Genomic DNA, 43,878 nt, shown 5'->3' on the forward strand with positions numbered 1-43,878 from the left:
CCTGCCGGGCATGGACGGCCTGGAAGTCGCCCGCCGGCTGCGCGCCGAGGGCCACGGCTTCCCGATCCTGGTCCTCACCGCCCGCGCGGACGAGGTCGACACGGTCGTCGGCCTCGACGCCGGCGCCGACGACTACGTGACCAAGCCCTTCCGCCTCGCCGAGCTGCTCGCCCGGGTCCGGGCCCTGCTCCGGCGCGGCGCGAACGAGACCGCCCAGCCCCCCGCCACCCACGGCGTGCGCATCGACGTCGAGTCGCACCGCGCCTGGATGGGGGAGGAGGAGCTCCAGCTCACCGCCAAGGAATTCGACCTGCTGCGGGTGCTGGTCCGCGACGCCGGCCGGGTCGTCACCCGCGACCAGCTCATGCGCGAGGTCTGGGACACCACCTGGTGGTCCTCCACCAAGACCCTCGACATGCACATCTCCTGGCTGCGCAAGAAGCTCGGCGACGACGCCGCCAACCCCCGCTACATCGCCACCGTCCGCGGCGTCGGCTTCCGCTTCGAGAAGAGCTGAGCGTTGACTGAGCCATGCGCCGCCGCCTGATCAGCTCCACGCTCGCCGTGGTGCTCGTCGTGATCGCCGTCTTCGGGGTCTCCCTGGTCATCGTGGAGACCCGGACCATCACCAGCAGCGCCCAGGACCGCATCGAATCCGAGGCGCTGCGGCTGGTGGGCATCGTCGAGGCGAACGTCCTGGAGAAGCAGCCCGTCGACCCCCAGGCGCTCGCCGACCAGCTCGACATCGGCCACCACGCCAGGATCACCATCCCCGGGCAGCCGGCCGTGGAGGTCGGCAACCGCATCGACGGCGACGTCATCCGGGGCACCGCGCGCAGCGAGCAGGGCGAGATCGTGGTCGTCGAGGAGTCCCGCTCCACCGTGACCAAGGAGGTCGGGCGGACCCTGGCCGTGGTCGGCGCCGTGGCGCTGCTGGCCGTCGTGGCGGCCGTACTGCTCGCCGTACGGCAGGCGAACCGGCTGGCCTCCCCGCTCACCGACCTCGCCGAGACGGCGGAACGGCTGGGCTCGGGCGACCCGCGGCCCCGGCACAAGCGGTACGGGGTCCCCGAGCTGGACCGGGTCGCGGACGTACTGGACTCCAGCGCCGAGCGGATCGGGCGGATGCTGACCGCCGAGCGGCGCCTCGCCGCGGACGCCTCCCACCAGCTGCGCACCCCGCTCACCGCGCTGTCGATGCGGCTGGAGGAGATCACGGTCACCGAGGACCTGGAGACCGTACGGGAGGAGGCGACCATCGCCCTCACCCAGGTGGAGCGGCTCACGGACGTCGTGGAGCGCCTCCTGACGAACTCGCGGGACCCGCGGACCGGCTCGGCGGTCCCCTTCGACCTCGACGAGGTCGTCAAACAGCAGGTGGAGGAGTGGCGCCCCGCCTACCGCAGCGCGGGCCGGGCCATCGTGCGCTCCGGCAAGCAGGGCGTACGGGCCGTCGGCACCCCGGGAGCGGTCTCGCAGGTCCTGGCGACGCTGGTGGAGAACGCGCTGATGCACGGCGGCGGCACCGTCGCGCTGCGCACGCGGGTGGTCGGCAACCAGGCGGTGCTGGAGGTCACGGACGAGGGTCCGGGAGTCCCGCCCGACCTCGGCAACCGGATCTTCGAGCGGGCCATCAGCGGCCGCAACTCCACCGGGATCGGCCTGGCCGTCGCCCGGGACCTCGCGGAGGCGGACGGCGGGCGCCTCGAACTGCTCCAGGCGCAGCCGCCTGTCTTCGCGCTCTTCCTCAGCCGTACGGCACCGCAGCGGACCGAGCCTGAGCAGGCCACGGTCCGGTAGGGGAGGGGAGGGGCAGGGTGTCCGGGGCTAGTTCGCGGGCGCGGGGATCGGATCGGGCACCGGATCCGGCAGCGGATCGGGCATCGGCTCCGGCCTGGGCCCGGGCTTGGGCAGCGGCGCCGGATCGGGCATCGGCTCGGACCCCTCGACGCCCGGCGCGGCCGCGGGCAGGGCCTTGAAGACCCAGGTCCGGTACGACCAGAAGCGGAAGACGGTGGCGGTGGCGATGCCGATGAACTTGAAGACGTTGCTGGCGACCGGATCGTCCAAGCCGAGGCCGTACGTGGCCGCGTACAGCACGCCGTTCTCGATGACCAGGCCGATCGCGCTGAAGGCGGCGAACAGGGCCAGCTCGCGGGTACGGCCGCTCTGGGCGCGGTCCCGGTAGGCGAAGTAGCGGAAGCCGAGGTAGTTCGTGGCGATGGCGACGACGGTGGCTATCACGCTCGCGCGCACCACCTGGAGGTCGGTCGTGTTGCGGATCAGGTTGAAGACACCCAGGTTGACCAGCACACCCAGGCCGCCGACCGCCCCGAACTTGGCGACCTCCCGAACGAGACCGCGTACGCGTTCGAGAACAGATCCGTTCCCCGGCGTGCTCATCTGAATGGTCAGTCCCTGTCGGTCACCGCCCCGCTCGGGGCGTCCGGTCTTCTCCGTCAACCCCCACATGGTAAGTGTCCCCCCTGTGGCACGTCTGTGCCTTCGGACACCGTGCGACGCACGGCACACCGGGGGCCTCACCGGCGCGTCCGGGCCAGGGTCACGTCCGGATGGCGGAATACCGCCGGATACCCTGGAGGAGTGACGTTCCCGGTAGTCGGCATGGTCGGCGGCGGACAGCTCGCCCGCATGACCCACGAGGCGGGCATCCCCCTCGGCATCAGATTCAAGATCCTCAGTGACACCCCACAGGACTCGGCGGCCCAGGTCGTGAGCGACGTCGTCATCGGCGACTATCGCGATCTGGAGACGCTGCGCGCCTTCGCGCGCGGCTGCGACGTGATCACCTTCGATCACGAGCACGTACCCACCGAGCACCTCAGGGCCCTGGAAGCGGACGGCATCCCCGTCCGCCCGGGGCCCCACGCGTTGGTGCACGCCCAGGACAAGGGGGTGATGCGCGCCAAGCTCGACGAGATCGGCGCGCCCAGCCCCCGCCACCGGATCGTGCGCGATCCGGCGGACGTGGCGGCCTTCGCGGACGAGGTGGGAGGCTTCCCGGTCATCCTCAAGACGGTGCGCGGCGGGTACGACGGCAAGGGCGTGTGGTTCGTCCGCACCCCCGACGACGCGGAGGCGCCCTTCAGGGCGGGCGTCCCCGTCCTGGCGGAGGAGAAGGTCGAGTACGTCCGCGAACTCGCGGCCAACATCGTCCGCTCCCCGCACGGCCAGGCGGTGGCCTACCCCGTGGTGGAGTCCGTCCAGGTGGACGGGGTCTGCGACACGGTGATCGCCCCCGCCCCGAACCTCTCGGAGGAGCTGGCGGGCGAGGCCCAGGCGCTCGCCCTGCGCATCGCCAAGGAGCTCGACGTGACCGGTCACCTGGCCGTGGAGCTGTTCGAGACGATCGACGGCCGCATCCTGGTCAACGAACTGGCCATGCGCCCGCACAACAGCGGCCACTGGACCCAGGACGGGGCCATCACCTCCCAGTTCGCCAACCACGTACGGGCGGTCCTGGACCTCCCGCTGGGCGACCCGCGCCCGCGTGCCCGCTGGACGGTCATGGCGAACGTGCTGGGCGGGGACTACCCCGACATGTACGCGGCGTACCTGCACTGCATGGCCCACGACCCGCAGGTGAAGATCCACATGTACGGCAAGGACGTGAAGCACGGCCGCAAGGTCGGCCACGTCAACACCTACGGCGACGACCTGGACGATGTGCTGGAGCGCGCACGCCACGCTGCCGACTACCTCAGAGGAACGGTCACGGAATGAGCACCCCCACAGCTGGTCCCGTCGTCGGCATCGTCATGGGCTCGGACTCCGACTGGCCGGTCATGGAGGCCGCCGCCCAGGCCCTGGACGAGTTCGAGATCCCCTACGAGGTCGACGTCGTCTCCGCCCACCGGATGCCGCGCGAGATGATCGCGTACGGGGAGCAGGCCGCCGGCCGCGGCCTCAAGGCGATCATCGCGGGTGCCGGCGGCGCCGCCCACCTGCCCGGCATGCTCGCCTCGGTCACCCCGCTGCCGGTCATCGGCGTGCCGGTGCCGCTGAAGTACCTCGACGGCATGGACTCGCTGATGTCGATCGTCCAGATGCCCGCCGGGGTTCCCGTCGCCACCGTCTCGGTCGCCGGGGCGCGCAACGCCGGCCTGCTGGCCGTACGGATGCTGGCCGCGCACGACACCGAGCTGCTGGCCCGGATGCGCGAGTTCCAGCAGGAGCTGAACGACCAGGCCACCGAGAAGGGCAAGCGGCTGCGTACGAAGGTCGCCGGCACGGAGTCCTTCGGGTTCGGCAAGTGAGCGCGGCGCAGCGCCTGGACGAGGCGCGAGCACTCCTGGCCGAGCACCCCGTCGTGGACGGCCACAACGACCTTCCCTGGGCGCTGCGCAAGCAGGTCCGCTACGACCTGGACCAGCGGGACATCGCCGGCGACCAGTCGGCGTACCTGCACACCGACATCCCCCGGCTGCGGGCCGGCGGCGTCGGCGCGCAGTTCTGGTCGGTGTACGTGAGCACCGAGCTGACCGGCGACGAGGCGGTCAGCGCCACGCTGGAACAGGTGGACGCGGTGGACCAGCTGATCGACCGTTACCCGGGCGACCTGGTGCGGGCGCTGACGGCGGACGACATGGAGGCGGCCCGCGCCGACGGCCGGATCGCCTCGCTGATGGGCGCCGAGGGCGGCCACTCCATCAACAACTCGCTCGCCACCCTGCGCGCCCTGCACCAGCTGGGCGTGCGGTACATGACGCTCACGCACAACGACACCATCGACTGGGCGGATTCGGCGACGGACGAGCCCCGGCACGGCGGCCTCACCGACTTCGGCCGCGAGGTCGTCCGCGAGATGAACCGCATCGGCATGCTGGTGGACCTCTCGCACGTCGCCGCGACGACGATGCGCGACGCGCTGGCCGTCTCGGCCGCGCCGGTGGTCTTCTCGCACTCGTCGGCGCGCGCCGTGTGCGACCACCCGCGCAACATCCCGGACGACGTGCTGGCGCTGCTGCCGGCCAACGGCGGGGTGGCGATGGCCACCTTCGTCCCGAAGTTCATCCTCCCGGCGGCGGTCGAGTGGACGCTGGCCGCGGACGCGAACCTGCGGGCGCACGGCTTCCACCACCTGGACACCACGCCCGAGGCGATGGCCCTGCACCGGGCTTTCGAGGCGGAGCGCCCGCGCCCGGTGGCCACGGCCGCCACGGTCGCCGACCACCTGGACCACATGCGCGAGGTGGCCGGCGTCGACCACATCGGCATCGGCGGGGACTACGACGGCACGGCCTTCACCCCGTCCGGGCTGGACGACGTGGCGGGCTACCCGAACCTGATCGCCGAGCTGCTGACGCGCGGCTGGTCGAAGGCCGACCTGGCCAAGCTGACCTGGTCCAACGCGGTACGGGCGCTGCGCGACGCGGAGGCGGTGGCGCGGGACCTCTCGGCGTCCCGCGGTCCCTCGAACGCGGTGATCTAGCAGGCCGGGCGGCTGGGGCGTCGGGTGTGACCTGCGGGTTGCACCCGAATGCCACATCTGCCGGGCGGCCCGGGGGTCCCGCATGTCACGGTGGCACCATCTCTCCCTGCTGCCGCCGAGACCGGAGCGAACGCCATGGCCGACCTGCAGGATGAACCCCACTCCGTGGGCATCGGAGCAGAAGACCTCCCCGCAGCATCCACGGTGGCGGCCGGCGCCCTCGAACGGGCCGCCGCGCTGCTGTCCGTGCATCCCGTCGCGGACGGGTGCAACACGCTCGTCTGGACGCTGCGCCAGAGCCCGTACCACGACATCGACAAACCAGGGGACAGCGGTGTCGACACCGACATCCCCCGACTGCGCGCCGGCGGAGTCGGCGCGCAGCTCTGGTCCCTGCTGACCCCGCACGACACCGGTACCCCGACCGACCAGGTGGTCTCCGACACCCTGGAACAGATCGACGTGGCGCTGGCCCTGATCCGCCGCTACCCGGACAGCCTCTGCCTGGCGCTGACAGCCGACGACATGGCCGACGCCCGCAACCGCGGCCGGATCGCCTCGTTCCTCGGCCCGGTGCCCGGCCGGACACTGACCGACTCCCTGGGCGCGCTGCACGCCTTCCACGCGCTGGGCGTACGCATCTTCGCGCCCGCGGGAGCGCCCTGGGCCCAGCAGGACCTGACGGCCTTCGGCCACGAGGTGGTCCAGGAGGCGAACCGGCTGGGGATCGTCCTGGACCTGACCGGGTGCCCGCCGACGGTGGCCCGCCAGGTCGCGGCCGCCTCCAAGGCCCCCGTGATCATCTCGAACACGGCGGCCGCGGCCCTGAACCCGCATCCGGGCAACGTCACGGACGAGGTCCTGCTCGCGCTGCGCGAGGCGAACGGCCTGGCGATGGTCACCTTCGACGCCACGCGGACCGGGGACTCCCTGCACGCGGTCGCGGACCACGTCGACCATGTCCGTGCGGTCGCGGGCCCCCACAGCGTCGGCCTGGGCGCCGCCTTCGGCACCGAACAGGGCACCGCCCGCCCGGCCGGCCTGACGGACCCCTCGGGCTACCCCCACCTGATCGCGGAACTCCTGGACCGAGGCTGGCCGGAAGCCGACCTGGCCCTCCTGACCTGGGGCAACGCCCAACGAGTCCTCCGCGACGCGGAATTCACCTCCCGCGCCGCCCACCACCGCCGCGCCACGCCTTCCTGACGCGCTGCTCGCACCGCTCGGGTCCTGGCGGGCCGCGCGTTCTTGAGGCGCTGTTTGCGCCGCTCGGGTCCTGGCGGGCCGCGCGTTCTTGAGGCGCTGTTTGCGCCGCTCGGGTCCTGGCGGGCCGCGCCTTCTTGACGCGCCGCTCGCACCGCTCGGCCCTGGCGGGCCTCCCGGGCTTCGCGCCGCTGCGCCGGACTCCGTCCGTCGGCGGCCGGGCCGTGCTTGCCCGCCGGGGTCTGGCAAATCCAGCCTCGCCTGGGGCCACCTCCCAGCGGTAGCTGGGGGAGTTTGAGGCGTGGGGGTCCCCCCGGACGGAGTCTGGGGGAGGGTCTGGGGCGGAGCCCCGGGAAGGGGCAGGGCGAAGCCCGAGCCCCTGGCGGGGTCCGGGGCGGCAGCCCCGGTTTCCGGGGGCCCCTCCCAGCGGTAGCTGGGGGAGAAGGGGCGGGGTAGGGCGAATCCTCGTGCAGCGGCCCGGCCCGGCCCGCCCCCCCGCCCGGCCGGAGGGCTACGCGCGAGGGCGGCCCATCGCACGGTAGGTCCAGCCGGCGGCACGCCAGACGGCCGGATCAAGCGCGTTGCGCCCGTCCAGCACAAGGCGATCGGTCACGACGGCCGCGAGTTCCGCCGGATCCAGGTCGCGGAACTCCCGCCACTCGGTCAGGTGCAGGACCACCTCCGCCCCCCGGGCCGCCTCCAGCGCGGTGTCCGCGTACCCCAGCGTGGGGAAGACGCGCCGGGCGTTGTCCATGCCCTTGGGGTCGTAGACGGTGACCTGGCCGCCCTGGAGGTGGATCTGGCCGGCCACGTTCAGCGCGGGCGAGTCGCGTACGTCGTCCGAGTCCGGCTTGAACGTCGCGCCCAGCACCGCGACCCGCTTGCCGAGGAAGGACCCGCCCACCGCCTCCCGGGCCAGCTCCACCATGTGCCCGCGGCGCCGCATGTTGATCGAGTCGACCTCCCGCAGGAAGGTCAGCGCCTGGTCGGCGCCCAGCTCACCGGCCCGCGCCATGAACGCCCGGATGTCCTTCGGCAGGCACCCGCCGCCGAAGCCGATCCCGGCCCGCAGGAACTTCGCGCCGATCCGCTCGTCGTAGCCGATGGCCTCCGCCAGCTTCACCACGTCACCGCCGGCGGCCTCGCACACCTCCGCCATCGCGTTGATGAACGAGATCTTGGTGGCGAGGAAGGAATTGGCGGCGGTCTTCACCAGCTCGGCGGTCGGGAAGTCGGTGACGACCAGCGGGGTCCCCTCCGACATCGGCGTCTCGTACACCTCCCGCAGCAGCTTCTCCGCGCGCTCGCCCTGCACGCCGATCACGATCCGGTCGGGGTGCAGGGTGTCCTGCACCGCGAAGCCCTCCCGCAGGAACTCCGGGTTCCAGGCCAGCTCCACGTCCGCACCCGCCGGAGCCAGCTCCACGAGCTTCGTCGCCAGCCGCTCCGCCGAGCCCACCGGCACCGTCGACTTGCCGACCACCAGCACCGGCCGCGTCAGGTGCGGGGCCAGCGAGGCCATCGCCGCATCGACGTAGGACATGTCACAGGCGTACTCGCCGTGCTTCTGCGGAGTGTTCACGCACACGAAGTGCACGTCGCCGAACTCCCCGACCTCCTCCCAGGAGGTCGTGAACCGCAGCCGCCCCGTCGAACCCGGCAGCCCGGCCACGTGCGAGGCGAGCAGCTCCTCCAGCCCGGGCTCGTACATCGGCACCCGGCCCGCGGCCAGCATCTCGATCTTCTCGGGCACGACGTCCAGCCCCAGCACCTCGAAGCCCAGCTCCGCCATCGCCGCGGCGTGGGTCGCGCCGAGGTATCCGGTGCCGATCACAGTGATCCTGAGGGGGGCCATGGGTGCTCCAGAGGTGCGGGGCCGTTTGCGGCCACTGAGCATAGTCGGGCCCACCAGGGGGGACGTGCCCCAGGAGGAGCACCGCTGTCACGCAACTCACGTAGGCCGTCCATATCGCCATCCGTGACCGGGCCACTAAGCTTGGGTTACTTAACGGTAGTTAGCACACGCATCACCCTGGGGAGTGAGAGATCTTGGCGGGTTCTGCCGACTTCGACCTGTACCGCCCGGCCGAGGAGCACGACATGCTCCGCGAGTCGGTCCGCTCGCTCGCCGAGGCGAAGATCCTCCCGTTCGCCGCCGCGGTCGACGAGGAGTCCCGCTTCCCGCAGGAGGCCCTGGACGCCCTGGTCGCCAGCGACCTGCACGCCGTCCACGTGCCCGAGACCTACGGCGGCGCCGGCGCCGACGCCCTCGCGACCGTGATCGTGATCGAGGAGGTGGCCCGCGTCTGCGCCTCCTCCTCCCTGATCCCGGCCGTCAACAAGCTCGGCTCGCTCCCGGTGATCCTCTCCGGCTCCGAGGAACTGAAGGCCAAGTACCTCGGCCCCCTCGCCAAGGGCGACGCGATGTTCTCGTACGCGCTCTCCGAGCCGGACGCGGGCTCCGACGCCGCCGGCATGAAGACCCGCGCCGTGCGCGACGGGGACTTCTGGGTGCTCAACGGCGTCAAGCGCTGGATCACCAACGCGGGCGTCTCCGAGTACTACACGGTCATGGCCGTCACCGACCCGGAGAAGCGCTCCAAGGGCATCTCCGCGTTCGTCGTCGAGAAGTCGGACGAAGGCGTCTCCTTCGGCGCGCCCGAGAAGAAGCTCGGCATCAAGGGCTCCCCGACGCGCGAGGTCTACCTCGACAACGTCCGCATCCCCGCCGACCGCATGATCGGCGCCGAGGGCACCGGATTCGCCACCGCGATGAAGACCCTCGACCACACCCGCATCACGATCGCCGCCCAGGCGCTCGGCATCGCGCAGGGCGCCCTGGACTACGCCAAGGGCTACGTCCAGGAGCGCAAGCAGTTCGGCAAGCCGATCGGCGACTTCCAGGGCGTGCAGTTCATGCTCGCGGACATGGCCATGAAGATCGAGGCCGCCCGCCAGCTGACGTACGCGGCCGCTGCCAAGTCCGAGCGCGTCGACGCCGACCTCACCTTCTTCGGCGCCGCGGCCAAGTGCTTCGCCTCCGACGTGGCCATGGAGGTCACCACGGACGCCGTCCAGCTCCTCGGCGGCTACGGCTACACCCGCGACTACCCGGTCGAGCGCATGATGCGCGATGCCAAGATCACCCAGATTTACGAAGGAACGAACCAGGTTCAGCGGATCGTCATGGCGAGGAACCTGCCGTAGCAGTATTTTCGCAGGTCAGCGGCCTTCTCCGGTGATCCGATCGCGGTGATCGGCTTCCGGTCCGTTCGGGCCCGTTCCGGGCCTTTCCCGGGCGTCATGCCGGGGAGATCCTGGGCGGAGACTGGGCCCGAAACAGCTACTGACCTGCATAAACGACAAGGCCCCCGGCATGATGCCCGGGGCCTTCCGTATGGCTGGGTCAGGCGACTTCGTCTCGCTCGGTGGGGTCGTCCGCGCCGGGGGGTCGGCATGGTCGCGATGGCTGCGCGTCCGCGCTGCTCGGCCCCTTCGAAGATGTAGTGATAGTGCTCGCGGAGCACGTCCGTGCTGCTGTGTCCCATCCAGTCGGCCACGTCGTTCTCGGAGACGCCCGCATACAGCAGCCGAGCGCACGGTTACGGGGATTGACACTCTGTGACCAGGTTGCGCGTGGCGTACAAGCCACTCAGCAGTGTGACTGCCACCATGGCGACGGCAGCCGTATCGGCCCTCCTCCGGTGCGGTGGCAGCCACCGTCCATGGAATTCATTCGTCTCCCGCAACGGAAAGGCGATCGCGTCGTGTACATGATGCGCGAGGTGTACAGAGCCGAACGAGGGAAATCGCCGGAGATCGTGGCGGCGTTCAAGACCCTCACCGCGGTGTTTGAAGAAGCCGGGTATACGAACCGGCGCATCTACGTCGACTACGTCGGCCCCATGGACACGGTCGTCTGTCAATGGGAATTCGACAGCCTCGACCAGTACTTCACCATGGAGCGAGGGTTCTTCGTGAATCCGGATGAGAACGCGCAGTCGCTGATCAGCACGTTGAACAGCTACGCGGCATCCGGCTACAAGGAGATCTACGAGGTCATCCAGTAGCGGATCATCGAGGCAGGTCCCCGACACTTTCGGCCGGGGCCACCCACCCGTGAATGGACACGGTCATTTTGGTACGGCTGTGACGGTTACAGCGGTAGCCGAGTTCCTGAGCAAGCCGCGCAGTTGGGTCTAGGGCAATTGGCGCGGTGAACAGATGACCCCGCCCGAACCGCATGCGCGTACGACCCCCGGCATGCCGCCGGGGGTCGTACGCGCATGTGCGGGCAGATCAGGGCCAGGGCCGCGGTCAGGGGCAGCTGATGCGGATGTCGCCCGCGTCCGTGGTGCAGGTGTCGGTGTTGTGGCCGCCGCCGGCGGTGTCGTTGCCGGAGACGCTGTCGACGGTGCTGAGCCCGGCCACGACGATCTTCCCGCCCGGCTGCAGGGCCAGTCGCTGCCGTTCTCGCCGCCCTCGGCCGGCGTCAGGGTCCCGACGGTGACGATCCTGCCGTCGGGCTGCAGCACCATGTCGCGGCTGTCCTCGTAGTAGATGAGGTCGGTGACGACCTTTCCGTCACCCCCGCCGAAGGCCGGGTCCAGGTCGCCCGGCGCCGCCAGTACGGTGCCGGGCACGGCGAGCACGAGCGCCGCACCGGCGGCGGCGGCCGTCGTGCGGGCGAGGTGAGCATGCGGACGACTCCTTCTGGGGTGCCGGAGGATGGTCACGGTCCGTTCCCGGCGGCGAGCGTCCGGGGACCCGCGCGAAGGATCGCAGGAGTCAAGATCGACGGTATCGCCCGGTCATTTGGGGACACGCCGGGCGCTTCGGCCGTACGGGTGGTCCACGGCGCCGGAGGTGGGCGAACACATCCGCCCGAGGCCCTTGGGTGCCGCTCGGATGGGCTAAATTTGGACCTTCGTACGCCGGAATCGGTTGGGGAGAACGCAATGACGGAAGCGATCCTGCTGGTCGGCGGACAAGGGACGCGGTTGCGTCCCGTGACGGTGAACACGCCGAAGCCGATGGTCCCCACAGCAGGCGTCCCGTTCCTCGCCCACCAGATAGCCCGGGCCGCCGCGGCCGGGGTCACGCACATCGTGATGGCCACCTGCTATCTCGCCGAGGTCTTCGAGCCCTACTTCGGCGACGGTTCCGAGTTCGGCGTCCACCTGGAGTACGTCGTCGAGGACGAGCCGCTCGGCACCGGCGGTGCCATCCGCAACGCCGCGCAGCTGCTCACGGGCGGCCCGGACTCCGCCGTCCTCGTCTTCAACGGCGACATCCTCACCGGCCTGGACATCGCCGGCCTCGTGGCATCCCACGAAACGGCCGACGCCGACGTCTCCCTGCACCTGGTGCAGGTCGACGACCCGCGCGCCTTCGGCCTGGTGCCCACCGACTCCGAGGGGCGGGTGCTGGCCTTCACCGAGAAGCCGCAGACCCCCGAGGAGATCATCACCGACCAGATCAACGCCGGCTGCTACGTCTTCCGCCGCAGCGTGATCGACTCCATCCCGGCCGGCCGCCCGGTCTCCGTCGAGCGCGAGACCTTCCCCGGTCTGCTCGCTTCCGGCGCCAAGCTGCACGGCGTCACCGAGAACACGTACTGGATGGACCTCGGCAAGCCGGAGGCCATCGTCCAGGCCTCCGCCGACCTGGTCCGCGGTGTCGTGTCCTCCCCGGCCGTCCCCGGACGGCGCGGCGAGTCCCTCGTGCTGCCCGGCGCCCAGGTGGCCGCCGGGGCCAAGCTGTCGGGGGGCACCGTCGTGGGCGCCGGCGCCCGGATCGAAGCGGGAGCGGTCGTCCAGGGCTCGATCGTGCTGGAGGACGCGGTCATCGGCGCCGACGCGCACGTGAGCGCCGCCCTGATCGGGGCCCGCGCCTCGGTGGGCGCGCGGACCGTGCTGGACGGCGCCGTCATCGGCGACGACGCCGTCGTGGGGGCCGACAACGAGCTCCGCGCGGGCGCCCGGGTGTGGTGCGGGGCGCAACTGCCCGCCGCCGCCATCCGCTTCTCCCCGGACGCCTGATCCCGAAGGCCTGACCGCCCGACACCCGATCCCCGGCGGCCGGGGATCAGGCGGGCCGGGCGGATCACGCGGGTTGGGCGGATCAGGCGGATCCGGCAGGCCGGGCGCCCGGCCCGCCCCGGTCAGTTCCCGCGGACGGTGACCTTCTCGTCGTTCTGGATCTGCTTCACCAGCTGCTGCACCTTCGCCTTGTCCCAGACCAGGTTGCCGCCGCGCTGGCCGGAGATCGGCATGTTCATCGAGACGCCGTCACCGCCGTTGACACCCTTCATCGCGAAGAACATCTGGCCCATGTCGTACAGGCCCATGTCCTTGTCCACGATCAGCGTGTCCAGGCCCGCGCCCAGCAGCGGGTAGAGCTCGAACGGATTGAGGACCGTGGACGGGGTCGCCGCCTGGCTCGCGAGCGCCGACAGGAACTTCTGCTGGTTCTTCGTCCGCTGCAGGTCCGACTCGGCGAAGGCGTACCGGGTCCGTACGAAGGCCAGCGACTGCTCGCCGTTCAGCGTCTGCTTGCCCGCCTTGAAGTCGGCGCCCGACTTCTCGTCCTTGAAGCCCTCCTCGATGTCCAGCTCCACACCGCCCAGCGCGTCCACGATGTTCGCGAAGCCGGCGAAGCCGATCTCCGCGTAGTGGTCGATGCGCAGGCCCGTGTTGTGCTCGACCGTCCGCACCAGCAGCTCGGGGCCGTCCTCGGCGTACGCCGCGTTCAGCTTCACCCGCCGCCCCTGGGCGGGGAACTTCTTGCCCGACTGGGAGCCCACGAAGGACGGGATCTCCACGTCCGAGTCGCGCGGCAGCGAGATCATCGTGTTCCCGCTGGAGCACTTCGCCAGGATCATCATCGAGTCGGTCCGCTTGCCCTCGGCCGAGCCCGTGTGGAGCTTCTTCTTCTCCTCGTCGGACATCCCCTCGCGGCTGTCGGAGCCCACGATCAGGTACGTCGTGCAGTCGCCCTCCTTCGGGCGCTCGATGACCTTGGACAGGTCCACCTCCCGGCGCACCTTGGAGTCGGCCCAGAAGTAGGTGGCGACCGAGGTCACCAGCAGCGCGGAGACCAGCACGATCGAGCCGATCTTGATCCGCCTGCGCCAGTCGGGCGCCGGGCCGGGCGCCCCGGGGCGGCCTGGCCCCGACGGCGGCTGCGCGGGCCCGCCGGGCCCCGCGGGCGACCCGTAGACCTGGCCGGTGTTGTAGCCGCTGTCGTAGCCGCCGTAGGTGTCGGGGCCCTGCGTCTGCTGCGGAGGCACACCCGGTGCGGGCGGCGGCGTTCCGGGCCGCCGGGCGGGCGGCGGGACCGCCGGGCGCGGGGCCTGCTGCCGCTGGACGTGCTGCATCCGCTGCGCGCCCTCGGGCTGCGCCTGCGCGCTGCCGCGCCCGTACCCGTCGTCACGGCGTCCACGCTCGTCGCGGTCGCCGCTCCACCCCTCTGGCCAGTCATTCATGCGCCCAAGGATGCCTGCCCGGGCGTGTCGTCCGACAGCCCGGGGGGCGATCCGTACCGGGGCTGTTGCAGAGCTGATGCCTCTGGTACGCATCTAAGGTGTCCGTATGACAGAGATACCGGGCGAGATCCCGGGGAAGCCGACCGCGGCCTCCCGTACGACCCTCAGCCACATCATGACCGCCAACGACACCAACCTCCTCGGCACGGTGCACGGCGGCGTGATCATGAAGCTGGTGGACGACGCGGCGGGCGCCGTGGCCGGCCGCCACTCCGGCGGCCCGGCGGTCACCGCGTCCATGGACGAGATGGCCTTCCTCGCCCCCGTACGGGTCGGCGACCTCGTGCACGTGAAGGCCCAGTGCAACTGGACCGGCCGCTCCTCCATGGAGATCGGCGTACGGGTCCTCGCGGAGCGCTGGAACGAGTCCACCCCCGCCACCCAGGTCGGCAGTGCCTACCTCGTCTTCGCGGCCGTGGACGCCGAGGGCAAGCCCCGCCGGGTCCCGCCCGTCCTCCCGGAGACGGAACAGGACGAGCGGCGCTACCAGGAGGCCCAGATCCGCCGCACCCACCGGCTGGCGCGCCGCAAGGCGATCATGGCCCTGCGCGAGGAGCGGGCGGCCCAGGGCTTCGACGAATGACGGCCGCCGCCCGGCGCCGCGACAGGCCCTGGGACCGGCCCTAGCTCCCGCAGACCACGTCGTCGCCCGTGATCACCCCGGCGGCGCCGCCCTGGTACGGGTCCTCCGCACGCACCGGCACCACCTTGCGGTAGTCCGCTCCCGCGATCACCAGCACCGTCCGGCCCTGGCCCGCCACCGCCCGCAGCGCGCTGCCCGGCAGCGCGGTCGCCACCGACCGGGCGGAGCGGTCCCAGCGCGGGTCGTACGTGACCACCGTGCGCTTGACCTCGCGGCTGGCGCCGTTGCCCGGTGCCCGGGTGGTGTCGAAGCCGGTGGCGCGCAGCGCCGCGTCGACCCGGCCGCCCAGTCCGTCGATCCGGGTCCCGTTCTCCACCTGGACCCGGATCTGCTGCGGGGGCACGTCCACCGGCACCGCCGCCGGCCGGCCCCCCGCCTTCCCGGGCCGGGCGGGGGCGAGCGGCCGGTCCTGCCGCACCGCCTCGAACAGCTTGGCGGCCTTCGGCTCGTCCCACTTCACGGTGGAGCCGATTCCCTTGACGGGGTACGAGGGGTCGCCGACGGGCACGGAGGCGAACTCCGAGGAGGACGGGGTGAAGTCCCGCATGGCCTGCCCGAGCGCGAGCATCTGCTCCGAGCCGAAGCCGGTGTCGGCCCGGACCGAGCCGAGCAGCGTGGAGCTGACCTGCTTGAACTTCACCGGGTTGAGCAGCACCCCGCCGCCGGTCGCCTGCTGGATCAGGGCGGCGACGAACCGCTGCTGGCGCTGCATCCGGCCCAGGTCGGAGGCCCCGTCGATGTGGCGCGAGCGTACGTACTGCAGGGCCTGTCCGCCGGTCAGCCGGTGGGTGCCGGGCAGCAGGTCGAGGCCGGTGTTCGCGTCGCGCATGGTCTTGGCGGTGCAGATCTCGACCCCGCCGATCGCGTCGACGGTCTTCATGAAGCTGGTGAAGTCGACCTCCAGGTAGTGGTCGATCTTCACCCGGGTCATGCTCTCGACGGTCCGCACGGTCAGGTTGGGCCCGCCCTCCGCGTACGCGGCGTTCAGCTTCACGGGGTGCCCCTTGTGAGGCTTGCCGCTGACCAGGTCCTGGTGCTCGGGGATCTCGGTGTAGCTGTCGCGGGGCAGGCTGATCACGCTCGCCCGCTCCCGGTCCGCCGACAGGTGCACCAGCATGATCGTGTCGGTGCAGTGGCAGGGCGCCCCGCCGAGGCGGTACTCGCGCTTCTCCTCGGGGCTGATCTTGTCCCGGCCGTCGGTGCCCACCAGCAGGAAGTTCAGGCCGTGCCCGGCCTGGGGGCGGTTCTTCATGTCCTTGAACGGGTCCACCCGCTCGATCCCGGTGTCCAGCCCGGTCATCACCGCGTGTCCGACGGCCCCGGAACCCAGCACCACCACCGACAGCCCGGCCGCGATCCGTACCCCCCACCGGGGTCTGTCGCCCCGGCGCCGGGCCGGGCCGCCGCCCGTACCGCCGCGCCGTGCGCGCTGCGGCTGGGGCGGCCTGGCGGGACGGGTGGGACGGTGCGGCTGGGGCACGGTGGACACCTCCGCGGGGATCAGCAGGGAGCCCGGTCGACGGTCGGGCCAGATCGGTCTGATTTGTCAGAACAGTAGGCCCATACGATCAGCATCTGTCCGTACCGCTCACTCGGCGCGCACCCGGTTCCCTCGTACGCGGTAACGTGACACCGATACCCGACCTTGAAGGACCACATGCCCGCCCAGCAGCCCGCAGTCTCGGTGATCATGCCGGTGCTCGACGAGGAGCACTACCTCCGCGACTCCGTCCGCCACATCCTGGAACAGGAGTACGCGGGCGAGATGGAGGTGGTGATCGCACTCGGGCCGTCCACGGACCGCACCGACGAGATCGCCGCCGAGCTCGTCGCCGAGGATCCCCGAGTCCACACCGTCCCGAACCCCACCGGCCGGACCCCGGCGGCGCTCAACGCCGCCATCAAGGCTTCGCGTCACCCGATCGTGGTACGCGTCGACGGCCACGGCATGCTCTCGCCGAACTACATCGCCACCGCGGTGCGCCTCCTGGAGGAGACCGGTGCGCAGAACGTCGGCGGCATCATGCACGCCGAGGGCCAGAACGCCTGGGAAGACGCCGTCGCCGCCGCGATGACCTCCAAGATCGGCGTCGGCAACGCCCCGTTCCACACCGGCGGCCAGGCGGGACCGGCCGAGACCGTCTACCTCGGTGTCTTCCGCCGCGAGGCGCTGGAGCAGCAGGGCGGCTACAACGAGGAGTTCATCCGCGCCCAGGACTGGGAGCTGAACTTCCGTATCCGCGAGGCCGGCGGCCTGATCTGGTTCTCCCCGGAGCTGAAGGTCCAGTACCGTCCGCGGCGCTCCGTACGGGCCCTGGCCAAGCAGTACAAGGACTACGGCCGGTGGCGGCACGTGGTGGCCCGCTACCACGCGGGCTCCATCAACGTGCGCTACCTGGCCCCGCCGACCCTGGTCTGCGCGATCGCGGCGGGCGTGGTCGTGGGCGTGGCCGTCACCCCGCTGGGCTTCGCCGTTCCGGCCGGCTACCTCGCGGCGATCGCCGTGGGCTCCGTCCCGGCGGGCAAGGGCCTGTCCCTCAAGGCCCGGGCGCAGATCCCGCTCGCCCTCGCCACCATGCACCTGTGCTGGGGCTACGGCTTCCTGACGAGCCCGCGCTCGCTCGCGAACAAGTTGATCGCGAGCCGCCGCCCGGCCGTGCACCAGGACGCCTCGCAGGTCTGAGACGCAGACGTACGGAGGGGCCCGGCGCGGCGGCTGCGCAGATCACAGCCGCCCGGCCGGGCCCCTTTCGCGTACGCGCCTACCAGGTGAACCCGGGCTGGATCGGCATGCAGGCCTTGTCGTTGTCGCCGTTGAGCGCGTGGGCGGAGTCCGGGGCCTTGGTCGGGGCGGGCGGCGGCGGGGTCGGCGCGTCGCCGGTCCGCCAGTCCTTGCCGACGAACACGGTGATCCCCGACACCTCGTCGGACTTCTGCACCGAGGAGGCCGGCAGGCCGAGCGCGGTGGCCACGGCGGCGGCGTCGGCCGCCTGGCCGTCGGCGGCGAAGCGGACCACCGTGGTGTCCTCGGCCCCCGTCTGGTTCTCGGCGGTGGCCTTGGTGAATCCCTTGCCGGTCATCAGCGTGGCGACCTCGCTCGCCCGGCCCTTGGCCTTGGCCTGGGCGCCGTCCTTGCCGCCGGTGGCGTTGCGGACGCCGACCGCGATCTTCGCGGGCGGTGCGGCAGGGGCGGCCGGGGCGGTGGTCGGCGCCTGGGCCGGGGGCGTCGGGGCGGTGGCGGCGGCCGACGGGGAGGCGGCGGCCGTGGGGGTTTCCGAGCCCGAGCCCTTGCCGTCGAGCGCGATGTCCTCGCGGACCATCCGGAACACGTCCTCGGCCTCGCCCGCCATGGGCTCGACCCGGCCGTCCATGCCGGGCTTCGTGCTGTAGACCCACGGCATGGTGGTCATGGTGATCCGCCCCGGCGGGACCTTCTTGAGCTCCATGCTGAGGTCGTACAGCTTGTCGATCTTGTTCAGGCCGGGGTCCACGACCATGGCCTCGATGGCCGCCTGCGCCAGGCTGTTGAGCTTGACCGGGTTGGTGAGCTTGGCGTTCTTGCGGAACTCGCGGGCCATCGAGTTCATGTACTGGTGCTGGGCGTGCGTGCGGCCGATGTCGGTGCCGTCCTCGAAGCCGTAGCGGGTGCGCAGCCACTGCAGGGCCGTCTCGCCCTGGATGACGCTCGTGCCCGCCGGCAGCTTCAGGCCGGAGCCCTTGCCGTCCCGGGTGCGGGAGTGGACGTTCTGCTCGACACAGACCGGGACGCCGCCGATGGCGTCCGCCATGGAGACCACGCCCTTGAAGTCGATCATCATGAAGTGGTCGATGGGTATCTTCGTCAGCTCGGTCCAGGCGGCGACCGTGCAGCCCGGCCCGCCGCGGCTGAGCGACTCGTTGGTCTGGACGAGTCCCTTGCTGGCGGGGTGCACCTTGCCGTTCGGCTCGGTGCACTTGGGCATCATCAGTATCGTGTCGCGCGGCATCGACACCACGGACATGTTGCTGCGGTCCGCGGACAGGTGCAGCAGCATCTGCACGTCCGCCAGCGGCGGTCCGTCGAAGGTGTCCGTCGCCCCGCCGAGGGCCTGGTTCGCCGCGTCGTTGCGCGCGTCGGAGCCGATGAGGAGGATGTTCAGCGGGGTCTGCCCGAAGGCGTTGGGCTTGGAACCGCCCAGTTTGGTCTCGCCGAGGTTCAGCGGGTCCGTCTTGATGCTGCCGTTCAGATGGCGGTAGTACAGGTAACCGGCCGCCGCCGTCCCGAGTATGAGCAGGGACAGCACGGAGGCCACCCAGCGCAGCACGCGCCGGCGGCCCCGCCTGCCCGCGCGGCCGCCCGCCGCCCGGCGGGCGGCCCGGGAGCCGCCCCGGGGCGGCGGCACCGATCCGGCGGCGCCCGTACCACCGCCGGATATGTCCCCGGACGTGGCGTCGGACGTGTCGCCGGCGGCGCGGGCGGTCGCCCCCTCCCCCCGCACGCTGCTGTGCCTCACGCGTACTCCCCCTAAAGATCCTGATGACTCGGCATGGTGCCGGTACTACCTGCTGCGGCCCGTTACTTGGCGCAGATCGCCTTGTCGGCCTGGGCCTGCTGGACGTCCTTGGGCAACTCCTGCGGAACGGGCGGCGCCAGCGGCGCGCCCGGCTCCTTGAAGTCCGGGCCCAGCGTCAGCTTCATCGGCGTCTTCGCCCCGGCGTCGGCGGTCCCCATCTTCATCGCGGAGGCCGGCAGCCCCATCATCTCCGCCAGCGCCCGGGCCTGGTCGGCCTGGTTGGGCGCGTACTCCAGCTGCGTGGCCCCGACCTTCGCGGGCGCGTTGCCGAGGTTGCTGGCCTTGGGCACGCCCTTGGTGATCTGCAGCCACTTCAAGGTGGTGGAGGCGGAGCCCTTGGGGCCACCGCCGTTGTACACGTCCACCCGTACGTCCGCGGCGGGCGCCTTGTTGCCCTGGAGCAGCGCGTCCTGCTTGGCCTTCGCGTCCGCGTCGGCCGACTCCTTCGCGGCCTGCTCCTGCTTCTCGACCTCCGTGAGCGAGACGTCCCCCCGGATCATCTGCAGCAGCGGATCGGCCAGGGCCTGGTTGACGACGACGGTGGCCTTGCGGTTCGGCGGCTCGTCCGGATTGTCGAGGACCGGCACGGTCGTGAAGGTGATGTTCTTGAGGTCGATGTCCTTCAACTCGCCCGCGAGGTCGGTGAGTTTGTCGATGGAGCCCAGACCCTGGTCCACGGTCAGCGACTTGGTGGCCGCCTCCGCGAGCGAGAAGAACTTCTTCGGACTCGTCAGCGTTTCCTTCGACTTCATCTCGCGCATCATCGAGCCGAGGAACTGCTGCTGGGTCTTGATCCGGTCCAGGTCGCTCTCGTTGCCGAAGGCGTGCCGGGTCCGTACGAAGGCCAGCGCCTGCTCGCCCGACAGCCGGTGCTCGCCCTCCGACAGCTTGAGCTTGGAGTCCTCGTCGTCGACGGCCTTCTCCAGACAGACGGGCACCCCGCCCACCGCGGTGCTCAGGGTCTTCACCGCGTTGAAGTCGACCATCATGAAGTTGTCGACCTCGATCCCGGTGAGGTCCTTGACGGTGCGCATGGTGCAGCCCGCGTCGCGGCCCTCCTGCCCGAGGCTGTTGTTGAAGCGCGTGGCCCTCGTGCCCTTGATCTCCTTCGTCGTGCCGTCCGGCTGCTTCGTCGGGCAGGACGGGATGTTGGTGATCAGGTCGCGCGGGATGGACAGCGCGGTGGCGTTGGAGCGGTCCTTGGCGACGTGGAAGAGGATCGTGGTGTCGGCGTGGCCGACGCTGTCCTTGTCCCCGTAGCCCTCGTTGCCCGCACCGCTGCGCTTGTCGGTGCCGATGACCAGGATGTTGATGGCCTGGTCCTTCTTGAAGCCGCCGGTGCCCGCGCCCGCGATGTCGGTGACGCTGAGGTTGCCGTTCAGGTGGTCGTAGTAGAGGTACGCGCCCACCGAGCCGGCGACGAGCAGGAACGCCAGCGTCCCGCCGGTGATGAGCAGCGCCTTCTTGCGCCGCCCGCCGCCTCCGCCCTTGCGGGAGCGGCCACCGCGCCGGCCGCCGGGCGGCGGCCCGTCGCCGCGCCGCGGCTTCGGTACGGCAGGGGAGGGTGCGGTGGGCGCCGAGGGCGCTCTGCGCGGGGCGCCGACGGTGGGCCGCTGCTGCGCAGCGGAGTCGGCCAGTCGCAGTTCGTAGTGGCCTGTGCGGGGATTGAGCACCCACTGGTCTGCGGGGTCGATCTCGTCGGCCCGCCCACGGCTTTGCGCATCCACGGTTGCTCGAATCCTCCGTCGGTGCCTCGCGACGCGCCTCCCCCAAGGCGCACGGTCAACGATCCGGCTGCTGGTGCCCGGCCTCTGGTCCGGCCGGGGCACCGGATCGCTCACCTTATCCGTCAGGTTCGGCTGCAAACCATGCTGGTGACAAATTCCACTCCCCTTATAACGGGGCGAACCACCCATCCCACTCGGTTCGGTCACCGGCTTTTGGGATTGCTTTACCGGCAGTCGGCGATGCCCGCCGTCGTCCCTGTGAAGGTGGGGACGGGTGCGGGGGGCGTGGCGGTTCCCTCGGGGGTCTCGTCCGGCACGGCCGGCGCCGCTCCCCTCGGCGGGGCCTCGACCGGCTCGATCGCGCTCTCGGGCTTCGGCGGGGCGACCGTCACCGGCTGGTCCGTCCGCAACTGCTCGAACAGCCGGGCCGCGTCCGGCTCCACCAGCTCGTCCCGGTTCGGGTTCGCGGGGTACGGCCGGCGGGGCACGGTCAGGAACTTGACCTGGTCGGTCGGTATGTCCCGTACGCCCCGTACGAGTTCGTACAGGCCGCGCAGCGAGGCCAGCTCCGGGTCGGTGGTCACCGAGGAGGTCGCCGCGTCCAGCAGCGGATACAGCCGGGCCGGATTCAGCAGCACCCCGTTGCTCTGCACCTTCTTGACGAGCGAGCCGAGGAACTGCTGCTGGCGCTCCATCCGTTCCGTGTCGCTGCCGTTGCCCAGGCTGTAGCGGGCACGCACGAAACCGAGCGCCTGCTCGCCCTGGAGGGTCTGGCGCCCGGCGGGCAGCCGCAGCTTGGCCTCGGAGTCGTCGACCGGCTGCTTGAGGCAGACCTCCACCCCGCCGATGGCGTCCACCATCTGCTTGAAGCCGCCGAAGTCGATCACCATGTGGTGGTCGATGCGGATCCCGGTGAGCTTCTCGGCCGTACGGATCGTGCAGGCGGCCCCGCCCCACTGGAAGGCCCAGTTGAACTGCGCGAACTGTTCGCGGGTGCGGCTCCCGTCCGCCATCAGGCAGGCGGGGATGTCCGCCATCAGGTCCCGCGGTATCGACACCGCCGTCGCGCTCCGCCGGTCCGCCGGCAGGTGCAGCAGGATCGTGGTGTCCGAGCGCTGCCCGCTCTGGTCCTGCCCGTACCGGGCGTTGTCCTTGCCGGAGCGCGAGTCCGAGCCGATCAGCAGGATGTTCTGGGCGCCGCCCGCGAAGTGCGCCGGACGGTCGTGCTCGTAGCGCCGCAGCTCGGCAGTCGCCGAGGTGTCCTCGGTGATGTTCCCGTCGAGCTTGTTGTAGAGCCACCAGCCGGTGGCCGAGCCCGTCAGGGCCATGAAGGTCGCCCCGAGTCCGATCCAGCGCAGGAGTCGGCGCCGGCGGCTGCGCGGAGGCTTCGGGGTGCCTCCGGCCGTCTCGGTCCCGCCCGGTATGCCTGCGCTGTCCGTCACTGGCGTCCGTCCCCTCGCCGATGCGACCGCGGCCGTACGGGTGAGCACGGCCACTGCCGATCCTGCCCCCGGGCCGTGGGAGCGGCCCGGGGGCAGGGGCGTGTCTAGAGCCATGTGGGTGACAAATCGCCCGTTCCCGCTGTTAACCAGTCTGAGTGACGGCCGCGCGGACGGCGACGGGACGGTCCGGGGGGCCGGGCCCTGTCGGACCTAAAGGGTGTGGGTGACGCGCTCGCTCTCGATCCGCTGCGCCAGCGCGTCCTTCGACAGCAGGTCCAGGTTCCGGCACAGCACCACGGACCCGCCCGACGCCAGAGCGGCGTAGAGCCCGGCCGAGAGACCGTCCCACGTGTCGTAGCCGAGCCCGCTCAGCACCCGGGAGCCCTCCCCGAGGCCGAGCCGCGCCGCGTCGTCGCGGGCGCGGTCCGTGAGCTCCGCGTACGAGAGCTCCTCGCCGCCGACGACCAGCCCGGGCCCCTCGGGGTCCACCGGCACGAAGGGGGCGAAGCGGTCGCCCTGCCCCGGCACCTCCACCGCGTAGTCCGCGAACCCGGCCGGCGGCTGCGGGAAGCGCCCGCCCAGCGGCCGCAGCGCGAGCGCCACGCGCTCCCCTCCGCACGCCAGGGCCCGGTCCAGCGTGTCCGGCCCGCTGACGACGAGGTCGGCGTCGCCCGGATCCCCGTCCACCTCGGCGACGACCCCGACCGAGGCGCAGGCCAGCAGCCAGACGGCGCTCTGCCAGTGCGCGGGCAGCATCAGCGCGAGCCGGTCCCCGGGCCCGGCGCCCAGATCGCCCTGGAGCAGATTCGCGGTCTTGGCCACCCAATTGGCGAAGGTGGCGACGGACAATTCCACGCGCTCGCCCGTGGCGTCGTCGTAGAAGGTGACGAGCGGGCGGCCCGGATCGGCGGCGAGCGCGGATCGCAGCAGGTCGGCAGGGGTGCGGTCAGTGGAGTTCACCCGGCTCAGGTTACGCGGGCCCGTACCCCGTACGGTGGCCCGCGACTGCGCCGTACGGAGGAGGGGTACCGGCGCGGCGCCAGACGGAGCGTCAGCTCCCGGATGGCGCCGGGTGCTGACGGTACTCACCATCTTTTTCATGCGTGGATTCCTTGCTTCCTCGATCGGCGTCGCGACGGCTGCCGCACTGGCCCTCCCCGTCGTGCTCCCTACTCCGGCCCTGGCAGAGGCCTCCCCAGTCACCCCCGCCGGGTCCACCCAGTCGCTGCCGCTCGTCCCCCTGAGACCCTCGGCGGACCGGACCCCCGGCGTCCCCGGCATGAGCGCCTCGCCGCGCCTCCCCGAGCCGCAGGGCCTGGCCGCACGCGAGGTCAAGACGTTCTCGCTGGTCGGCGTCGTCTGGGACGACGTCGCGACCCAGCTCCACGGCAGCGTCCAGGTCCGTACCCGCTCCGCGAAGACCTCCACCTGGTCCGGCTGGCAGGATGTCGAGGTCCACAACAGCGAGCACGCGGCCGACCCCGACGCGGCGGAACGCGGCTCCGGCCGGGTCCGCGGCGCCACCGCCCCGCTGTGGGTCGGCGAGTCCGACGGCGTGGAGGTCCGCGTCCAGGCGGAACCGGGAACCGCGTCCGCCCGCACGCCGTCCAGGCTCCCCACGGGCATGCGGATCGAGCTGGTCGACCCGGGCGCGGAAGTGCCCGGTACGGGGGCGGACGGCAAGAACGGCGGCCCCGTGGGCGACGACAAGGGCGAACTGGTGGCGCCCGGCCTGACGATGGAGATGGCCGAGTCCTCCGCGGCCAACCTCCCGCACGCCGAGCTGGGCGCGAACGAGATCATCGCCCTCGACAAGGCCGACTCCACCGCCGACGCGATCTACGCGAGCGAGGGCGAATTGAGCGCGGCGGCCGCCCCGTTCATCGGCCCGCGCCCGCGGATCGTCACCCGCAGGGGGTGGGGCGCGGACGAGAGCCTGCGCGAGAAGGGCTTCGTCTACACGAACACCGTGAAGGCGGCCTTCGTCCACCACAGCGCCTCCGGCAACAACTACGCCTGCAAGGACGCCCCGGCGGTGCTGCGCAGCCTGTACCGCTACCACGTGCTCAGCAGCGGCTGGCGCGACTTCGGCTACAACTTCGCCGTCGACAAGTGCGGCACGGTGTACGAGGGCCGCGCGGGCGGCGTCTCCAGGCCGGTGCTCGGCGCCCACACCATGGGCTTCAACACCGACAGCATGGGCGTCGCGGTGCTGGGCACGTACACGTCCACGGCGCCCCCGGCGGCGGCGGTCGACGCGGTCGCCCGCCTCACGGCCTGGAAGCTCGGCCTCTTCGGAAGGGACCCGCGCGCGAAGGCGACCCTGAAGTCGGGTGGCGGCAACCTCTACGCCAAGGGCAGGAACGTGAAGATGAACGTCATCTCGGGCCACCGCGACGGCTTCGCAACGGAATGCCCGGGCAAGAAGCTGTACGGCAAGCTCCCGACCACCCGCACCTCATCGGCGAAGCTCCAGGGCCGGCCGTAGCCCCCGGCGGGGCCGGATTGCCCGCAGGGCGATTCCGGCCCCGCCGGCGCTTGAGGCGCGGGCGGGGAGCGCCGTAGGGGCAAGGGGTCCGGGGCGGAGCTCCGGGAACGGTGGAGGGCGGGGTGGTGGAGGGCGGGGTGGTGGAGGGGCTCCGCAGGGCTACGCTCAAGGCATGGCCGGCCGCTTCGATCCCCTCACCCGCACCGCGGTCCGCGGCGGCCGCACCGACGTACCCCCGGCCATCGGCACCAGGGTCGGCGCCGGCGCCAAGGAACGCCGCTGGACCCCCGACGGTCCCCTGGACCTCGGGCTCACCCTCGGCCCGCTCAGACGCGGCCCCGCCGACCCCACCTTCCGCACCACCCCCGACGGCTCGGTCTGGAAGACGAGCCGGACGCCCGACGGCCCCGCCACCCTCCGCGTGACCCGGCCGCACGGCCAGGACGTGCACGCCGAAGCCTGGGGCCCCGGCGCCGACTGGATCCTCGAGCAGCTGCCCGCACTCCTCGGCGCCGGCGACGACCCCGCCGTCTTCGTCCCCCGCCACCGCCTCGTGCACGCCAGCCACCGCCGCCGCCCGGGCCTGCGCCTCACCCGGACCGGCCTGGTCCTGGAGTCCCTGGTCCCCACCGTCCTGGAGCAGAAGGTCACCGCCGACGAGGCCTACCGCGCCTGGCGCCGCCTCGTACGCCAGTACGGCGAACCCGCCCCCGGCCCGCAGGACCTCGGCCTCCACCTCCACGTCATGCCCGCCGCCCGTACCTGGGCGATGATCCCGTCCTGGGACTGGCACAAGGCCGGCGTCGACGCCAAGCGCTCCGCGGCCATCGTCCGGGCCGCCCGCGTGGCGAACCGTCTGGAGGAGGCGGCCGCCATGGCCCTGCCCGAGGCCGTGCGACGGCTGGAGGCCGTCCCCGGCATCGGCCCGTGGACCTCCGCCGAGACCCTCCAGCGCAGCAACGGCGACCCCGACGCCGTCACCACCGGCGACCTCCACCTCCCCGGCATCATCGGCTACGCCCTCGGCGGGGACCGCGACGCCGACGACGCCGCCATGCTGGAGCTCCTCGCCCCGTACGCCGGCCAGCGCCACCGCGCCGCCCGCCTCGTCCTCCTCGCGGGCCACTCCCCGCCCCGCCGCATGCCCCGCATGCCGCGGACGGACATCGGCCGGCTCTAGGCCCCGTCCGCCCGGACAGGACCTGGGGACGCAGACTCAGCGCACCTGGATGAAGTCTGCGGCAGACCGCGCCGGCCGCTCCCGCGGCGGCTCCGCCGCGTGACCCACCGCGACCGCCCCCATCGGGTCCCAGTCGTCCGGCAGCCCCAGCACCTCACGGACCACGTCCCGGCAGAACATCGTCGAGGACACCCACGCCGAGCCCAGCCGCTCCCCGGCCAGCGCCACCAGGAAGTTCTGCACGCCCGCGCCCATCGCGACCACGAACATCTCCCGCTCCGCCGCGTCCCGCCGGGCGTGCCCGTAGTCGTGGGAGCCGTCGGTCACCATGCACGGCACCACCAGGTACGGCGCGTTCCGCAGCACCTCACCCCGCCGCACCCGCTTGGCGATGGACTCCTCGGACTTGCCGTCCGCCCGCAGGTCCGCGATCCACGCGTCCCGCATCGCGTCCAGCAGCCGCACCCGCGAGGCCTCGGACTCCAGCAGGACGAACCGCCACGGCGTCGTGTGGTGCGGGGCCGGGGCCGTCACAGCCGCCGCCACGGCCCGGCGTACCGCGCCCGGGTCCACCGGCTCGGCCGTGAAGGCCCGTACGGTACGGCGCTGCGTCACGGCCTCCCGTACCGCCTCCGAGGTGCCCAGCCGGAACATGTCGTCGGCCGGAGTGCGCACCAGGTCGCGCGCCGAGGAGCCCTCGGCGAGCACGTGGGCCAGCCCGCGTACGACGGCCACCGGCAGCCCGTCCGCCTTGCCCTTGACCAGGTCGCCGGCGGCGGCCAGCTCGTCCGCGGTCGCCACCACCGTCGCGCTCAGCGGGTTGCCGTGCGTGTCCGTGCCTCCGCGCAGGTCGTCCAGGACCCGCACCCCGGCCGAGCCGATCGCCACGTCCGTCAGCCCCGTGCGCCAGGGCCGCCCGAAGGTGTCCGTGACGACCACGCCCACGTCCACGGAGAGCGCGTCGCGGACCCCCGCGCGGATCGCGGCGGCCGAGGCGTCGGGGTCCTCGGGCAGCAGCAGCACCGTGCCGGGGGCGGTGTTGGAGGCGTCCACCCCGGCGGCCGCCATGACGAGCCCCTGCCGGTTCTCGACGATGCGCAGGGGGCCCCGGCGCGCGACCACCCGTACGGTCTCCGCGTCGATCGCGTCCTCGCGCGAGTCGGCCTCCACGATGCGGCCCTCGGCCTTGGAGACGATCTTCGAGGTGACCAGCAGGACGTCCCCGTCCCGCAGGTCGGGCGCGGCCACCGTGATCAGCTTCGCCAGGTCGTCGCCCGGCCTGACCTCGGGTATCCCGTCGACGGCCCGCACCTCGTACGAGGGACCGTGCCCGGCGGAAGGGTGCCCCGCGGTCACCGCGAGGCCTCGGCCAGCTCCAGCGCCGCGCGGGCCATCTCGGCGGTGGCCTCCAGGCCGGTCATCATCAGCGGCACCGCGCGGCAGGTGATCCCGGCGGCCTCCACCTCGGCGACGGCGTCCGCGTCGGCGGTGTCCACCAGCCAGCCGTCGAGCAGCTCGGTCCCGTAGTGCCGGGCGACCGCGGCGGCGGTGGACTCCACGCCCACCGCGGCCAGGACCTTGTCGGCCATCCCGCGGACCGGCGCGCCCCCGACGATGGGGGAGAGGCCCACGACCGGCGCCTCGGCGGCCGCCACGGCGTCCCGGATGCCGGGCACGGCGAGGATCGTCCCCACCGAGACCACCGGGTTCGACGGCGGGAAGATGATCACGTCGGCGGCCGCGATGGCCTCCAGCACGCCCGGCGCGGGCTTGGCCTGCTCGGCCCCGACGGGGACGACGGCCTCCGCGTCCACCGCGGCGCGCAGCCGGACCCAGTACTCCTGGAAGTGGATGACGCGCCGCTCGCCCGTGCCGGCGTCGGTGACCGCCACATGGGTCTCGACGCGGTCGTCGGACATGGGCAGCAGCCGTACCCCGGGCTGCCAGCGGTCGCAGAGGGCTTCGGTGACGGCGCTCAGGGGGTAGCCCGCGCCGAGCATCTGCGTACGGACGATGTGGGTGGCGAAGTCGCGGTCGCCGAGGCCGAACCAGGTGGGTCCGACCCCGTACGCCGCGAGTTCCCCCTTGACGGTGAAGGACTCGTCGGTGCGGCCCCAGCCCTGGTCCTCGTTGATGCCACCGCCGAGGGTGTACATCACCGTGTCCAGATCGGGGCACACCTTGAGCCCGAACAGGTGAATGTCGTCACCGGTGTTGCCGATGACCGTGATGTCCGCGTCGGGGACTGCCGACTTGAGTCCGCGGAGGAACCGGGCGCCGCCTATACCGCCGGCCAGAACAACAATGCGCATACAGGCAGTCTGTCAGCCGCAGGCTGTCGTTGAGGGGTGGTGGTCGGGCGACGGGTGGGACTGTCAGGCCGCCGGGCCCAGGTCAGGCGGGTACGGACTCCGGGCGGGCCGGGGAGCAGCTGTGCATCGGCATCTCGGTCAGGCCGGGGAAGTAGACGTGCAGGCTGACGGCGCCTTCGAGGGAGTCGTTGACGACCTCGTGGGCGTAGCCGGGGGCGAAGACGCGCTGGGAGCCCGCGCCGAGGGCGAGCCGCCCGCGGGTGTGGTGTTCGGTGAGCTCGCCGTCGAGGACGGTCAGGACGCCGGAGGAGGCGCCGTGGTCGTGCCGGCCGCTGCCCTGGCCGGGGACCCAGCTGAGCAGCCAGACCTCGTAGCCGGGGCCGGTGCGCAGCCGGTGGTACCAGCGGGTGGTGGCGTCGTACCGGACGAGGTGCTCCCAGGAGGCGCGGTCCTCGGCGATGGAGCGGGCGAGGCCGGCGAATTCGGCGACGGTGGCCGGGTGCTCGCGGGCGGGCTGGAGGAGGTGCTGGACGGCGAGGATGTCGCCGGCGATCTGGAGGTCGCTCTCGGTGTTCGCGGGGGTGGCGGCGCTGTTCATCGTGGGGATACCTCGACGGATGTCAGTGGTGCTGGCGGTTGCTGCGGGGGCTGGCTGGAGCGGTGCGGAGCCGGGGCTCCGGGGGCATCAACAGCTGCAACAGCAACAGCGAAGCTGGGCAGCGCACAGGAACCCACGAATGGGGGTCCGGGTGGTGGCTGCGCTCGCTGACATGGGAACAAGGAGAGCGGGTCCGGGGTCGGACTGTCAACCCAATGTCTGGTTTGGGGGAAAAGTTTCACCTCATCCGGTTGCTGTGCGGGGAGAAAGGTTTGTGCATGCGACCCCGGGGGATGTGGCGCTGCAACCGAGCTCAAACCAGGTCCGCCGTCTTCGTGACCGGAATGTGATCTGCGCCGCTTCTTTGGCCGGATCGCAACCCCACCGCAGAGTGACGCGTGGAATACGGGTAAAGCCGGGCATCACGTGACGCCCGTGGCATGTGTCACGATTTTTGGCGATATGAACACTTTTTGCATAGGCTTGGTTCCGCAGAGTGAATAAGGGGCCCAATAGCAGATCTCGGCTTGACTGCGCCGGAGCCACACACTTGTAATTTCACTCGTGTCGTTACGTAGCGATCAGTAACGGCAACACCACGGGGACGCACAGACAGAGCGAGGGGCGCACATGACCGAGCTGTTTCAGGAACTGCTGGTCGAGGAGGCGGACGAGGAGCTCGGATGGCAGGAGCGCGCTCTGTGCGCCCAGACCGACCCCGAGTCCTTCTTTCCCGAGAAGGGCGGCTCCACCCGCGAGGCCAAGAAGGTCTGCCTGGCCTGCGAAGTCCGCTCCGAATGCCTTGAGTACGCCCTCGCCAACGACGAGCGATTCGGCATCTGGGGCGGACTGTCCGAGCGCGAACGCCGCCGGCTGAAAAAGGCAGCGGTCTGATACCCCCCGGGCACGTCCCGCCGGGCACCTACCGCACATCGCACGACATATCGAACTGCCCGACCCGCAAGGCATTGAGCAGAACAACGAGCAGAGCAACGAGCAGAGCAAACGGTCCGCCTCCCGCACCTTCCCCGCAGGAGGCGGACCGTCGCTTTTCCAGCCGTTAGTGTGGGGCGCTGTCCAGCAGCCTCCGAGGGCACACCACCCCCGGACCCTCCTCACCGGACCCTGTCCGGGGGGACCCCCAGGCCGGAGGGCCAGTAGCGCGATGTCCCTGCACAGCCAGTCGGCGGCCTCCTATCAGGCCCCCGCCACACCCGAGTTCCCCCGGCACGTCGTCACCGCGGTCCTCGTCGCCCACGACGGCGCCCGCTGGCTGCCCCGGACACTCGCCGGCCTCCTCGGCCAGGAACGCCCCGCGCAGAACCACATCGCCGCCGACACCGGCAGCGCCGACGACTCCGCGCGGCTGCTCACCGAGGCCTTCGGCGACGACCGCGTCCTGCACCTCGCCCGCCGCACCGGATTCGGCACCGCCGTCGACGAGTCCGCCCGCACCGCCGGCACCCTGACCCCCGAGGACCTCCCGTACCTCAAGCGCCCCAGCGGCTGGGACCCCGTCAGCCGCACCTGGCGCGACGACGCGTACGACCTCCCCGAACTCCCCCACGGCGACCCCGTCCAGTGGCTCTGGCTCCTGCACGACGACAGCGCGCCCGAGCCCGACGCCCTCACCGAACTGCTCCGCGTCGCCGACGAGAACCCCGAGGCGGCCGTCATCGGCCCCAAACTGCGCGGCTGGTACGACAAGAAGCAGCTCCTCGAAGCCGGCGTCACCATCGCCCGCAGCGGCCGCCGCTGGACCGGACTCGACCGCCGCGAACAGGACCAGGGCCAGCACGACCAGGTCCGCCCCGTCCTCTCCGTCTCCACCGCCGGCATGCTGGTGCGCCGCGACGTCTACGACGCCCTCGGCGGCTTCGACAGACGCCTGCCCCTCATGCGCGACGACGTCGACCTCTGCTGGCGCGCCCAGAGCGCCGGCCACACCGTCCTCGTCGCCCCCGACGCCGTCATGCGCCACGCCGAGGCCTCCGCCCGCGAACGCCGCACCGTCGACTGCGCGGGCCGTACGAGCTCCAGCCCGCACCGCGTCGACAAGGCCGCCGCCGTCTACACGATGCTCGCCAACAGCTCCGGCCGCGCCCTGCCCTACGTCCTGCTGCGCGTCCTGCTCGGCACCGTGCTGCGCACCCTCGCCTACCTCGTCGGCAAGGCCCCCGGCCAGGCCGTCGACGAGATCACCGGCCTCCTGGCCACCCTGCTCCGCCCCGGCCGGATCCTCGCCGCCCGGGGGCGCCGCCGACGCCCCGTCGTCCCCGCCGCCGACCTGCGCCCGCTCTTCCCCCCGCCGGGCGCCTCCCTGCGGGCCAACGCCGAACAGCTCGCCGGCTACTTCGCCGACGGCCGCGACACCGAGGCCGCCCCCGCCGGCCGGCACGGCGGCGGCAGCATCCTCAACGCGCCCGGCGAGGACGACTTCCTGGTCACCGAGCGGTTCGCCCGCCTCAAGCGGATCGGCCGCAACCCCGCGCCCGTCCTCTTCGGCCTCCTCCTGCTCGTTTCCCTCGCCGCCTGCCGCTCCCTCATCGGAGGCGGCTCCCTCATGGGCGGCGCCCTGCTCCCCGCCCCCGACAGCGGCTCCGAGCTCTGGCGCGCCTACACCGACGGCTGGCAGCCCGTCTCCACCGGCTCCACCGCCGCCGCACCCCCGTACCTCGCCGTCCTCGGCGCCTTCGCCACCCTGCTCTTCGGCTCCACCCAGGCCGCCCTGACCCTGCTGCTCGTCGGCTCCGTCCCGCTCGCCGGACTCACCGCGTACTTCGCCTCCCGGCCGCTCGTCGAATCCCGGCTGCTGCGCGCCTGGGCCGCCATCGCCTACGCCTTCCTCCCCGCCGTCACCGGAGCCCTCGCCGGCGGCCGCCTCGGCACCGCCGTGCTCGCCGTCCTGCTCCCGCTGATCGCCCGCTCCGCCGTCGCCGCCTTCGCCCTCGGCGGAGCCGACGGGGAACGGACCGGCTGGCGCGCGGTGTGGACATACACCCTCCTGCTGACCCTGGCCACCGCCTTCACCCCCGTCGTCTGGCCGCTCGCCGCCGCCCTCGGGGCCGCCGCGCTGGTCATGCGCCGCACGCAGTGGAAGACGTACGGACCGCGGCTGCTCGCCACCCTCGCCGTCCCGGTCCTCGTGCTCGCCCCCTGGTCGCTGGGCCTGCTCACGAACCCCGGCCGCCTGCTGCACGAGGCCGGACTGCCCTACGGAACCGGCTCCGCCTCCGCCCTGGACCTGCTCGGCACCAGCCCCGGCGGCCCCGGCGCCACCGGCGGCGTGCTGCTGGTCGGCATCGTCCTGGCCGCCCTGGCCGCCCTGCTCCGGACCGACCGGCGGTTCGCCGTCCGCACCGCCTGGGCCACCGCCCTCGCGGCCCTGCTCCTCGCCGTCCTCGTCAACCGGACCGGCTGGGCCGGACCCGCCACCCTCGTCTACGGTCTCGCCCTGCTGACGGCCGCCGCGCTCGGCGCGGACGGCGCCAAGGAACGGGTCGCCGCCCGCAGCTTCGGCTGGCGCCAGCCCCTGGCCGCGCTCATCGCCCTCACCGCGGCGGCCGGACCGCTGCTCGCCGCGGCCGCCTGGCTGGTCGCCGGCGCCGACGGCCCGCTCCAGCGCCGCGACCCGGTGCAGGTGCCCGCCTTCGTCGCCGAGGCGGGCGGGGACGACAACCAGACCCGCACCCTGATCCTCGCCGTGGACCCGCCCGCCACCGTGTCCTACAGCCTCGTCCGCGGCTCCGGAGGCCGCCTCGGCGACGCCGAGACCGCCGCCCGGACCGGCAGCGACCCCCGCCTCGACAAGGTCGTCTCCAACCTCGTCGCCGGCTCCGGCGCCGACCAGTCCAGCCAGCTCAGCGCCTACGCCATCCGCTTCGTCATGTTCCGCCCCGGCGGCCCCGAGGAGATCCGCCGCGTCCTCGACGCCACCCCGGGCCTCAGCCGCCGCCACCAGCAGGACGGCACCGCGCTCTGGGGCGTCGAGCCCTGGCTGCCCCGCGCCGTCATCGTCTCCGGCAAGCAGGGCGAGGCCCCGATCCCGGTCGCCGCCGGCCCCGTCGAGGCCCACGGGAAGATCCCGGCCGGTGAGGCGGGCCGCGTGCTGCGCATCGCCGACCGCGCCGACTCCGGCTGGCGGGCCACCCTCGACGGCAAGCCCCTCACGCCGAAGACCCTCGACGGCTGGGCGCAGGGCTTCGAACTGCCCGCCGACGCCGGCCGCCTCGACCTCGTCCACGAGGACTCCCTCGTACGGACCGTCTGGCACTGGGCGCAGGGCGTCCTGGCCCTGGTGCTCCTGGTCATGGCCCTGCCCGGCCGTCGCGAGCGCCTCGACGACGACCTTCCCGAAGAAGACGCCGCGGTCCCGGGCACGCCCGGCCCGGGCGAGGCCGGCGAGGGCCGCCGCGCCCGCCGCCTGCGCGCCGAGGCCGAGCCCGCCCCCGTACCGGTGGAGGCAGCCGTGTCCGCCGACCCGTACGCGGAGATCCCGGCGCAGCCGGTGTACGGGGAAGAGGCGTACGGGGAGGACGCGTACGCCTACCAGCCCTACCCGGACCAGGGCGGCTACGCCTACGAGCCCCAGCAGCAGCCGCCGCAGCCGTACGCGCAGGCCCCGGAGTACGAGCAGTACCCGTACCAGCAGCAACAGCAACAGCAGCAGCAACCGGTCCGGGACCCGGACCAGCAGCAGTACCCCTACCCGTACGACACCTACGGACAGTACGACCCGCGTCCGGACGGGAGCCCCCAGCAGTGAAGCAGCGCGTACCCCTGACGCTGGCGGCCGTGACCGCGGCGCTGGCCGCCCTCACGGGCATCGCCGCCCTCACCGCCCCCGCCGCCGGGGGCACCGCGGCCGACGGCAAGGCCGCGGCCGCCGCCCGGATGCCGGTGGAGCGGTCCCTGCTCGTGTGCCCGGCGCCGAGCTCCTCGGACATCGCGGACACCACGTACACGGCGTTCACCCCCGGCGCGGCCGGATCCGCCGAGGGCAAGGGCTCGGCCCGGCTGCTCGGCGCCACCAAGGACGCCAAGCCGGTGCTGGAGCCCAAGGAGGCGGGCAAGCCCTTCGGGGCCACCGCCTCCGGCGCCGACGCGCCCGCGCTGACCGGCAGCGCCGACGGGATCCTCGCCCCCGGCTGGACCGCGCAGCTGACCACCAAGGTCGCCGTCGGCCGGGCCCGGGGCGTCCTCGGCGCGGGCTGCACCGCGCCCGGCACCGACTTCTGGTTCCCCGGGGTGAGCACCGCCAAGGGGCGCGAGGACTACGTCCACCTCACCAACCCCGACGACGCCGCGGCCGTGGTCGACATCAAGCTCTTCGGCCCGGACGGGGTGGCCAAGCCCGACGCGGGCACCAGCGAGAACATCCGCATCGACCCCAAGTCCAGCAAGTCCGTCCTGCTCTCCTCCCTGGTCCCGGGGGCCCAGCTCGCGGACGCCACCGCCCATGTGACGACCCGGGCCGGCCGGGTCGGCGCCACCGTCCAGGTCGGCGAGGAGGGCGTGGGCGCCGACTGGCTGCCGGCCGCCACCGACCCGGCGGGCTCACTGGTCCTGCCGGGCATCCCGGCCGACGCCGTCTCCGTCAGGCTGGTCGCGTTCGTACCCGGCGAGGAGGACGCGGACCTGAAGATCCGGCTGTCCGGGCCGGGCGGGGCCATCACCCCGGCGGGCAACGAACAACTGCACGTCAAGGCCGGGATGACGGCGAGCGCGGACCTCAAGGACGTGACCCGCGGCGAGCCGGGCTCGCTGCTGCTGACCCCGGTGGACGCCAAGAAGGCCTCCCCGCTGGTCGCGGCGGTACGGGTGGTGCGCGGCAGCGGCGCCAAGCAGGAGCTGGGCTTCGTCCCGGCGGCCGCGCCCGTGGGCGCGCGGGCGACCGTGGCCGACAACCGGCCGGAGGAGAACACGACCGTCCTGTCGCTGACGGCGGCGGGCGACCAGGACGCGAAGGTCAAGGTGACGGCCTCGCCGGGCACCGGCGGCGGGGACGCGTCCTCCCAGGAGGTGACGGTCAAGGCGGGCACCACCCAGACGGTGGCCGTGGCCCCCGCCGGCACTGGCCCGCGCAAGGGGTCCTACGCCCTCACCGTCGAGACCCTCTCCGGCGGCCCGGTCCACGCGGCCCGCACCCTGTCACTCCCGCACGAGGGCATCGCGATGTTCACCGTCCAGACCCTGTCGGACGACCACTCCACGGTCTCGGTCCCCAGGGCCACGCAGGACCTGTCGGTCCTGACCCGCTGATCCGCTGACCCCGCCGTCCCGCGCTACCGGACAGGGCCTAGCTCTCGCCGTAGCGCGGGTCCACCGTCTCCGGCGAGAGGCCCAGCAGCTCCGCCACCTGCTCCACCACGATCTCGTGGACCAGCAGCGCCTTCTCGTCCCGCGTCTTGGTACGGATCTCCACCGGCCGCCGGAAGACCACGATCCGGGCCGGCTGGCCCTGGCGGGGCTCCGCGACCGCGCCCAGCGGCACCGCCTCGTCGTTCCAGCCGCCGTCCGCGCCGCCCGGCGGTCCCGGCACGTCACCGACCAGGAACTCCACCTCGGCCAGCTGCGGCCAGCGCCGCTCCAGCCGCTCCACGGAGTCCCGTACGAGGTCCCCGAACAGCTCCGACCGGCTCGCCGACAGCGGCACCTGCGGCGGCGCCACCGGCCCGCGCATCCCGCGTCCGTGCCGGTCCCGGCGACGCGGTCGAGGCTCGGCGGGGGGCTCGGCGGGGCGGGAAGTCAGGGGGCTGTCGGTCACCCCCGCAGGGTAGCCCCCGGTACGACACGGGGGAGTGAGCGGCGGGAGAGTCGTCGCGGCCCGGTCAAGAGTGCGGTACCGTCCAACGTCGTGAGCCTTGTACGTCGCTGTTCGCGCACTGCGTGCGGCCGCCCTGCCGTCGCGACACTGACGTACGTCTACGCCGATTCGACCGCAGTTCTCGGCCCGCTCGCCACCTACGCCGAACCCCACTGCTACGACCTGTGCGCCGAGCACTCCGAGCGCCTGACCGCCCCGCGCGGCTGGGAAGTCGTCCGCCTGTCCGACGGCTCCGCGCCGTCGCGCCCCAGCGGCGACGACCTCGAAGCCCTCGCCAACGCCGTACGCGAGGCGGCGCGCCCGCCCGAGCGCGCGGCCGGGGCCTGGGGCTCCGCCCGGACGGAGTCCGGCAAGGGCCCCGGCAAAGGGGGCCCGGCCACCGGCGAGACCCGCCGCGGACACCTGCGCGTCCTGCGCTCGCCCGATTCCTGACACCCCGATCGCCTGAAGAGCCGGGTAGTGGGCAGGGTAGGTTTGCCGGACCGCACAGGACCTTCAGGAGGGCAGGCAGTGGCCGCAGATCTTTCGAACATCGTCAAGGCATACGACGTACGCGGCGTCGTACCGGACGAGTGGGACGAGTCCCTGGCCGAGCTGTTCGGTGCCGCATTCGTCGAGGTCACCGGTGCCCCGGCGATCGTGATCGGCCACGACATGCGCCCCTCCTCCCCGGGCCTGTCCGCCGCGTTCGCGCGCGGCGCGGCCGCCCGCGGCGTCGACGTGACCCTCATCGGGCTGTGCTCCACGGACCAGCTCTACTACGCCTCCGGTTCCCTGAACCTGCCCGGCGCCATGTTCACGGCCTCGCACAACCCGGCCAAGTACAACGGCATCAAGCTGTGCCGCGCCGGCGCCGCCCCGGTCGGCCAGGACACCGGCCTCTCGCAGATCCGCGAGCTGGTCGAGAAGTGGTCCGACGAGGGCGCCCCCGCCATCGCGGCCGACACCGTCCCCGGCACGGTCACCGAGCAGGACAGCCTCGCCGGCTACGCCGCGCACCTCAAGGGCCTGGTCGACCTCACCGCCGCCCGCCCCCTCAAGGTCGTCGTCGACGCGGGCAACGGCATGGGCGGCCACACCGTCCCCACCGTCTTCGAGGGACTCCCGCTGGACCTCGTACCGATGTACTTCGAGCTGGACGGGACCTTCCCCAACCACGAGGCCAACCCCCTCGACCCGAAGAACATCGTCGACCTGCAGGCCCGCGTCCTCGCCGAGGGCGCCGACCTCGGCATCGCCTTCGACGGCGACGCCGACCGCTGCTTCATCGTCGACGAGCGCGGTAACGGAGTCTCCCCGTCCGCGATCACCGCGCTGGTCGCGGCCCGCGAGCTGGCCCGCAACGGCGGCACCGGCACCGTGATCCACAACCTGATCACCTCCTGGTCCGTCCCCGAGGTCGTGCGGGAGAACGGCGGCACCCCCGTCCGTACCCGCGTCGGCCACTCCTTCATCAAGGAGGAGATGGCCAAGACCGGCGCCATCTTCGGCGGCGAGCACTCCGCGCACTACTACTTCAAGGACTTCTGGAACGCGGACACCGGCATGCTCGCCGCGCTCCACGTCCTCGCGGCCCTCGGCGGCCAGGACGGCCCGCTGTCCGAGCTGGTGGCCTCCTACGACCGCTACGCCGGCTCGGGCGAGATCAACTCGACCGTCGCCGACCAGGCCGCCCGCCTCGCCGCCGTCAAGGAGACGTACGGCAAGCGCGACGACGTGACCCTGGACGAACTGGACGGCCTGACCGCCACCGGCGCCGACTGGTGGTTCAACGTCCGCGCCTCCAACACCGAGCCGCTCCTGCGCCTCAACGTCGAAGCCCGCGACGAGGCCACCCTCGCCAAGGTCCGCGACGAGGTCCTGGCCCTCATCCGCGCCTGATGGGTGCGCCGGGCAGGACCGGAGCGCGCTCCGCTCACATCCGGCCCTGCCCGGCGCTCAGGCCGCACCATCCAGCCCCGCCTGGGGGTCCCCCGGACGAAGTCTGGGGGAGTTTGAGGCGCGGGCCCGGGCAGAGCCCGGTGCCCGGCGGAGCCGGGCTTCCCTCTGGCGGAGCCCGGGCCGTGGCGCCACCCGCCCCGGCGGCACCTCCGGAGAGCACAACACCGCACCGGAGGTGACTCGGCGGTACGCTGACCACGCCCAATCCGCATGTTCGAAGGGAACGCGCCCCATGCCGCTCGAAGCCGGTCTTCTGGAGATCCTCGCCTGCCCCGCCTGCCACTCGCCCCTCGCGGACAAGTCGGCCGACGAGACGGCCCCCGAGCTGATCTGCACCGGCCAGGACTGCGGCCTCGCCTACCCGGTCCGTGACGGCATCCCCGTGCTCCTCGTGGACGAGGCCCGCCGCCCCGCCTAGGCCGCGCCGCACGCCACCGCACCACGAGACGCGCAGACTGGTTCCGTCACACAACAGCCGGAGGCCGCCATGCTCGACGAGTCGCTCCTCGACGCACCGGACGATCTCGCCCGCGCCGACCGGCGGGGCCTGCTCCGAAGTGCCGCCGAAGCCGGAGCCAGGGTCCGCACCGCGGCCCGGCACGCGGCCGAGGCGGGCCTCGGCGACCTGCGCCCCGACGGCCGCCCCCGCGCCGTCCTGATCGCCGGGCCCGGCACCGCCGCCACCGGCGTCGCCGACCTGCTCGCCGCCCTCGCCGGAGCCTCCGCGCCCGTCACCCGACTGGACCCCACCGGCGTCGCCCACGCCGCCGGCGCCCTGCGCTGGGCCCTGCCCGGCTGGGCCGGCCCCGTCGACCTGCTGCTCATCGCCACCACCGACGGCACCGAGCCCGGGCTCGCCGTCCTCGCCGAGCAGGCCTACCGGCGCGGCTGCGCCGTCGTCGCCGTCGCCCCCGAGCGCTCACCGCTGAGCGAGGCGGTGGACGGGGCGCACGGACTCCTCGTACCGATGGCCAAGGCCCCGTACCAGGAGTACGACGAGTCCGCGGCGGCCGGACCCGGCGCCCTGTGGGCGCTGCTCACCCCGCTGCTGGTGCTCCTCGACAAGGTCGGCCTGATCTCGGCCGCCCCCGACACCCTCCAGCTCGTCGCCGACCGGCTCGACCGGACCGCCGAGCGCTGCGGACCCGCCATCGCCACCTACTCCAACCCGGCCAAGACCCTCGCCGCCGAGCTGGCCGACTCCCTCCCCCTCATCTGGAGCGAGGGTGCCGGAGCCGGCCCGGCGGGCCGCCGCTTCGCCGCCACCCTCGCCGAGCTCGCCGGCCGCCCCGCGCTGGCCGCGGCCCTCCCCGAGGCGCTCCCCGCGCACGGCGTCCTGCTCTCCGGCTCCTTCGCCGCCGGCGCCGATCCCGAAGACTTCTTCCGTGACCGGGTCGAAGAGCCCCAGGCTCTGCGCGCCCGGGTGGTCCTGCTGCGTGACCGGCCGGCCGGCGGCCTCACCGCCGCCCCCGCCGCGCGCGAGCTCGCCCTCAGCCACGACACGGCCATCAGCGAACTCGAACCGGAGGAGGGGGTGGAGCTGGAACAGCTCGCCGAACTCCTCGCCGTCACGGATTTCGCCACCGCCTACCTGGCGTTGGCTTCCGGGGGACACAGCTGAGGTACCTTCCTGTACCCGGCTCTATCCAGGAAGACGACGATGGACCGCCTGACGAACACGATCCGCCCCTACGCCTGGGGATCGACCACCGCCATCCCCACGCTCCTCGGCGTCGAACCCACCGGTGAGCCCCAGGCCGAGATGTGGATGGGAGCCCACCTGGGCGCTCCTTCCCGCATCGACCGCGGCTTCGGTGAGACGGCCCTCTCGGACGTCATCTCCGCCAACCCCGACGGCGAGCTGGGCGCCGCCGTCGTCGCCAAGTTCGGTCCCCGGCTGCCCTTCCTCCTCAAGATCCTCGCCGCCGGCGCCCCCCTCTCCCTCCAGGTCCACCCCGACCTCGCCCAGGCCAGGGCGGGCTTCGAGGACGAGGAACGCCGCGGCATCCCGATCGACGCGGGCCACCGCAACTACAAGGACCCCAACCACAAGCCCGAAATGCTGTGCGCGCTCACCCCGTTCGACGGGCTGTGCGGCTTCCGACCCCCGGAGCAGGCCGCCGATCTGATCGAGGGCCTGGGGGTCGGCTCGCTCAAGCCGTACGCCGACCTGCTGCGCGCCCACCCCGAGGACGCCGCGCTGCGCGAGGTGCTCGCCGCCGTACTGACCGCGGACCGCGAGCAGATGGCCCACACCGTCACCGAGGCCGCGGCCGCCGCCGAGCGCCTGGGAGGCCCGTACACCCCGTACGCCTCCCTCGTGCACGAGTTCCCGGGCGACCCGGGAGTCATCGCGGCCATGCTGCTCAACCACTTCCGACTCCAGCCCGGCGAGGCGGTGTTCCTCGGCGCGGGCGTCCCGCACGCCTACCTCCAGGGCCTGGGCGTCGAGCTGCTGGCCAACTCCGACAACGTGCTGCGGGCCGGGCTCACCCCCAAACACGTGGACGTGCCCGAGCTGCTGAAGATCGTGAAGTTGGAGCCGGGGGACCCGCACGTGCTGCGCCCCGAGGGCGACGGCGAGGAGGTCTACGAGACCCCCATCGACGAATTCAGGCTCTCCCGCTTCGTCCTGGCGCCGGGCGCGGCCTCCCGCGCTCTCCCGGCGGACACCCCGCAGATCCTGCTCTGCACGTCCGGCTCCCCGCACCTCGGCGAACTGACCCTGGCGCCTGGCGAGTCGGTCTGGGTACGGGCCGGAGAAAAGGCCGAACTGTCCGGAACGGGCACCGTCTTCCGCGCGACTGTGGTGGTCTGACGTAGCGTCCCCGGTGTCAGCTGCAACAATGTGCGGCCGGTAGTCAGTGGCTAGGAAGGACACCCTGCACCCATGAGCGCGTCGGGCGGTACCAAGGCGATCGTGGCGGCACTCGCCGCCAACCTCGCCATCGCTGTAGCCAAATTCGTGGCGTACCTCTTCAGCGGCTCCTCGTCGATGCTCGCGGAAAGCGTCCACTCGCTGGCCGACTCCGGAAACCAGGCGCTGCTGCTCCTCGGCGGAAAGAAGGCACAGCGGGAGGCGACGCCGCAGCACCCCTTCGGGTACGGGCGCGAACGCTACATCTACGCCTTCCTCGTCTCCATCGTGCTCTTCACCGTCGGTGGCATGTTCGCCATCTACGAGGGCATCGAGAAGATCAAGGAACCGCACGCCATCGAGGCCTGGTACTGGCCCGTCGGCGTCCTCGTCTTCGCGATCATCGCCGAGTCCTTCTCCTTCCGGACCGCGATCAAGGAGTCGAACGAGATCCGCGGTGGCCAGACCTGGACCCAGTTCGTCCGGCGCGCCAAGGCCCCCGAACTGCCCGTCGTCCTCCTGGAGGACCTCGGAGCGCTCGTCGGCCTGGTCCTGGCCCTCGGCGGCGTCGGCCTCGCCCTGGCCACGGGGAACGGCGTCTGGGACGGCATCGGCACCCTGTGCATCGGCGCCCTGCTGATCGTCATCGCGATCATCCTGGCCGCGGAGACCAAGTCCCTGCTGCTCGGCGAGGCCGCGGGCACCGAAGAGGTCGAGAAGATCAAGGTCGCGCTCGTCGACGGGGACGTCGTCACCCGTGTGATCCACATGCGGACCCTGCACCTCGGCCCCGAGGAGCTGCTGGTCGCCGCCAAGATCGCCGTCGAGGGCCACGACACCGCGACGCAGGTGGCGGACGCGATCAACGCCGCGGAGGCCCGCATCCGCGAGGCCGTCCCGATCGCCCGGGTCATCTACCTGGAGCCGGACATCTACCGTCCGGACGCCGCCAAGTAACCCACGGGCGTACGGAAGGCCCCCGCGAGCCGCACACGGCTCGCGGGGGCCTTCCGCGTTCCGGTCACTCAGGGCTCAGGCCGCGGGCCAGATCGGCGCGACCTGCTGCGCCGGCCGCCGCCGGCGCAGCACCAGCGCCCAGATCCCCAGCCCGCCCCCGACCAGGAACACGACGGCCCCGCAGACGACGGCCCCGCCCGCGACCAGGAGATCCGTCGGGCGCGCGACGTCCTCGCCGATGACCGCCGACAGGGGGAGAGTGCCCTGGTCCTCCCCAGGGCGCAGCGAGGAGTCGAAGGAGTTCATCCGGTTGTCGCCCATCAGGAACACCCGCTCCTTGGGCACCGTCACGTCGAAGGGCACGCTCGACGGCCGCGACCGGTCCAGGACGTACGGCTCGTCCAGCGGCTCCCCGTTGAGTCTGAGCGTCGTCTCGCCCCGCCGGTACTCGATCCGGTCGCCGCCGATCGCCACCACCCGCGACAGCAGGGGCCCGTCCGGCACCCACTCGGGAACCGAGACGAGCACCACGTCCCCACGCGAGACCTCGAAGTTCTCGCCGTCGGCGCCCATGGAGAACCAGCCGCTGTCCCCCGGCTCGTACGTCGGCCGCATGTTCTCGCTCGGGATGGTCTTCTTGTCGTAGACCACCTCCCCGTGCTGGGCCGACATCGCGCCCCAGAGCGTCCCGCCGAGCACCGCCAGCCCGCCGGCCACGAGCAGCACGATCGCCCAGATGCCTCGTCTGCGGCCCCGCCTGCGTTCCATCAGCCCATCCCCCTCAGAAGCACCGTGTGAGCGGGCAGCGTACGGAACGCCGTCGGGCCCCCCCGCCACCAGGGTGGTGAGGGCGGTCCCCAGGCAAGGGCTGGATCAAAAGTCCGAAAGGCCCCGAACAGTCCCGCCGGAAGACCTCGGACAGGGGCAAGACTTCCCCCTCGGCCGACTGGGGCACGCTGCGCTGATCGGTGTAGATTCGTCATCAGTGTCAGGCGTCGCTGCTGATGGCGGTCGGGCGGTCTCGCGACCGGCCGAGGGGAGAGAGGGCCCCCGACGGACTGTGCTCGGTGCGCCGCCCCCTGCTCAGGCACGGCAGGCGCACGGCTCAGCCGTACCCACCCTCTCGAACCATGAGGAGCAGCACCCATGGACTTCAAGGTCGCAGACCTTTCCCTTGCCGCGTTCGGCCGCAAGGAGATCACGCTGGCCGAGCACGAGATGCCGGGCCTGATGTCGATCCGTGCCGAGTACGCGGCGGCCCAGCCGCTGGCCGGGGCGCGCATCACCGGCTCCCTGCACATGACCGTGCAGACCGCCGTGCTCATCGAGACCCTCGTCGCCCTCGGCGCCGACGTCCGCTGGGCCTCCTGCAACATCTTCTCCACCCAGGACCACGCGGCCGCCGCCATCGCCGTCGGCCCGAACGGCACCCCGGAGAACCCGCAGGGCGTCCCCGTCTTCGCCTGGAAGGGCGAGACGCTGGAGGAGTACTGGTGGTGCACGGAGCAGGCGCTGACCTGGCCGAACACCCCCACCGGCGGCCCGAACATGATCCTCGACGATGGTGGTGACGCCACCCTCCTCGTCCACAAGGGCGTCGAGTTCGAGAAGGCCGGCGCGGCCCCGGACCCGTCCACGGCGGACTCCGAGGAGTACGCGTACATCCTCACCCTGCTGAACCGCACCCTCGGCGAGGCCCCGCAGAAGTGGACGCAGCTCGCGTCCGAGATCCGCGGCGTGACCGAGGAGACCACCACCGGTGTCCACCGCCTCTACGAGATGATGGACGAGGGCACCCTGCTCTTCCCGGCGATCAACGTGAACGACGCCGTCACCAAGTCGAAGTTCGACAACAAGTACGGCTGCCGGCACTCCCTGATCGACGGCATCAACCGCGCCACCGACGTCCTCATCGGCGGCAAGGTCGCGGTCGTCTGCGGTTACGGCGACGTCGGCAAGGGCTGCGCCGAGTCGCTCCGCGGCCAGGGCGCGCGGGTCATCGTCACCGAGATCGATCCGATCTGCGCCCTCCAGGCGGCCATGGACGGTTACCAGGTGGCGACGCTGGACGACGTGGTGGAGACGGCGGACATCTTCATCACGACCACGGGAAACAAGGACATCATCATGGCCTCGGACATGGCCAAGATGAA

At 72.3% G+C, this 43,878-nt stretch carries 36 protein-coding genes (1 of these 36 only partly in view); 23 read left to right on the forward strand and 13 right to left on the reverse strand.

Annotated elements, in window-relative coordinates:
* Both ACGFYQ_RS29615 and ACGFYQ_RS29620 read left to right on the forward strand, forming a co-directional pair.
* Positions 1-517, forward strand: partial view of a response regulator transcription factor gene (locus tag ACGFYQ_RS29615; RefSeq protein ID WP_215139424.1) — the 3' portion only. 161 nt of this gene lie to the left of the window's left edge; the window shows 517 of its 678 coding nt (coding positions 162-678); the start codon falls outside the window, past its left edge; its stop codon occupies positions 515-517.
* Positions 518-531: 14 nt separating this feature from the next.
* On the forward strand, positions 532-1,800 hold the full coding sequence (locus ACGFYQ_RS29620) for an ATP-binding protein (RefSeq protein ID WP_393749138.1): 1,269 nt from the start codon (positions 532-534) through the stop codon (positions 1,798-1,800).
* 27 nt (positions 1,801-1,827) lie between these two features.
* Here ACGFYQ_RS29620 and ACGFYQ_RS29625 read toward each other — a convergent pair whose 3' ends face one another.
* The gene (locus ACGFYQ_RS29625; RefSeq protein WP_393749227.1) at positions 1,828-2,403 is read right to left on the reverse strand and encodes a GtrA family protein; all 576 of its coding nucleotides are present in this window, start codon (positions 2,401-2,403) and stop codon (positions 1,828-1,830) included.
* Between the two features lie 201 nt (positions 2,404-2,604).
* On the opposite strand from ACGFYQ_RS29625, the gene ACGFYQ_RS29630 reads away from it, so the two are divergent.
* The 4 genes from ACGFYQ_RS29630 to ACGFYQ_RS29645 all read left to right on the forward strand — a co-directional run bounded on the left by ACGFYQ_RS29630 (position 2,605) and on the right by ACGFYQ_RS29645 (position 6,658).
* Positions 2,605-3,744: a 5-(carboxyamino)imidazole ribonucleotide synthase gene (locus ACGFYQ_RS29630; RefSeq protein WP_393749140.1), complete on the forward strand. Its 1,140-nt coding sequence runs from the start codon at positions 2,605-2,607 to the stop codon at positions 3,742-3,744.
* Positions 3,741-4,277: a 5-(carboxyamino)imidazole ribonucleotide mutase gene (gene purE, locus ACGFYQ_RS29635; protein WP_393749142.1), complete on the forward strand. Its 537-nt coding sequence runs from the start codon at positions 3,741-3,743 to the stop codon at positions 4,275-4,277. The genes ACGFYQ_RS29630 and purE overlap by 4 nt, the downstream gene beginning before the upstream one ends.
* On the forward strand, positions 4,274-5,452 hold the full coding sequence (locus tag ACGFYQ_RS29640; protein ID WP_393749144.1) for a dipeptidase: 1,179 nt from the start codon (positions 4,274-4,276) through the stop codon (positions 5,450-5,452). The genes purE and ACGFYQ_RS29640 overlap by 4 nt, the downstream gene beginning before the upstream one ends.
* Before the next feature lie 135 nt (positions 5,453-5,587).
* Entirely contained in the window at positions 5,588-6,658 is a 1,071-nt protein-coding gene (locus ACGFYQ_RS29645) for a membrane dipeptidase (RefSeq protein WP_393749146.1), read from the forward strand.
* Positions 6,659-7,166: 508 nt separating this feature from the next.
* Here ACGFYQ_RS29645 and ACGFYQ_RS29650 read toward each other — a convergent pair.
* Positions 7,167-8,510 (reverse strand): UDP-glucose dehydrogenase family protein, encoded by a 1,344-nt coding sequence (locus ACGFYQ_RS29650; RefSeq protein WP_393749148.1) that lies wholly within the window; start codon positions 8,508-8,510, stop codon positions 7,167-7,169.
* Between the two features lie 194 nt (positions 8,511-8,704).
* Between ACGFYQ_RS29650 and ACGFYQ_RS29655 the strand changes: the two genes are divergently transcribed.
* The 3 genes from ACGFYQ_RS29655 to ACGFYQ_RS29665 all read left to right on the forward strand — a co-directional run bounded on the left by ACGFYQ_RS29655 (position 8,705) and on the right by ACGFYQ_RS29665 (position 12,696).
* Positions 8,705-9,862, forward strand: coding sequence for an acyl-CoA dehydrogenase family protein (locus ACGFYQ_RS29655; RefSeq protein ID WP_393749150.1), 1,158 nt, complete (start codon positions 8,705-8,707; stop codon positions 9,860-9,862).
* A gap of 560 nt (positions 9,863-10,422) precedes the next feature.
* Positions 10,423-10,725 carry a hypothetical protein gene (locus ACGFYQ_RS29660; RefSeq protein ID WP_393749152.1) on the forward strand — a complete coding sequence of 101 codons (303 nt, stop codon included), beginning with the start codon at positions 10,423-10,425 and terminating at the stop codon, positions 10,723-10,725.
* 888 nt (positions 10,726-11,613) lie between these two features.
* Entirely contained in the window at positions 11,614-12,696 is a 1,083-nt protein-coding gene (locus ACGFYQ_RS29665; protein WP_393749154.1) for a sugar phosphate nucleotidyltransferase, read from the forward strand.
* Positions 12,697-12,818: 122 nt separating this feature from the next.
* Here ACGFYQ_RS29665 and ACGFYQ_RS29670 read toward each other — a convergent pair whose 3' ends face one another.
* Entirely contained in the window at positions 12,819-14,141 is a 1,323-nt protein-coding gene (locus ACGFYQ_RS29670; RefSeq protein ID WP_393749156.1) for an LCP family protein, read from the reverse strand.
* A 106-nt stretch (positions 14,142-14,247) separates the two neighbouring features.
* Here ACGFYQ_RS29670 and ACGFYQ_RS29675 point away from each other — a divergent pair, with 106 nt between their 5' ends.
* Positions 14,248-14,784, forward strand: a complete 537-nt coding sequence (locus ACGFYQ_RS29675) for an acyl-CoA thioesterase (protein WP_362397889.1) — start codon at positions 14,248-14,250, stop codon at positions 14,782-14,784.
* Between the two features lie 40 nt (positions 14,785-14,824).
* Here the strand turns inward: ACGFYQ_RS29675 and ACGFYQ_RS29680 are convergent, their stop codons facing one another.
* On the reverse strand, positions 14,825-16,324 hold the full coding sequence (locus tag ACGFYQ_RS29680; RefSeq protein WP_393749159.1) for an LCP family protein: 1,500 nt from the start codon (positions 16,322-16,324) through the stop codon (positions 14,825-14,827).
* A gap of 177 nt (positions 16,325-16,501) precedes the next feature.
* Here ACGFYQ_RS29680 and ACGFYQ_RS29685 point away from each other — a divergent pair, with 177 nt between their 5' ends.
* Positions 16,502-17,527, forward strand: coding sequence for a glycosyltransferase family 2 protein (locus ACGFYQ_RS29685; RefSeq protein ID WP_393749161.1), 1,026 nt, complete (start codon positions 16,502-16,504; stop codon positions 17,525-17,527).
* A 79-nt stretch (positions 17,528-17,606) separates the two neighbouring features.
* Here the strand turns inward: ACGFYQ_RS29685 and ACGFYQ_RS29690 are convergent, their stop codons facing one another.
* The 4 genes from ACGFYQ_RS29690 to ACGFYQ_RS29705 form a co-directional block, all read right to left on the reverse strand.
* The gene (locus ACGFYQ_RS29690) at positions 17,607-19,337 is read right to left on the reverse strand and encodes an LCP family protein (RefSeq protein WP_393749163.1); all 1,731 of its coding nucleotides are present in this window, start codon (positions 19,335-19,337) and stop codon (positions 17,607-17,609) included.
* A 62-nt stretch (positions 19,338-19,399) separates the two neighbouring features.
* The gene (locus tag ACGFYQ_RS29695) at positions 19,400-21,124 is read right to left on the reverse strand and encodes an LCP family protein (protein ID WP_393749165.1); all 1,725 of its coding nucleotides are present in this window, start codon (positions 21,122-21,124) and stop codon (positions 19,400-19,402) included.
* A 224-nt stretch (positions 21,125-21,348) separates the two neighbouring features.
* The gene (locus ACGFYQ_RS29700; protein ID WP_393749167.1) at positions 21,349-22,566 is read right to left on the reverse strand and encodes an LCP family protein; all 1,218 of its coding nucleotides are present in this window, start codon (positions 22,564-22,566) and stop codon (positions 21,349-21,351) included.
* Positions 22,567-22,776: 210 nt separating this feature from the next.
* The gene (locus ACGFYQ_RS29705; protein WP_393749169.1) at positions 22,777-23,526 is read right to left on the reverse strand and encodes a TIGR03089 family protein; all 750 of its coding nucleotides are present in this window, start codon (positions 23,524-23,526) and stop codon (positions 22,777-22,779) included.
* A 139-nt stretch (positions 23,527-23,665) separates the two neighbouring features.
* On the opposite strand from ACGFYQ_RS29705, the gene ACGFYQ_RS29710 reads away from it, so the two are divergent.
* The gene (locus tag ACGFYQ_RS29710; protein ID WP_393749171.1) at positions 23,666-25,054 is read left to right on the forward strand and encodes a peptidoglycan recognition protein; all 1,389 of its coding nucleotides are present in this window, start codon (positions 23,666-23,668) and stop codon (positions 25,052-25,054) included.
* Positions 25,055-25,226: 172 nt separating this feature from the next.
* Positions 25,227-26,234 (forward strand): DNA-3-methyladenine glycosylase family protein, encoded by a 1,008-nt coding sequence (locus ACGFYQ_RS29715; RefSeq protein WP_393749173.1) that lies wholly within the window; start codon positions 25,227-25,229, stop codon positions 26,232-26,234.
* A gap of 36 nt (positions 26,235-26,270) precedes the next feature.
* Here ACGFYQ_RS29715 and ACGFYQ_RS29720 read toward each other — a convergent pair whose 3' ends face one another.
* From ACGFYQ_RS29720 to ACGFYQ_RS29730, 3 genes are all read right to left on the reverse strand, one after another.
* Positions 26,271-27,590 carry a coenzyme F420-0:L-glutamate ligase gene (locus tag ACGFYQ_RS29720; RefSeq protein WP_393749175.1) on the reverse strand — a complete coding sequence of 440 codons (1,320 nt, stop codon included), beginning with the start codon at positions 27,588-27,590 and terminating at the stop codon, positions 26,271-26,273.
* On the reverse strand, positions 27,587-28,546 hold the full coding sequence (gene cofD, locus ACGFYQ_RS29725; protein ID WP_393749177.1) for a 2-phospho-L-lactate transferase: 960 nt from the start codon (positions 28,544-28,546) through the stop codon (positions 27,587-27,589). Before cofD ends, ACGFYQ_RS29720 begins: the two co-directional genes overlap by 4 nt.
* 82 nt (positions 28,547-28,628) lie before the next feature.
* Positions 28,629-29,144, reverse strand: coding sequence for a cysteine dioxygenase (locus tag ACGFYQ_RS29730; protein ID WP_393749179.1), 516 nt, complete (start codon positions 29,142-29,144; stop codon positions 28,629-28,631).
* 630 nt (positions 29,145-29,774) lie between these two features.
* On the opposite strand from ACGFYQ_RS29730, the gene ACGFYQ_RS29735 reads away from it, so the two are divergent.
* From ACGFYQ_RS29735 to ACGFYQ_RS29745, 3 genes are all read left to right on the forward strand, one after another.
* The gene (locus tag ACGFYQ_RS29735; protein ID WP_003983763.1) at positions 29,775-30,038 is read left to right on the forward strand and encodes a WhiB family transcriptional regulator; all 264 of its coding nucleotides are present in this window, start codon (positions 29,775-29,777) and stop codon (positions 30,036-30,038) included.
* 271 nt (positions 30,039-30,309) lie between these two features.
* Positions 30,310-33,909 (forward strand): glycosyltransferase family 2 protein, encoded by a 3,600-nt coding sequence (locus ACGFYQ_RS29740; protein WP_393749181.1) that lies wholly within the window; start codon positions 30,310-30,312, stop codon positions 33,907-33,909.
* On the forward strand, positions 33,906-35,405 hold the full coding sequence (locus ACGFYQ_RS29745) for a DUF5719 family protein (RefSeq protein WP_393749183.1): 1,500 nt from the start codon (positions 33,906-33,908) through the stop codon (positions 35,403-35,405). Before ACGFYQ_RS29740 ends, ACGFYQ_RS29745 begins: the two co-directional genes overlap by 4 nt.
* A gap of 37 nt (positions 35,406-35,442) precedes the next feature.
* Here ACGFYQ_RS29745 and ACGFYQ_RS29750 read toward each other — a convergent pair whose 3' ends face one another.
* Entirely contained in the window at positions 35,443-35,910 is a 468-nt protein-coding gene (locus tag ACGFYQ_RS29750) for a metallopeptidase family protein (protein WP_393749185.1), read from the reverse strand.
* A gap of 90 nt (positions 35,911-36,000) precedes the next feature.
* Between ACGFYQ_RS29750 and ACGFYQ_RS29755 the strand changes: the two genes are divergently transcribed.
* The 6 genes from ACGFYQ_RS29755 (at position 36,001) to ACGFYQ_RS29780 (ending at position 41,725) form a co-directional block, all read left to right on the forward strand.
* Positions 36,001-36,402 carry a DUF3499 domain-containing protein gene (locus ACGFYQ_RS29755; RefSeq protein WP_393749187.1) on the forward strand — a complete coding sequence of 134 codons (402 nt, stop codon included), beginning with the start codon at positions 36,001-36,003 and terminating at the stop codon, positions 36,400-36,402.
* Positions 36,403-36,480: 78 nt separating this feature from the next.
* Positions 36,481-37,851 carry a phosphomannomutase/phosphoglucomutase gene (locus ACGFYQ_RS29760; RefSeq protein WP_393749189.1) on the forward strand — a complete coding sequence of 457 codons (1,371 nt, stop codon included), beginning with the start codon at positions 36,481-36,483 and terminating at the stop codon, positions 37,849-37,851.
* Between the two features lie 292 nt (positions 37,852-38,143).
* A complete protein-coding gene (locus tag ACGFYQ_RS29765; RefSeq protein WP_393749191.1) occupies positions 38,144-38,329 on the forward strand; it encodes a Trm112 family protein in 186 nt (61 codons plus the stop codon).
* 69 nt (positions 38,330-38,398) lie between these two features.
* Entirely contained in the window at positions 38,399-39,532 is a 1,134-nt protein-coding gene (locus ACGFYQ_RS29770) for an SIS domain-containing protein (protein ID WP_393749193.1), read from the forward strand.
* A 39-nt stretch (positions 39,533-39,571) separates the two neighbouring features.
* Positions 39,572-40,729, forward strand: a complete 1,158-nt coding sequence (manA, locus tag ACGFYQ_RS29775) for a mannose-6-phosphate isomerase, class I (RefSeq protein WP_393749195.1) — start codon at positions 39,572-39,574, stop codon at positions 40,727-40,729.
* Positions 40,730-40,801: 72 nt separating this feature from the next.
* Positions 40,802-41,725: a cation diffusion facilitator family transporter gene (locus ACGFYQ_RS29780; protein WP_393749197.1), complete on the forward strand. Its 924-nt coding sequence runs from the start codon at positions 40,802-40,804 to the stop codon at positions 41,723-41,725.
* 75 nt (positions 41,726-41,800) lie between these two features.
* Here the strand turns inward: ACGFYQ_RS29780 and lepB are convergent, their stop codons facing one another.
* Complete coding sequence (lepB, locus tag ACGFYQ_RS29785; protein WP_393749199.1) at positions 41,801-42,493, reverse strand: signal peptidase I; 693 nt, start codon at positions 42,491-42,493, stop codon at positions 41,801-41,803.
* 378 nt (positions 42,494-42,871) lie between these two features.
* Between lepB and ACGFYQ_RS29790 the strand changes: the two genes are divergently transcribed.
* Positions 42,872-43,878 (forward strand): adenosylhomocysteinase (locus tag ACGFYQ_RS29790; protein WP_393749201.1); only part of this gene is annotated, 1,007 nt, incomplete at its 3' end.

The organism is Streptomyces sp. NPDC048258, assembly GCF_043201995.1.
Classification (GTDB): Bacteria; Actinomycetota; Actinomycetes; order Streptomycetales; family Streptomycetaceae; genus Streptomyces.

What these genes read in the sequence shown, in the direction of transcription:
- ACGFYQ_RS29620 (WP_393749138.1), top strand. Translation starts at nt 532, where the DNA reads ATGCGCCGCCGCCTGATCAGCTCCACGCTCGCCGTGGTGCTCGTCGTG.
- ACGFYQ_RS29625 (WP_393749227.1), bottom strand. Translation starts at nt 2,403, where the DNA reads ATGAGCACGCCGGGGAACGGATCTGTTCTCGAACGCGTACGCGGTCTC.
- purE (WP_393749142.1), top strand. Translation starts at nt 3,741, where the DNA reads ATGAGCACCCCCACAGCTGGTCCCGTCGTCGGCATCGTCATGGGCTCG.
- ACGFYQ_RS29645 (WP_393749146.1), top strand. Translation starts at nt 5,588, where the DNA reads ATGGCCGACCTGCAGGATGAACCCCACTCCGTGGGCATCGGAGCAGAA.
- ACGFYQ_RS29650 (WP_393749148.1), bottom strand. Translation starts at nt 8,510, where the DNA reads ATGGCCCCCCTCAGGATCACTGTGATCGGCACCGGATACCTCGGCGCG.
- ACGFYQ_RS29665 (WP_393749154.1), top strand. Translation starts at nt 11,614, where the DNA reads ATGACGGAAGCGATCCTGCTGGTCGGCGGACAAGGGACGCGGTTGCGT.
- ACGFYQ_RS29670 (WP_393749156.1), bottom strand. Translation starts at nt 14,141, where the DNA reads ATGAATGACTGGCCAGAGGGGTGGAGCGGCGACCGCGACGAGCGTGGA.
- ACGFYQ_RS29675 (WP_362397889.1), top strand. Translation starts at nt 14,248, where the DNA reads ATGACAGAGATACCGGGCGAGATCCCGGGGAAGCCGACCGCGGCCTCC.
- ACGFYQ_RS29685 (WP_393749161.1), top strand. Translation starts at nt 16,502, where the DNA reads ATGCCCGCCCAGCAGCCCGCAGTCTCGGTGATCATGCCGGTGCTCGAC.
- ACGFYQ_RS29710 (WP_393749171.1), top strand. Translation starts at nt 23,666, where the DNA reads ATGCGTGGATTCCTTGCTTCCTCGATCGGCGTCGCGACGGCTGCCGCA.
- ACGFYQ_RS29715 (WP_393749173.1), top strand. Translation starts at nt 25,227, where the DNA reads ATGGCCGGCCGCTTCGATCCCCTCACCCGCACCGCGGTCCGCGGCGGC.
- cofD (WP_393749177.1), bottom strand. Translation starts at nt 28,546, where the DNA reads ATGCGCATTGTTGTTCTGGCCGGCGGTATAGGCGGCGCCCGGTTCCTC.
- ACGFYQ_RS29730 (WP_393749179.1), bottom strand. Translation starts at nt 29,144, where the DNA reads ATGAACAGCGCCGCCACCCCCGCGAACACCGAGAGCGACCTCCAGATC.
- ACGFYQ_RS29735 (WP_003983763.1), top strand. Translation starts at nt 29,775, where the DNA reads ATGACCGAGCTGTTTCAGGAACTGCTGGTCGAGGAGGCGGACGAGGAG.
- ACGFYQ_RS29740 (WP_393749181.1), top strand. Translation starts at nt 30,310, where the DNA reads ATGTCCCTGCACAGCCAGTCGGCGGCCTCCTATCAGGCCCCCGCCACA.
- ACGFYQ_RS29765 (WP_393749191.1), top strand. Translation starts at nt 38,144, where the DNA reads ATGCCGCTCGAAGCCGGTCTTCTGGAGATCCTCGCCTGCCCCGCCTGC.
- ACGFYQ_RS29770 (WP_393749193.1), top strand. Translation starts at nt 38,399, where the DNA reads ATGCTCGACGAGTCGCTCCTCGACGCACCGGACGATCTCGCCCGCGCC.
- manA (WP_393749195.1), top strand. Translation starts at nt 39,572, where the DNA reads ATGGACCGCCTGACGAACACGATCCGCCCCTACGCCTGGGGATCGACC.
- ACGFYQ_RS29780 (WP_393749197.1), top strand. Translation starts at nt 40,802, where the DNA reads ATGAGCGCGTCGGGCGGTACCAAGGCGATCGTGGCGGCACTCGCCGCC.
- lepB (WP_393749199.1), bottom strand. Translation starts at nt 42,493, where the DNA reads ATGGAACGCAGGCGGGGCCGCAGACGAGGCATCTGGGCGATCGTGCTG.